50 protein-coding genes (2 of these 50 only partly in view) are annotated in these 55841 nt (G+C 75.1%); 17 read left to right on the forward strand and 33 right to left on the reverse strand.

Features of this window, described 5'->3' with window-relative positions; genetic code table 11:
* Together PATMI_RS35315 and PATMI_RS0122365 are read right to left on the reverse strand one after the other, a co-directional pair.
* On the reverse strand, nucleotides 1-14 hold the start of the coding sequence (locus PATMI_RS35315) for an SRPBCC family protein (RefSeq protein ID WP_051472162.1). It extends 466 nt beyond the left edge of the window; the window shows 14 of its 480 coding nt (coding positions 1-14); the start codon lies at nucleotides 12-14; its stop codon lies beyond the left edge, outside the window.
* Nucleotides 15-36: 22 nt separating this feature from the next.
* Nucleotides 37-1119 (reverse strand): magnesium and cobalt transport protein CorA, encoded by a 1083-nt coding sequence (locus tag PATMI_RS0122365; protein ID WP_026912512.1) that lies wholly within the window; start codon nucleotides 1117-1119, stop codon nucleotides 37-39.
* A gap of 133 nt (nucleotides 1120-1252) precedes the next feature.
* Between PATMI_RS0122365 and PATMI_RS0122370 the strand changes: the two genes are divergently transcribed.
* On the forward strand, nucleotides 1253-1768 hold the full coding sequence (locus PATMI_RS0122370; protein ID WP_026912513.1) for a hypothetical protein: 516 nt from the start codon (nucleotides 1253-1255) through the stop codon (nucleotides 1766-1768).
* Nucleotides 1769-1843: 75 nt separating this feature from the next.
* Here PATMI_RS0122370 and PATMI_RS0122375 read toward each other — a convergent pair whose 3' ends face one another.
* The 5 genes from PATMI_RS0122375 to PATMI_RS0122395 all read right to left on the reverse strand — a co-directional run bounded on the left by PATMI_RS0122375 (nucleotide 1844) and on the right by PATMI_RS0122395 (nucleotide 8103).
* Entirely contained in the window at nucleotides 1844-2758 is a 915-nt protein-coding gene (locus PATMI_RS0122375; protein WP_026912514.1) for a hypothetical protein, read from the reverse strand.
* A complete protein-coding gene (locus PATMI_RS35320; RefSeq protein ID WP_051472163.1) occupies nucleotides 2755-3801 on the reverse strand; it encodes a helix-turn-helix domain-containing protein in 1047 nt (348 codons plus the stop codon). The genes PATMI_RS0122375 and PATMI_RS35320 overlap by 4 nt, the downstream gene beginning before the upstream one ends.
* Before the next feature lie 16 nt (nucleotides 3802-3817).
* Entirely contained in the window at nucleotides 3818-6847 is a 3030-nt protein-coding gene (gene uvrA, locus PATMI_RS32515) for an excinuclease ABC subunit UvrA (protein WP_084270171.1), read from the reverse strand.
* Nucleotides 6848-6946: 99 nt separating this feature from the next.
* Entirely contained in the window at nucleotides 6947-7429 is a 483-nt protein-coding gene (locus tag PATMI_RS0122390; RefSeq protein ID WP_026912515.1) for a hypothetical protein, read from the reverse strand.
* Nucleotides 7430-7491: 62 nt separating this feature from the next.
* Nucleotides 7492-8103, reverse strand: a complete 612-nt coding sequence (locus PATMI_RS0122395) for a TetR/AcrR family transcriptional regulator (protein ID WP_026912516.1) — start codon at nucleotides 8101-8103, stop codon at nucleotides 7492-7494.
* Nucleotides 8104-8176: 73 nt separating this feature from the next.
* On the opposite strand from PATMI_RS0122395, the gene PATMI_RS0122400 reads away from it, so the two are divergent.
* The 4 genes from PATMI_RS0122400 (at nucleotide 8177) to PATMI_RS0122415 (ending at nucleotide 11087) form a co-directional block, all read left to right on the forward strand.
* Entirely contained in the window at nucleotides 8177-9067 is an 891-nt protein-coding gene (locus PATMI_RS0122400; RefSeq protein WP_036726284.1) for an oxidoreductase, read from the forward strand.
* A gap of 157 nt (nucleotides 9068-9224) precedes the next feature.
* Nucleotides 9225-9581, forward strand: a complete 357-nt coding sequence (locus PATMI_RS0122405) for a DMT family transporter (RefSeq protein WP_245604249.1) — start codon at nucleotides 9225-9227, stop codon at nucleotides 9579-9581.
* Nucleotides 9578-10135: a TetR/AcrR family transcriptional regulator gene (locus PATMI_RS0122410; protein ID WP_026912519.1), complete on the forward strand. Its 558-nt coding sequence runs from the start codon at nucleotides 9578-9580 to the stop codon at nucleotides 10133-10135. The genes PATMI_RS0122405 and PATMI_RS0122410 overlap by 4 nt, the downstream gene beginning before the upstream one ends.
* Nucleotides 10136-10205: 70 nt before the next feature.
* Nucleotides 10206-11087 (forward strand): alpha/beta fold hydrolase, encoded by an 882-nt coding sequence (locus tag PATMI_RS0122415; RefSeq protein ID WP_026912520.1) that lies wholly within the window; start codon nucleotides 10206-10208, stop codon nucleotides 11085-11087.
* Between the two features lie 157 nt (nucleotides 11088-11244).
* Here PATMI_RS0122415 and PATMI_RS0122420 read toward each other — a convergent pair whose 3' ends face one another.
* From PATMI_RS0122420 to PATMI_RS0122430, 3 genes are all read right to left on the reverse strand, one after another.
* The gene (locus tag PATMI_RS0122420) at nucleotides 11245-11637 is read right to left on the reverse strand and encodes a hypothetical protein (RefSeq protein ID WP_026912521.1); all 393 of its coding nucleotides are present in this window, start codon (nucleotides 11635-11637) and stop codon (nucleotides 11245-11247) included.
* 359 nt (nucleotides 11638-11996) lie between these two features.
* Nucleotides 11997-12773: an inositol monophosphatase family protein gene (locus PATMI_RS32520; RefSeq protein WP_051472164.1), complete on the reverse strand. Its 777-nt coding sequence runs from the start codon at nucleotides 12771-12773 to the stop codon at nucleotides 11997-11999.
* 107 nt (nucleotides 12774-12880) lie between these two features.
* Nucleotides 12881-14221, reverse strand: a complete 1341-nt coding sequence (locus tag PATMI_RS0122430) for a dihydrolipoyl dehydrogenase family protein (RefSeq protein WP_026912522.1) — start codon at nucleotides 14219-14221, stop codon at nucleotides 12881-12883.
* Nucleotides 14222-14451: 230 nt separating this feature from the next.
* Between PATMI_RS0122430 and PATMI_RS0122435 the strand changes: the two genes are divergently transcribed.
* Nucleotides 14452-15507: an NAD(P)H-dependent flavin oxidoreductase gene (locus PATMI_RS0122435; RefSeq protein WP_051472165.1), complete on the forward strand. Its 1056-nt coding sequence runs from the start codon at nucleotides 14452-14454 to the stop codon at nucleotides 15505-15507.
* Nucleotides 15508-15565: 58 nt separating this feature from the next.
* Here the strand turns inward: PATMI_RS0122435 and PATMI_RS38605 are convergent, their stop codons facing one another.
* From PATMI_RS38605 to PATMI_RS0122455, 4 genes are all read right to left on the reverse strand, one after another.
* Entirely contained in the window at nucleotides 15566-16138 is a 573-nt protein-coding gene (locus PATMI_RS38605) for a sugar O-acetyltransferase (protein ID WP_026912524.1), read from the reverse strand.
* Nucleotides 16139-16156: 18 nt separating this feature from the next.
* Nucleotides 16157-17929 carry a helix-turn-helix domain-containing protein gene (locus PATMI_RS0122445; RefSeq protein WP_026912525.1) on the reverse strand — a complete coding sequence of 591 codons (1773 nt, stop codon included), beginning with the start codon at nucleotides 17927-17929 and terminating at the stop codon, nucleotides 16157-16159.
* 109 nt (nucleotides 17930-18038) lie between these two features.
* Nucleotides 18039-18713: a lysozyme family protein gene (locus tag PATMI_RS0122450; RefSeq protein WP_026912526.1), complete on the reverse strand. Its 675-nt coding sequence runs from the start codon at nucleotides 18711-18713 to the stop codon at nucleotides 18039-18041.
* 128 nt (nucleotides 18714-18841) lie between these two features.
* Nucleotides 18842-19090 (reverse strand): hypothetical protein, encoded by a 249-nt coding sequence (locus tag PATMI_RS0122455; protein WP_026912527.1) that lies wholly within the window; start codon nucleotides 19088-19090, stop codon nucleotides 18842-18844.
* A 251-nt stretch (nucleotides 19091-19341) separates the two neighbouring features.
* Between PATMI_RS0122455 and PATMI_RS0122460 the strand changes: the two genes are divergently transcribed.
* The 3 genes from PATMI_RS0122460 to PATMI_RS0122475 all read left to right on the forward strand — a co-directional run bounded on the left by PATMI_RS0122460 (nucleotide 19342) and on the right by PATMI_RS0122475 (nucleotide 22941).
* Complete coding sequence (locus PATMI_RS0122460; protein WP_026912528.1) at nucleotides 19342-20073, forward strand: hypothetical protein; 732 nt, start codon at nucleotides 19342-19344, stop codon at nucleotides 20071-20073.
* Between the two features lie 55 nt (nucleotides 20074-20128).
* Complete coding sequence (locus PATMI_RS0122465) at nucleotides 20129-20947, forward strand: sulfurtransferase (protein WP_026912529.1); 819 nt, start codon at nucleotides 20129-20131, stop codon at nucleotides 20945-20947.
* 152 nt (nucleotides 20948-21099) lie between these two features.
* A complete protein-coding gene (locus PATMI_RS0122475) occupies nucleotides 21100-22941 on the forward strand; it encodes an ABC-F family ATP-binding cassette domain-containing protein (protein WP_026912531.1) in 1842 nt (613 codons plus the stop codon).
* Here PATMI_RS0122475 and PATMI_RS0122480 read toward each other — a convergent pair.
* Nucleotides 22938-23957 carry an SDR family NAD(P)-dependent oxidoreductase gene (locus tag PATMI_RS0122480; protein WP_026912532.1) on the reverse strand — a complete coding sequence of 340 codons (1020 nt, stop codon included), beginning with the start codon at nucleotides 23955-23957 and terminating at the stop codon, nucleotides 22938-22940. The two genes, PATMI_RS0122475 and PATMI_RS0122480, sit on opposite strands and share 4 nt — an antisense overlap.
* 464 nt (nucleotides 23958-24421) lie before the next feature.
* Nucleotides 24422-25669 (reverse strand): saccharopine dehydrogenase family protein, encoded by a 1248-nt coding sequence (locus PATMI_RS0122485; RefSeq protein ID WP_026912533.1) that lies wholly within the window; start codon nucleotides 25667-25669, stop codon nucleotides 24422-24424.
* A gap of 82 nt (nucleotides 25670-25751) precedes the next feature.
* Between PATMI_RS0122485 and PATMI_RS32525 the strand changes: the two genes are divergently transcribed.
* On the forward strand, nucleotides 25752-26822 hold the full coding sequence (locus PATMI_RS32525; RefSeq protein WP_051472166.1) for an iron-siderophore ABC transporter substrate-binding protein: 1071 nt from the start codon (nucleotides 25752-25754) through the stop codon (nucleotides 26820-26822).
* Nucleotides 26823-26873: 51 nt separating this feature from the next.
* Here the strand turns inward: PATMI_RS32525 and PATMI_RS0122495 are convergent, their stop codons facing one another.
* The 3 genes from PATMI_RS0122495 to PATMI_RS38415 form a co-directional block, all read right to left on the reverse strand.
* Complete coding sequence (locus PATMI_RS0122495; protein WP_026912534.1) at nucleotides 26874-27716, reverse strand: alpha/beta fold hydrolase; 843 nt, start codon at nucleotides 27714-27716, stop codon at nucleotides 26874-26876.
* A gap of 207 nt (nucleotides 27717-27923) precedes the next feature.
* Entirely contained in the window at nucleotides 27924-31583 is a 3660-nt protein-coding gene (locus tag PATMI_RS0122500) for an indolepyruvate ferredoxin oxidoreductase family protein (RefSeq protein ID WP_026912535.1), read from the reverse strand.
* Nucleotides 31580-32812 (reverse strand): Glu/Leu/Phe/Val dehydrogenase dimerization domain-containing protein, encoded by a 1233-nt coding sequence (locus PATMI_RS38415; protein ID WP_245604251.1) that lies wholly within the window; start codon nucleotides 32810-32812, stop codon nucleotides 31580-31582. Before PATMI_RS38415 ends, PATMI_RS0122500 begins: the two co-directional genes overlap by 4 nt.
* 139 nt (nucleotides 32813-32951) lie before the next feature.
* Between PATMI_RS38415 and PATMI_RS0122510 the strand changes: the two genes are divergently transcribed.
* The gene (locus tag PATMI_RS0122510; protein ID WP_026912537.1) at nucleotides 32952-33401 is read left to right on the forward strand and encodes an Lrp/AsnC family transcriptional regulator; all 450 of its coding nucleotides are present in this window, start codon (nucleotides 32952-32954) and stop codon (nucleotides 33399-33401) included.
* A 2-nt stretch (nucleotides 33402-33403) separates the two neighbouring features.
* Here PATMI_RS0122510 and PATMI_RS0122515 read toward each other — a convergent pair whose 3' ends face one another.
* From PATMI_RS0122515 to uvrB, 7 genes are all read right to left on the reverse strand, one after another.
* On the reverse strand, nucleotides 33404-34309 hold the full coding sequence (locus PATMI_RS0122515) for a hypothetical protein (RefSeq protein WP_026912538.1): 906 nt from the start codon (nucleotides 34307-34309) through the stop codon (nucleotides 33404-33406).
* Nucleotides 34310-34591: 282 nt separating this feature from the next.
* Nucleotides 34592-35434 carry an HhH-GPD family protein gene (locus PATMI_RS32530; RefSeq protein ID WP_051472167.1) on the reverse strand — a complete coding sequence of 281 codons (843 nt, stop codon included), beginning with the start codon at nucleotides 35432-35434 and terminating at the stop codon, nucleotides 34592-34594.
* 122 nt (nucleotides 35435-35556) lie between these two features.
* Nucleotides 35557-36924 (reverse strand): hypothetical protein, encoded by a 1368-nt coding sequence (locus PATMI_RS0122525; RefSeq protein WP_026912539.1) that lies wholly within the window; start codon nucleotides 36922-36924, stop codon nucleotides 35557-35559.
* Nucleotides 36925-37244: 320 nt separating this feature from the next.
* Nucleotides 37245-38447 carry a pyridoxal phosphate-dependent aminotransferase gene (locus tag PATMI_RS0122530; protein WP_026912540.1) on the reverse strand — a complete coding sequence of 401 codons (1203 nt, stop codon included), beginning with the start codon at nucleotides 38445-38447 and terminating at the stop codon, nucleotides 37245-37247.
* A 162-nt stretch (nucleotides 38448-38609) separates the two neighbouring features.
* A complete protein-coding gene (locus tag PATMI_RS0122535) occupies nucleotides 38610-38807 on the reverse strand; it encodes a hypothetical protein (RefSeq protein ID WP_026912541.1) in 198 nt (65 codons plus the stop codon).
* Between the two features lie 168 nt (nucleotides 38808-38975).
* Nucleotides 38976-39689 carry a PASTA domain-containing protein gene (locus PATMI_RS0122540; protein ID WP_026912542.1) on the reverse strand — a complete coding sequence of 238 codons (714 nt, stop codon included), beginning with the start codon at nucleotides 39687-39689 and terminating at the stop codon, nucleotides 38976-38978.
* Nucleotides 39690-39803: 114 nt separating this feature from the next.
* Nucleotides 39804-41849, reverse strand: coding sequence for an excinuclease ABC subunit UvrB (gene uvrB, locus PATMI_RS32535; protein WP_051472168.1), 2046 nt, complete (start codon nucleotides 41847-41849; stop codon nucleotides 39804-39806).
* Nucleotides 41850-41988: 139 nt separating this feature from the next.
* Here uvrB and PATMI_RS32540 point away from each other — a divergent pair, with 139 nt between their 5' ends.
* A complete protein-coding gene (locus tag PATMI_RS32540) occupies nucleotides 41989-42738 on the forward strand; it encodes a class I SAM-dependent methyltransferase (protein WP_051472169.1) in 750 nt (249 codons plus the stop codon).
* A gap of 13 nt (nucleotides 42739-42751) precedes the next feature.
* Here the strand turns inward: PATMI_RS32540 and PATMI_RS32545 are convergent, their stop codons facing one another.
* From PATMI_RS32545 to rpsA, 4 genes are all read right to left on the reverse strand, one after another.
* A complete protein-coding gene (locus PATMI_RS32545) occupies nucleotides 42752-43366 on the reverse strand; it encodes a GNAT family N-acetyltransferase (protein WP_245604252.1) in 615 nt (204 codons plus the stop codon).
* Complete coding sequence (locus PATMI_RS0122560) at nucleotides 43363-43911, reverse strand: lytic transglycosylase domain-containing protein (protein ID WP_245604253.1); 549 nt, start codon at nucleotides 43909-43911, stop codon at nucleotides 43363-43365. Before PATMI_RS0122560 ends, PATMI_RS32545 begins: the two co-directional genes overlap by 4 nt.
* A 344-nt stretch (nucleotides 43912-44255) precedes the next feature.
* Nucleotides 44256-44855: a dephospho-CoA kinase gene (coaE, locus tag PATMI_RS0122565; RefSeq protein ID WP_245604255.1), complete on the reverse strand. Its 600-nt coding sequence runs from the start codon at nucleotides 44853-44855 to the stop codon at nucleotides 44256-44258.
* Nucleotides 44856-45008: 153 nt separating this feature from the next.
* Nucleotides 45009-46406: a 30S ribosomal protein S1 gene (gene rpsA, locus PATMI_RS32550; protein ID WP_084270177.1), complete on the reverse strand. Its 1398-nt coding sequence runs from the start codon at nucleotides 46404-46406 to the stop codon at nucleotides 45009-45011.
* A 179-nt stretch (nucleotides 46407-46585) separates the two neighbouring features.
* Between rpsA and PATMI_RS0122575 the strand changes: the two genes are divergently transcribed.
* Complete coding sequence (locus tag PATMI_RS0122575; RefSeq protein ID WP_026912545.1) at nucleotides 46586-46789, forward strand: hypothetical protein; 204 nt, start codon at nucleotides 46586-46588, stop codon at nucleotides 46787-46789.
* Nucleotides 46790-46822: 33 nt separating this feature from the next.
* Entirely contained in the window at nucleotides 46823-49666 is a 2844-nt protein-coding gene (locus PATMI_RS0122580; protein ID WP_026912546.1) for an ATP-binding protein, read from the forward strand.
* Between the two features lie 6 nt (nucleotides 49667-49672).
* Here PATMI_RS0122580 and PATMI_RS35325 read toward each other — a convergent pair whose 3' ends face one another.
* Nucleotides 49673-50917 carry a DUF4344 domain-containing metallopeptidase gene (locus tag PATMI_RS35325; protein ID WP_157260923.1) on the reverse strand — a complete coding sequence of 415 codons (1245 nt, stop codon included), beginning with the start codon at nucleotides 50915-50917 and terminating at the stop codon, nucleotides 49673-49675.
* A gap of 203 nt (nucleotides 50918-51120) precedes the next feature.
* Between PATMI_RS35325 and PATMI_RS0122590 the strand changes: the two genes are divergently transcribed.
* Nucleotides 51121-51591 (forward strand): hypothetical protein, encoded by a 471-nt coding sequence (locus PATMI_RS0122590; RefSeq protein WP_157260924.1) that lies wholly within the window; start codon nucleotides 51121-51123, stop codon nucleotides 51589-51591.
* 88 nt (nucleotides 51592-51679) lie between these two features.
* On the forward strand, nucleotides 51680-52852 hold the full coding sequence (locus PATMI_RS32560; protein ID WP_051472171.1) for an NAD(P)/FAD-dependent oxidoreductase: 1173 nt from the start codon (nucleotides 51680-51682) through the stop codon (nucleotides 52850-52852).
* Here the strand turns inward: PATMI_RS32560 and purT are convergent.
* Nucleotides 52836-54089, reverse strand: a complete 1254-nt coding sequence (purT, locus tag PATMI_RS0122600) for a formate-dependent phosphoribosylglycinamide formyltransferase (protein WP_026912548.1) — start codon at nucleotides 54087-54089, stop codon at nucleotides 52836-52838. The two genes, PATMI_RS32560 and purT, sit on opposite strands and share 17 nt — an antisense overlap.
* A 226-nt stretch (nucleotides 54090-54315) precedes the next feature.
* Between purT and PATMI_RS35330 the strand changes: the two genes are divergently transcribed.
* A complete protein-coding gene (locus tag PATMI_RS35330) occupies nucleotides 54316-55509 on the forward strand; it encodes a coiled-coil domain-containing protein (RefSeq protein ID WP_051472172.1) in 1194 nt (397 codons plus the stop codon).
* 87 nt (nucleotides 55510-55596) lie between these two features.
* Here the strand turns inward: PATMI_RS35330 and PATMI_RS0122610 are convergent, their stop codons facing one another.
* Nucleotides 55597-55841, reverse strand: the 3' portion of a protein-coding gene (locus PATMI_RS0122610; protein WP_026912549.1) for an ABC transporter ATP-binding protein. The gene runs 610 nt beyond the window's last position; the window shows 245 of its 855 coding nt (coding positions 611-855); its start codon lies beyond the right edge, outside the window — the gene reads right to left on this strand; the stop codon is at nucleotides 55597-55599.

A 55841-nucleotide genomic window follows, 5' to 3' on the forward strand; every position in this document is an offset into this window, starting at 1 on the left:
GGGTGGGCCGGCATGCGGCGGAGCATAGCCGCCGGGTCAGAGCCACCCGGCGCGCCGCAGCCGGGCGTAGAGGAACCCACAGATCGCGATCGTGATGACGAGCACGAGCGGGTACCCGAGGTCCCATTTCAGCTCGGGCATGTGCTCGAAGTTCATGCCGTAGAGCCCGAAGATCATCGTCGGCACGACCGCGATCGCGGCCCACGCCGAGATCTTCCGGGCGTCCTCGCTCTGGCGCAGGGAGATCTGCGCGAGGTTGGCGTCCAGGACGCCCGAGAGGACGTCGTCGATGGCGTTGACGGCCTCCGCGTCGCGCTCGAGGTGGTCGAGGACGTCCCGCAGGTACGGGCGTGCGCGGTCGGGCACCGGGAGGTCCTCGTCCTCGACCAGGCGGGTCAGCGGCGTGACGAGCGGGCCGACCGCCTTCTTGAACGCGATGACCTCGCGCTTGAGGCGGTAGATGCGCTCGGTCGGGTTGTTCCGCTCGTCCGAGAAGACCATCGCCTCGACCTCGTCGACGTCGTTGTAGAGCCCGTCGAGGACGTCGGAGTACTCGTCGACGACCCGGTCGACGATCGCGTGGAAGACCGCCCCGGGACCGCGCTCCATGCGGGTCCGGTCGTTCTCGAGGTCCTCGCGCAGCGCGTGGAGCGGGACGGGCGCGCCGTGGCGGATCGAGACGACGAACTTCGGGCCGACGACGAGCATCAGCTCGCCGACCTCGACGTGCTCGGTCTCGTCGACGTACCGCGCGGTCTTCATCACGAGCGAGATCAGGCCGTCCTTCGCCTCGAGCTTCGGCCGCTGGTGGGCGTGGATCGCGTCCTCGATCTGCAGCGGGTGCAGGCCGAACTGCGCCCCGATCGCCTCGACCGCCGCGGGCTCCGGGTCGTGCAGGCCGATCCACACGAACCCGTCGCGCGAGCGGTGCGCGCGGTCCATCGCCTCGGTGAACGGGACCGTCCCGCCCTTGCGCTCGCCGTTGTCGTAGACGGCGCAGTCCGTGAGCGCGTCGTCGATCGACTTGGCCTCCAGCGCCGTCGGCGGGCCCTGCGGCTGGAGCCGCGAGCGGTCGGCGCGACGATGGCGGAGGGAGCGGTAGGTCGGAGGGCGGCGCATGGCGAGGGGTGTCCGGCGACGTCCGGGACCATACGCGTCCGCGGCCCGGTCGTTGCACCGTGCACGGGATCGTCGCCGCGGGCGCGCCGCGGCACGCGGCCCCGTCCTCCGCCCCCGGGCGTAGGATCGGCCGATGCGAGTCCCCGCGCTGCCCATCGCCGTCGTCACCACCGCCGCCGTCGGCGCGTTCGCCGCGGCCGCCGTCGCGCAGACGACCGAGCCACCCCCGTTCGAGCCCGAGCCGACGACGACCACGACGCCGACGACCACCGAGCCCGCGCCGCCGGCCGACTCGAGCGCGCCGGTCGTCGCCGTGGCCCTGCCGAAGACCCGGACGGGCTCGAAGATCAAGAGCCTGCGGGTGACGTTCAAGGACCCCGACACGAAGGTCGAGTTCACCCAGGTCGACGTGAAGCGCCGGATCCGCCTGAAGCAGGGCGTCCGCGACCAGGCCTACAGCGGCACCAAGTGGTTCACGACGATGAGCACGTCGAAGTACTCGATCAACCCGCCGGTCGGCAAGCACTCGATCTCGTACACGCTGAAGTTCAAGAAGGGCCTGCCGGCCGCCCGCTACTGGATCAAGCTCCAGGCCCAGAACGAGCCGGGGAAGCAGCGGACGAAGACGATCAGCTTCCGGACCCGCTGAGGTCCGGGGGCAGCCGCACGCTCGGGTCGGCGGGGCTCGGGTCGGCCGGGGCATCCGCCCGTCCCGGAGGCCGGGTCAGTGCAGTCGGCCGGCGGCCCGCAGCACCAGGAGCGCGTGGAGCGTGGCCCAGCCACGCCATCCCGCCCGGGCGGCCTGCGAGATCGGCTCGAAGTTGACGTCCCAGCCGCCGTCGGCGCGCTGACGCGCGGCCAGGGCGTCGAGCGCGGCGGCGACCGCGTCCTGCGGCAGGAACGCCCGGCCGGGGTCCCCCGGGAACGGGGCGACCTCCAGCGGACCGATGTGGTGGCCGGGCGCGCCGGGCTCCGTCAGCGCGGGGTCGAGCGCGATGTGGTCCCGGACGCCCTGCTCCAGGCACGTGCGGAGGGCGGCCGGGTCGGGCGCGGCGGGCACCGCCGGATCGAGCAGCCAGAGCGCCGCCCGCACGCTGTAGAGGTCGAGGTCCTCCCCCGCCCCCGCCGCCGTCCCGTCGGCACCGGTCGCACGCCAGCAGAACGCCGTCGCGCGGTCCAGCCACGGGTGCTCGACGCCGTGGCGGTGCAGGATCCCGACGAGCGCCGCGGTCGGGTTCAGCGACGAGGTCTCGCCGTCGGCGTGGTGCCAGTGGGGGGCCGCCGGGTGAGCGCGCGCGGAGGGGTGCGTGAACGGCACGCCGCCGTCGTCGCCGGAGACCGTGACGAGCCAGTCGCACAGACCCGATGCGACGTCGGCCGGGACCGTGCCGACCTCGTCGAGGATGCGCAGGGCGAGCTCGGCGGACTGCGGCTGGCTGATCGTCGTCCGCAGGTCGGGCTCGAGGATCCCGGCGTACCCGCCGTCAGCGTTCCGGTAGGCCGAGAGGGCCGCCAGCACCGACGCGTCGGTGCCCTCGCCGAAGGCGCGCTCGAAGCGCCGCAGGTCGAGGATCCGGGCCTCCTGGCGGAGGAACGTCTCGGCGGCGGCGATGTCCAAGGATGCGGCGCTCGTGCTCATGCCGCCATCCTGCCGCGCCGCGGCGCCGGCGTCTCGGACGTTTCGGACACGTCGGCGCGGGACCGACACGGCAGGACGGCGTCGCCCACCGGACGGCTCGCCGCGCCCCGAACGCCCCGGGCCGCCTGGCCCGGCCGGCGCGCGGCGACGAGCTCGGCCGGGGTCGCCAGGGCCAGAGCCCGCGTCTCGCGGCCCAGGTGGCCCTGGTCCGCGTAGCCGGCCAGGGCGGCGAGACCCGCGAGGTCCTCGTCCGTGGCGATCGCCAGGCCGAGGAAGCGCTGCAGCCGGAGAACGCGCTCGAGCGTCTTGGGGCCGTAGCCCACGTGGTGGTGGAAGCGACGTCGGAGCTGCCGCTCGCTGAGCGCGGTCTCGCGGGCCAGCTCGGCGACGCCCATGCGGCCGGCGCTCAGGGCCTCGGCCGCCGCGTCGACCTGCGGGTCCGTCGGCCCCGCGTCAGCGGCGCGCGCGGCCACGGCGGCGGTCAGCACCCGCAGCCGGCCGCGCACGTCGCCCTGCTCCGCGACCCGCTCGGTCAGGCGCCGACCGTCCGTGCCCCACAGCTCCTCGGCGTCGGGGTGCTCGTCGCGCAGCGCCGACGCGGAGGTGCCGAACGTCGTCGCCGCCCCCGGGCGCAGACGGACACCGACCGTCGTGTCGTCTCCGGGCTCCGCGGGCCGCGCGGCGGTGTCCGGTCCCGCGACGGTCAGCCGGCCGGCGTGCCAGACGAGGTCGACGCAGCCGTCGGGCAGGATCATCGGGGCCGGGACGCGCACGTCGGCCGCGACGCGCTCCCGGGGCGCGGGCGGAGCGTCGGTGCGGGGCCCGGATCCGCCGGCCGCGCCCTGCACCCACCAGAGGCAGGTCACCCGGTCGGCGAGCGCCGGCGGAGGCGTGACCTCGCCGTAGGCGGCGGGCGCTCCCCCGTCGCCGTCGGCGACCCACGCCACGTCGGCCGACGCGCCGACGTGTGCGTCGCCCGCCGCCGCCCGCCCCGCTCCGCCGGTCGCACCGACGTCGTGGCGGGATCGGCGGCGGGCGGGCATCGGCGGGTCCCCGGGCTCAGTCCGCCGCGGCTGCGCGCTTGCGGCGGGTCGGGGGGCGCTTCGTCGCGGCCGCGATCCGCTCGCGGGCCTCGGCGGCCTCGGCCTGCTTCTGGGCCTTGGACTTCGTGTTCCGCGGCAGCTCGTCCGCCGGTGCGCGCTTGGCCGTGCCGCCGGCCGCGACCGCCCCGGCGTCGGCCTCGACGAGCTCGCGCAGGAAGCGTCCCGTGTGCGACTCCGTGACCGCGGCGACCTGCTCCGGGGTGCCCTGGGCGACGAGCTCGCCGCCGCCGTTGCCGCCCTCGGGCCCCAGGTCGATCAGGTGGTCGGCCGTCTTGATGACGTCCATGTCGTGCTCGATGACGACCACGGAGTTGCCGGTGCCCACGAGGCGCTGCAGGACCTCGAGCAGGCGCTCGACGTCCGCGAAGTGCAGGCCGGTCGTCGGCTCGTCGAGGATGTAGAGCGTGCGGCCCGTGGCCTGGCGCGCGAGCTCGTGCGCGAGCTTCACGCGCTGCGCCTCGCCGCCCGACAGCGTCGTCGCGGGCTGCCCGAGCCGGACGTAGCCGAGGCCGACGTCGCGGATCGTCTCGAGCCGGCGGCGGATCTTCGGGACGTTCTCGAAGTAGTCGATGGCCTCGTCGACCGGCATCGCGAGGACGTCGGCGATCGACTTGCCCTTGAAGTGGACCTCGAGGGTCTCGCGGTTGTAGCGCCGGCCGTCGCACTGCTCGCACGGGACGTAGACGTCCGGCAGGAAGTGCATCTCGATCTTGATCTGGCCGTCGCCCTTGCAGACCTCGCAGCGCCCGCCCTTGACGTTGAACGAGAACCGGCCGGGCTTGTACCCGCGGGCCTTGGCCTCCGGCGTCTGCGAGAACAGCGTCCGGATGTGGTCGAAGATCCCGGTGTAGGTGGCCGGGTTGGAGCGCGGGGTGCGGCCGATCGGCGACTGGTTGACCTGGATGACCTTGTCCAGCTGCTCCATCCCGTCGATGCCGTCGTGGGCACCGGGCCGGACGCGCGCGCGGTTCAGCTGCGCCGCGGCGGACTTGTGGAGGATGCCGTTGATCAGCGTCGACTTGCCCGAGCCCGACACGCCGGTGACGGTGCAGAGCACCCCCAGCGGGATCGTGACGTCGATGCCCTTGAGGTTGTGGTCCCGCGCGCCGCGGATCCGGAGCTCGCCGGTGCGCTCGCGCCGGGCTTCGGGCACCTGGATCGCGCGCTTGCCCGAGAGGAACTGTCCCGTCAGCGACTTGGCGTTGGCCTCGACCTGCTTCGGGGTGCCGTTGGCGACGACCTCTCCCCCGTACTCGCCGGCGCCGGGGCCCATGTCGATCAGGCGGTCGGCGCGGCGCATCGTCTGCTCGTCGTGCTCGACGACGAGGACGCTGTTGCCGAGGTCGCGCAGACGCTCGAGCGTCTTGATCAGGCGCTCGTTGTCGCGCTGGTGCAGGCCGATCGACGGCTCGTCCAGCACGTAGAGGACGCCCACGAGCGCGGAGCCGATCTGCGTGGCCAGGCGGATGCGCTGGGCCTCGCCGCCCGACAGCGACGCGGCGCCGCGGTCCATCGTCAGGTAGCCGATGCCGACGTCGACGAGGAACGACAGGCGCTCCTTGATCTCGCGCACGATGAGGTTCGCGATCTTGCGCTCGGTCGTCGTGAGCTGCACCTCGTCGACCCACGTCAGCGCGTCGTGCACCGACAGCGCCGAGAACTGGTGGATGCCGATGCCGCCGATGAGCACGTTGCGCGGACCGGGCTTCAGGCGCGAGCCCTCGCAGTCCGGGCACGGCACCATCGACATGTACTCCTCGATCTTCTCCTTGACCGCCTCGGAGTCGGACTCGCGGTAGCGGCGCTCGAGGTTGGAGAGCACGCCCTCCGCGCGCATGTTGTAGGTGCGGCGGCGACCGGCGCGGTTCTTGAACCGCAGCGGTACGCGCTCGCCGTCCGGGGCGCCGTAGAGGACGCCCTCCTGCTCCTCCATGGTCAGCTCCGACCACGGGACGTCCATCCGGACGTCGAAGTGCTCGCAGAGGCCCTCGAGCAGCTTGCGGTAGAACGGGTTGGGCGACGAGCTCCACGGCTTGATCGCGCCGCCCTCGAGGGTCTTGGACCCGTCGGGGATCACGAGGTCCGGATCGACGATCAGCTGCGCGCCCAGGCCGGTGCAGCGGGGGCACGCGCCGTGCGGGGCGTTGAACGAGAACGTCCGGGGCTCGACCTCGGACATCGAGAAGCCGCACTCGAGGCAGGCGAAGTTCTCGGAGAACGTGTGGCGCTCCTCCCACTCCTCCGGCACCTGGTCGTCCTCGCGGAGGACGAGCGCGATCTCGACGAGGCCCTCGGCCTCCTTCGTCGCGGCCTCGACGCCCTCCGCCAGCCGCTTGCGGACGTCGTGCCGCATGACCAGGCGGTCCACGACGACCGAGATGTCGTGCTTGTACTTCTTGTCGAGGATGATCTCCTCGTCCAGCATCCGCAGGTCGCCGTTGACCTCGACGCGGAGGAAGCCCTCGTCCTTCAGGTGCGAGAAGAGGTCGCGGAACTCGCCCTTGCGCCCGCGGACGAGCGGCGCGAGCACCATGAAGCGCGTGCCCTCGGGCAGGGTCATCACGCGGTCGATGATCTGCTCGACCGACTGCCCGGCGATCGGCCCGTGCCCGTTGGGGCAGTGCGGGTGCCCGATCCGCGCCCAGAGCAGGCGCAGGTAGTCGTGGACCTCCGTCACCGTGCCGACCGTCGACCGCGGGTTGCGCGACGTCGTCTTCTGGTCGATCGAGATCGCCGGCGAGAGGCCCTCGATCGAGTCGACGTCGGGCTTGTCCATCTGCCCGAGGAACTGCCGGGCGTAGGCCGACAGCGACTCGACGTAGCGGCGCTGGCCCTCGGCGTAGATCGTGTCGAACGCCAACGACGACTTGCCCGAGCCGGAGAGCCCGGTCAGGACGACGAGGGAGTCCCGCGGGAGCTCGAGGGAGACGTCCTTGAGGTTGTGCTCGCGAGCACCGGTGACGACGATCCGTCCGCTACCTGCCATTGGGACCGAGTCTACGCAGGCGAACGGACGTTCGCTTTGGCACGGCCGTCCGCGCGCCCAGGTGCAGGGAGAACGCCCCCGGACCGCGCTGCGCGCGGACTACCAGCCGTTGCCGGTGCACCCGCCGCCGGACCGGCCCAGCGGGGTCTTCACCGCACAGGAGCGGATCACGCTCGAGCCCTGCCGCGTGAGCGCGAACCGGGTGCCCGACAGCGACACCATGAGGATCCGGTACCCCGTCCGGGTCGCGCGGGTGATCGTGGCCTCCCCGGCCCGGGGGCGCGCGGGGGTCAGCGACGCGGTCGTCGCACCGAGCTGCCGGTTCGTCGTGCACAGGGCGTAGTCGCCGGAGCCCTTGAAGCACGTCTCCACCGACTCCGCGAGCTCGCGCACCGCGTCCTTGACGGTGGTGTCTGCACCCCGGGCGTCCGCCGGCGTGAGCGACGTCGCGGTCCCGCCGGCGGGACCGTCGTCCCCGCCGCAGCCCGCGAGCCCGAGCGCGACGACGGCGGCGGCCGCCACCAGCAGGGGTGAGCGGCGGCGCGCGGTGCCCGTCGTCTGCTGCGTCCGCGCCTCGTCCATGCCTGCAGATCGTACGCCGGACACCGCCCGCTGGATGCCGCACACGTGGGGGCGCGCGCGGTTCAGCCGCGCGGCCGCAGCCCCAGCACCAGGCGCTCGGCGGTGTCGGCGACGATCCCGGGGAGCGCCTCGGCGTCGAGCAGCCCGGCGTTCGCCATCGACGCGAGCCCGTGGATCGCGGCCCACGCGGACGTCGCCACCCGCTCGACGTCACCCGGCACGACGTCGCCGGACGCCTGCCCCGCCACGACCAGCGCGAGCGGCGCCTGGAACGCCCGGGCGCCCGCGGCGAGCAGCGATGCGTCGACCCCGGGGCGGTGCTTGCCGGTGAACATCACGTCGAGCAGGGCGGCGTGCCCGACGGCGAACCCGACGTAGGCCTCCGCCATCGCCGCCAGGCGCTCCACGAACGGTCGGCCGTCGTCCCCCACCGAGGCGTCGAGCGCGACCGCCAGGCGCCCGAACCCGTCCTCGGCCAGGGCGTCGAGCAGCGCCTGCTTGTCGGCGAAGTGCCGGCGGGGCGCCGCGTGGCTCACCCCGACGTCGCGGGCGATCCCCCGGAGCGAGAGCTCGCCGGCGCCGGACTCCGCGAGGACCTCCTCGGCGCGCCGCAGCAGGGCCTCCCGCAGGTTGCCGTGGTGGTAGCGCCGCGGCGCGTCGGTCTGGGTGCCCACCGCCCGAGGCTACCGCGAACGCCGGATGATGTTGGCGTTGACAACTCTGTTGTCACCGCCTACATTCCGGTCCATGCCCAAGTGGAACGCCTCGAACCTCCCCTCCTTCTCCGGCCGCACCGTCGTCGTGACCGGCGCCAACAGCGGCATCGGCCTCGTCGCCGCCCGCGAGCTCGCCCGCGCCGGGGCCCGCACCGTGATCGCGGTCCGCGACCCCGCCAAGGGCGAGCGTGCCGCCGCCGGGATCACCGGCGACGTCGAGGTCCGCCGGCTCGACCTGGCCGACCTGTCGTCCGTCCGCGCGTTCGCCGCCGAGTGGGAGGGCGACCTCGACGTCCTCGTCAACAACGCCGGCGTGATGATCCCGCCGCGGGGCACGACGAAGGACGGCTTCGAGCTGCAGATCGGCACGAACCACCTCGGCCACTTCGCCCTGACGAACCTGCTGCTGCCGAAGATCACCGAGCGCGTCGTGACCGTCGCCTCCGGCGCGCACCGCGGCGCGAAGGTCGACCTCGACGACCTCAACTGGGAGCGCCGGGAGTTCAAGAACTGGGCGGCGTACGGGCAGTCGAAGCTCGCGAACCTGCTCTTCACGCTCGAGCTCGAGCGCCGGCTGCGCGCCGCGGGCTCCCCCGTGCGCGCGCTCGCCGCGCACCCGGGCTACGCCGCGACGAACTTGCAGTCCGCCACGACGAACCCGTTCCAGCGGATCGGCATGAAGGTCGCCAACCGCGTCGTCGCGCAGGACGACGCCGCCGGCGCGCTGCCGACGCTGTTCGCCGCCTCGCAGGACCTGCCCGGCGCGTCGTACGTCGGCCCGGACGGCCTCGCCGAGATGCGCGGCGGCCCGGTCCTCGTCGGGCGCACGGCGGAGGCCAGCGACGCGGAGAGCGCCAAGCGCCTCTGGTCGCTCTCCGAGGAGCTGACGGGCGTGCGCGCCCCGGAGCTGCTCGCGGTCTGAGGGCGCCCGGGCGGCAGGGCGGACCGCGCCATGCGGTGCCGGGGCCGTTCGCGGGGGCCCGGGGCCGTGGGGCGCGGGAGCGCGGCAGAGACGACGGTGATGATGATACGTTCGTACAAGTAGTGCGATTGCACCACTTGTTCCGCCGCGCCTCCCGGTGCGGCCCATCCCGTTCCGGAGCTTCCTCATGGGCTACGTCTTCCTCGCCGGCGCCATCGTCTCGGAGGTCATCGCGACCACGAGCCTGCGTGCGTCGGACGGCTTCTCGAAGCCCGGCTGGATCGTCCTCGTCGTCGCCGGGTACGTCGTCGCGTTCACGCTGCTCGGCCTCTGCCTCGGCCGGGGCGTCCCGCTCGGCGTGGCCTACGGGATCTGGTGCGCGGTCGGGATCGCCCTCGTCGCCGCGCTCTCGATCCCGCTGTTCGGCGAGACCCTGACGACCGTCCAGGTCGTCGGGCTCGGTCTCGTGATCGCCGGGGCCGTCGCGCTCGAGGCCGGGGCGGCCCACGAGTGAGCGCGCGCGAGACCACGTCCGACGGGCGCGTCGCCCGCGGGGACGAGAGCCGCCGCCGACTGCTCGCGGCGACGCTGACCGTCATGGAACAAGGGGGCGTCGCGGCGGTCTCGCACCGCGCGGTCGCGGCCGAGGCGGGGGTCGCGGCGGCCTCGGTCCGGTACCACTTCGGCAGCATCGACGACCTGCTCGTCGCGGCGATGACGACCGCCACCGAGGAGTGGGCCGCGACCCTCGCCGGGCACGCGCCGGACACCCACCTGGGGCGGCTCGCCGCGTTCCTGGCCGACGAGTCGCTGCACCACCGCGAGCGGGCCGTGGCCGAGTTCGAGCTCTACCTGCTCGCGGCCCGGCGGCCAGCGCTCCGGCCCGCGGCGCTCGCCTGGCTGGGGGTCGCGATCGGGCCGCTCGCGGACGGCCTCGACGACGTCGGGCGCCGGACCTTCGCCGCGGTGCTGGACGGGATCTGCCTGCACGGGCTGCTGGCGGACGACCCGCCGGACGCCGCCACAATCGAAGCGGTCCTGCGTCGCGTCTGCGAGACCGGGGGTTGAGGTCCGCCGCCGCGCGGCGATCCGGCCGTTGTGCTTCCACGGCGGGGAGGCCCGGCGGTAGGGTCGCCCGATGACCGAGCGCCTCGTCGACGTCGGGGACGGGATCGTGCTCTGCGTCGACGAGCTCGGCGACCCGGACCACCCCACGCTCCTCCTGATGCAGGGCATGGGGCTCGGGCTCGTGTGGTGGCGCGACGACTTCTGCGCGGCGCTCGTCGACCGCGGGCTGCGCGTCGTCCGCTACGACCACCGCGACGTCGGCCGCTCGACCCCGTGCCGCGGTGCCGTCCCCGGGGTCGCCGCGATCATCACCCGGCGCTCGCGCCCGGTCTACACCCTCGAGGACCTCGCCGACGACGCCGGGCGGCTCGTCCCCCTCGTCGCCGGTGACGGCACCGCGCACGTCGCGGGCGTGTCGCTCGGGTCGTTCGTCGCGCAGCAGACCGCGATCCGGCATCCCGACCGCGTCCGGTCGCTGACGTCGATCATGGGCCGGCCCGGCGATGGGCGGACCGGCAAGGTCGCGTGGCGGATGCGCCCCGAGTTCCTGCGCTCCGGCCCGCGCGACCCCGAGGGCGCGGCCGAGCACCTCGTCGGCACCTTCGGCCGGATCGGCTCGACGGGGCGGACCGCCGAGGACGACGAGGACGTCCGCATCGCGTTCCGCCGCTCGGCGCAGCGCGACCAGGGCGACGGGGCGGGCGGCGGCCGGCAGTTCGCGGCGGTGCTCGCCGAGACCGACCGCACCCCGGGACTCCGCGACCTGGCGATCCCCGCGCTCGTCGTCCACGGCACCCGCGACCGCGTCGTCAAGCCGAGCGGCGGCCGGGCGACCGCGGCGGCGATCCCCGGCGCGGAGCTCCTCGAGATCGAGGGGATGGGCCACGACCTGCCGCGGCGCGTCTGGGAGCCGGTGGTCGACGGGATCGCGAGGACGGTCGCGCGGGCCTGAACCGGGGGTCGGGTGCGCTTCGTCACTTCCCGCCGGACGTTCGACCATCGACTCCCCCGGGCGGCCGGGATCGGGTGCGCTTCGTCACGCCCCGCCGGACGTTCGACCATCGACTCCCCCGGCGGCGGGCGGCCCGGCGCCCTGCCGGGCGCCCGGACTACCGCCGGACGGCCCTGGTGATCGACGTCGCCGTCCACTCCCGGGTGCTCGGGACGGAGAGGCGGACGCGGCGCGTGCCCGTCGGCGCCGTGAGTCGCAGGATCCCGGAGGCCTTCGCCCGGCGCACGACCGTGGACCGCCCCCCGGTCCGCGTGAACCGCACCGTCGCGGTCCGGACCGCCCGCCGGCGCAGCGAGCCGAAGTGCACCGTGACCCGCCGCCCGCTGACGGCGACGGTGATGGCCTGGGGCAGCTGCCGGGTCATCGTCCCGCCGGGGGTCTGGGCGCGCGAGGGCGCGGACGGAGACGCGACGGCCGCCGCGGCCGCACCCCCGCACGCCACCGTGGCCAGGACCGCGATCCCGGCCGTCCGACGACCGGGGCGGGGCATGCGTGTCGCGCTCATACGAGGTCTACGTCGCCGAGCGGGCCGTGGACGCGGGCGTGCGTCAGGGTGTCGGGTGCGCTTTCGTCTCGCCCGGCGCGACGTCGGACCACCGGCCTCGCGGGGGCACGGTGTCGGGTGCGCTTTCGTCTCGCCCGGCGCGACGTCGGACCATGGACGCCGAGGGCCACGGGAGCCCCTGCCGCCGTGCAACGAGCACCCGGATCCGGGCTCCGCCCGCAATCCGGACGTCGTCCCGCCCGATCAGCCGTGCGCCGGCCGCCCGCGCGGCCGCCCGCCCCGCAGCCACCGGCGCCCGCGGCTCGCCGCCCACGACGGCCCGGCACGCCGCGACCCGCACCCCCTCACCCCAGCGCCGCGACCTCGACCAGGCGGACGAGCGCGTCGCAGACCCGGGGCGTGCCCGCGACGCCCCAGACCGGGCCGTCGGGCAGGGGGCGGATCTCGACCGCGCGACCGCCCGCCTCGCGGACGAGGTGCGCGCCGGGCGCCCAGTCCCATGCTGCGAGGTCGGGCTGGACCCAGCCGTCGAGGCGGCCGTCGGCGATCCACGCGAGCTCGAGCGAGCCGGATCCCGCGCCCGCGCGCAGGGCGCCGACGCCTATGAGCAGCGCCCGGTTGACCGCGTCGACGCCCGGCATGCCGCGCTTGGACGGGTGCAGGTAGGTGGAGACGAGCGCGGCGTCGAGGGCGACGTCCTCGCGCACCCGCATCCGCTCGCCGTCCCGGAACGCGCCCCGCCCGCGCTCGGCGGAGAACGTCTGCGACGCGGTGACGTCGTGGACGACCGCGACCTTCGAGCCCCCGTCCTCCTCGAGCCCCACGACGCACGCCCAGCCAGGGAGCCCGCGCACGAGGTTGAGCGTGCCGTCGACCGGATCGATCAGCCAGACGCGCCGCCCGGTCCGGCGGTGCCCCTCCTCGCCCTGGACGCCGTCGGAAGGGCGGGTCTCGCCGAGCAGCCGGAACGCGGCCTCCTCCCCCGCGCGGTCGGCGCTCGTGACGAGGTCCGTCGGCGACGACTTCTCGTCGACCTCGACCGCGTGCGTGAGCTCGTGGACGACGGCGTCGGCCGCGGCGGCGGCCGCCGCGCGGGCGACCTCGAGGTCGGTCGGTTCCATCCGGGGAGCCTACGGGGCGGGGCCCGGTCCCTCCGGGTGCCCCGAGCCCCGTCGTCGACCACCGCGCCTTCGCGCCGCGACGCTCGGGGCGGGGCCCGGTCCCCTCCCTACAGCTGCCGGAAGGCCGCGCCCCACAGCTCGCTGAACGTCGGGAACTGCGGGACGAAGTCCCGGAGGACCCCCAGCGGGATCTCGGCCTTGATCGCCAGGGCGGGCGTGTGGATCCACTCGCCCGCCTCCGGCCCGACGGCCCAGGCGCCGACCACGACGTCGCGGTCGGCGTCGAGCACCACGCCGACGCCGCCCTTCAGCCCGCGGCCGTACGTCTCGGTGCGGTCGGTGCCGGAGAGGTCGAGCGTCGCCGTACGGACGGTGAGCCCTCGTTCGCGCGCGGCGTCGGCGGTGAGCCCGACGGCGGCGATCTCGGGCTCGAGGAAGACGACGCGCGGGATCGCCCGGTAGTCGGCGACGGCGTCGCCGCCCGTGAGCGCGTCGACCACGACCCGGCCCTGGTACCCGGCGACGTGCGTGAACGGCGCCTCGCCGGTGATGTCGCCGACCGCCCAGATCCCGTCGGCCGCCCGGCAGCGCTCGTCGACCCGGATCAGCCCCTTCTCCACGACGACGCCGTCGGGGGCCAGGCCGTCGATCCGCGGCGTGCGACCCGCGGCCACGACGAGCCGCTCGACGTCGAGGACGTCCCCGGCGTCGGTCGTGACCTCCGTCCGGCCGGCGTGGTGGCGGACGGCCTCGATGCTCGTCCCGAGCCGCACGTCGACCCCGTGGTCGCGGAGCGCCTGGGCGGCGTGCGCGGCGAGCTCCGGGTCCTCGCGCGTCAGCACGCGGTCGGAGCGCTGCAGCAGCACGACCTCGCAGCCGAACGAGCGCAGGTACTGGGCGACCTCGAGCCCGACCGCCCCGCCGCCGAGGACCACGGCGCTCTCGGGCACCTCGGCCAGCGACGTGACCTCGCGGTTCGTCCAGACGTGCTCGCGCTCCAGGCCCGGCAGGTCGGGGATCGCCGGGTGGGTGCCCGACGCGATCACGACGTCGGCGCAGCGCAGCTCGCGGTCGCCGACGAGGACCCGGCCGCGCTCGGGGACGGTCGCGCGGCCGCGGACGAGCGTGATCCCGTCGATGCCGCCGATCCAGTCCGCCTTGGCCCCGTCGTCGAGGCCGGAGTTCATGTAGTCGCGGTACTCGCGGACCTGCTCCCACGAGAGGGCCGGCACCTCGACGCCGGCGACGCTGCGCGCCTGCGCCTGCAGCTGCCCGGGGCGCAGGAGCGTCTTCGACGGGATGCAGGCCCAGAAGGGGCACTCGCCGCCGACGAGCTCGTCCTCGACGACCGCCACGCGCTTCCCGGCCTCCGCGAGCGCCGGGGCGACGCCGCGGCCACCCGGACCCGTACCGATGACGACGACGTCGAACTCGTGCTCGGTGCTCATGCGGGCACGGTACCCGGCGGGTCCGGGCGGTCCACGGGGACGGGGCTCCGCCGCGCGTGCGCTCTCGTCCCGCTCGACGGATCGGGGCGGCCGCGGCGCAGCGACGGAGCGCCGCAGACGCACGGCCTCGGATCGGGGCGCCGCAGATCCCGCTCGGCACCTTCTCCCCGTCCTGCGACGCGAACGTGCTTCCGGCCGGACCCGTGGTGCGGATGCGCTTGGCTGTGGTGATGCCCCGCCCGCTCCCCTTCGCCCCCGGTCGTGCCCCGCGCCTACCGATCTGGGCCGCCCCGATGGCCGGCGGTCCCTCGAGCACCGCGCTGATCGCCGCGGTCGGGGCCGCGGGCGGTCTGGGCCTGGTCCCGGCCGGCTACCTGACGGCTGAGGCGTTCGCCGACCGGATCGACCAGGTGGAGGCCGCGACCGACGCGCCGTGGGGCGCGAACCTCTTCCTGCCCGGACCGCCCGCCGCCGACGATGCGGCGGTGGCTGCGCACGCCGACGCGCTGCGCCCGCTCGCCGAGGCCCGCGGCGTCGCGCTCGGCGATCCGCGATGGGAGGACGACGCGGTCGACGCGAAGGTCGACGTCCTCCTGGAGCGTCGCCCCGCGGCGATCACGTTCACGTTCGGCTGCCCGCCCGCCGAGCTCGTCGGGCGCCTGCGCGAGGCGACCGGCGCGGTGCTCGTCGCGACGGTGACGACGCCCGCGGAGGCCGTCGAGGCGACCACGGCGGGGGTCGACGCGCTCGCGCTGCAGGGTGCCGAGGCCGGAGGCCACCGCGGCGTCTTCGTCGACGACCGCGCGTTCCCGGGCGGCGGCGAGCTCGTCCCGCTCGACGAGCTCTTGGCCCGCACGCGGACGGAGACGCCGCTCCCGCTGCTCGCCGCCGGCGGCCTGATGACCGGCGCGGACGTCCGGCGGGTCCTCGACGCCGGCGCGTCGGGCGTGCAGCTCGGCACCGCGCTGCTCTGCACCCCCGAGGCGGGGACGTCGGCGACCCACCGGCGCGCGCTCCTCGACCGCCGGTACGACGGGACGACCGTGACCCGCGGCTTCACGGGACGTCCGGCCCGCGGTCTCGCGAACCCCCTCGCGCTGGCGTTCCCGGACGCTCCGTCGGCGTACCCGGAGGTCCACCACCTGACCCGGCCGCTCCGGGCCGCGGCGGCCGAGCAGGGCGATCCCGACGCCGTCCACCTCTGGGCCGGCGACGGCTGGCGGGGCGTCACCGAGGAGCCCGTCGGGACGCTGCTCGCGCGGATCGCGCGGGACGCGGGGCTCTGAGCGCTCGACCGGGGGCAGGCGGCCGGCGCCACGGGTCTCTGCGTCCCCCGGAGGGCCGCTACTCCGGCAGCGGCCGCACCACCCGCGCGGGGTTGCCGACCGCGATCACGTCCGCGGGGAGATCCTTCGTCACGACCGATCCGGCGCCGACGACGGTGTTCTCGCCGATCGTGACCCCGGGGCAGACGATCACGCCGCCGCCGAGCCAGACGTTGTCGCCGATCGTGATCGGCGCGGCGGACTCCCACTTGTCACGCCGCGGACCGGCCTCCAGCGGGTGCGTGGCGGTCAGCAGCTGCACGTTGGGGGCGATCTGGACGTCGTCGCCGATCGTGACGCGGGCGACGTCGAGGCAGACCAGACCGAAGTTGGCGAACGTCCGCGCGCCGACGGTCGTCCGGTACCCGTAGTCGCAGTGGAACGGCGAGCGGATCTCGCTGCCCTCGCCGAACGCGCCGAGCAGCCGGCGGAGGATCGCCGTGCGGGCCTCGCGGTCGGTCGGGTCCGTCTCGTTCAGCTCGCGCGCGAGGCGCAGCGCCACGTGCGACTCCTCGCGGATCTCCGGATCGTCGGCGAGGTAGAGGTCGCCGGCGTGCATCCGCTCGCGCATCGACCGGGCGTCGTCCGTCATCGGACCAGCGTACGAGCCTCAGGCCGCCTCGCGCTCCGGCGCCCGCAGGCGGTGCAGCTTGATCGCCAGCTCGAGCGACACGAGGTCCTCCTCCGCGATCGTCAGGTCCGTGAGGTGCTCGATCCGCTCGAGGCGCTGGCGGAGCGTGTTCGCGTGGATGTAGAGCGCGCGGGCGGTCGGGACGACGCTGCGGTCGGCGAGGTAGCGCTCCAGGGTGCGGACGAGCTCGCTGCCGCGGCGGGCGTCGTACCGCCACAGCGCGTCGACCGCCGCGGCGTGCCGGGCGTCCGGCTGCACCTCGCCCCCGACCCCGACGAGGTACCGGTAGGCGCCCAGGGCGTCCCAGGCGCGGAGGCCGCCCTCGGGCGCCAGCGCGCGGGCGATGCGGGCCGCCGCCGCGGCCTCGACGAGGCTCGCGCGGTCGGCCGCCAGCTGCGCCTGCACGCTCGACCGCCCGCCCACCGCCTGCTCCTCGCGGGCGATCGCGTCGAGCAGCTCGTCGAGGTCCCGGAGCGCCGAGGCCCGGCCGTCCCCCGACGCGACGGGCACGAGGACGCGCAGGCGCTCCGGGCTCGGGTCGCAGAGGGCGCCGGGGACCGCGTGCCGCAGCCGGGTCTCGACCCGTTCCGCCGACGCCCACGACCGCCCGGGCCGCAGCGGCTCGAAGATCGCGACGACGTGCGGGCCGTCCGGGTCGATCCGCGCGCCGCGGGCCCGTGCGGCGACCTGTCCACCACGGCCGGCGGCGATCGCGTCGAACAGGTCGCGGACGAGGTTCTCCTCGGTCAGCCGCTCGATCAGCTCGACGGTGCGCAGGGCGACGGCCGCCTGCGCCGCGACGGTCTCCAGCATCCCGCGCTCGTGCGGCTGGAACGGGGCCTCGCGCTCGACGGAGAGGACGCCCTCCCCCGCGTCGCCGGCGGCCACGCGGACCGCCAGGGCGCCGCGCTCGGGCGCGTCGACGGGCGGGTCCTGCGGCCGGACCACGCTGCCGGTCGCGCTCGCCGACGCGACCACGCGTGACGCCCCGTCGCCCAGGTCGACGAGGTGCAGCCGGCAGCGGTCGGCGGCGAGCAGCTCGAGCGTGCCGTCGCACGTGGCGGTCAGGAGGTCCCCGCGACGGGACACGGTGGCCAGCCGCTGCACGAGGAGCGCGAGGCGGTCGAGCGCCCGGACGCGCTCCTGCTCGCGCTCGAACAGCCGGGCGTTCTCGATCGTGCCGGCGACGAGCGACGCGACGTGCGAGAGGAAGTCGAGGACCTCCTGCCCGAACTCGCGCGGCGCCTCGGTGTGCAGGACGATCACGCCGATGACGACGCCGTCCCGGCCCCGGAGCGGGACGGCGACCATCGACTGGAAGCGCTCCTCCTGGAGCTCCGGCACGAGCTTCATCCGCGGATCCGACAACGCGTCCTCGCGGATGAACGCCGGGCGGTCGTGGCGGACGACCCAGCCGCAGAGGCCCTCGTCGACGCCGAACGACACGCGGCCGACCGCGTCGGCGAAGACCTTCGACGCCGCGCGCATCGTCAGGCGGTCGTGGTCGCGGAGGTAGACGAAGCACGCGTGGCAGGCGGTGGCGTCGCTCAGGAGCTCCACGACCGCCGGCAGGACGCCGTCGACGTCGGGGCCCTGGGCGACGGCACCGATGACGCGGTAGAGCCAGTCGCGGCCCAGGGTGCCGTCGACCAGCGCGGCGTCGTCCCCCGACGCGGGGAGGACCTGTGGGCCGCCCCGGCCGCGTGGTCCGGGGTCGGTGCCTGCTCGGCTCGCGTGGACGTGTCCCGACACCACTCGACCCTAGGCCCGGGTGGATGGACCGCACATGCGCCAACGGGACAAGGTGCGGGCTCCGCACGTGGTCGCGCGGGCGAACGGGGGGCCGGGGTGTGGGGTTCCGTCAGAACCAGCGGTCGGTGCGCCACGTCCTCTCGGCGAGCCGCTGCCTGACCTTCGCGACGTACTCCTCGTCGCCGAGGTGCCAGCGGCCGGACGCCCAGACCCCGACGGAGCCCCAGAGGTCGCCGGCGCGGTAGGGCCGCCCGCGCTCGACCTGGTTCAGCCACGGCTGCTTGCCGCCGTAGTACGCGCGGAGGATCGCCCCGTAGTAGTCGACGTTGAACGCGGTGTCCTGCGACGTCAGCGGCTCGCAGCAGTGGTACGGACGCCGGATCTGCATCAGCCCGAACGAGTCGCCGGAGTCGCCGACCGTCGACATGTGCCACCACGACTCGACGGTCGCCACGGCGCGCAGGAGGTCCGGCGACACGCGCCACTTGTAGGCGCCCCACTGGAGGATCTCGTCGGTCGTCCCGGTGAAGTGCCCCGTCACCCAGCGCTTGTTGGGCATGTCGGAGCGGCTGCGGAAGTCGCGGAGCTGCGCCGCCGTGGGCATCGTGTGGTTCGCGGCGTGGTTGTCGGCGCGCGGCTCGAACGACGAGCGCTGCACCATGCGGGCCGCGGCGCGGTCGGTGCGCGGCTCCGCGTGCGGGCCGCCGGAGATCAGCGCGGCGCCGGCGGGCGACGGCAGCGCGAGGACGACGGCGGCCGCGAGGGCGGGGAGGAGACGGCGCACGGGACGTGCATCGGCGGGCACGGAGGAGCACTTGAGCACCGACGCTCCCGCGCGACGGACGTCCGGGCCGGCCGGCGCTCGGGGCGGCCGAGGGACCGGCGGCCACCGGCCGCCCGGCGACCGGGCGTTCAGGCGCCCGGGTCCTCGTCGGTCGCCCTCCGCGGCCGCGGGCGGACGGCCCGGCGGCGGTTCGCCCGGCGGGCCTCGAAGAACGCCGGGAGCGACGCGTGCCCCGTCGAGTACAGCCCCAGCATGACCATCCCCGCGGCGATCGCGACGATGGCGAGGACCCCGGGGGCGCCCACGAACAGGGCGATGATCCCGAGCACGACGAAGGCCGCGCCCCCGGCCAGCAGGTTCCGCATCTGGGGGTCCATGGGAGCAACCTACCCCGCCGGCCGGGGCCCTGCTCGATCGTCCGTCCGCCCTGCGGGTTTCCACATTCGCGGGGCGGGAGCCAGCCCCTACACTCGGCCGGTCGACGAGTTCCCCGGCGGCGACGCACCAGGCCATCGACCGATGGATCCCGCAGTGTCCCGCTCGTCCCCGTCCCGTCCCAGCACGTCCCGCACGCGACCCCGCCGGCCCTCGGCCGCGGTACCGCGGAGCGCGTGACGCCCGGCCCAGGATGCACGACCAGTCCTCCTCCTCCGCACGCGACCAGATCACCGCCGCCGCGCTCCGCCTGATCGGGGACGCCGACGCCGGCGACCTCCTCCGCGCGTTGACGCCGGAGCGCATAGCGACCGCGAGCGACCGCTCGGCGTCCACCGTCCGCTACCACTTCGGCGGCGACGACACCGGCAGCGGCACGTACGCGTTCCAGCGTCGCGACCTGGCCCTCGCGATCCTCGCCGCCTCGCTGGAGACCCGACTCGCGGCCGCGGAGCGGTCCTCCGGCGCCCTCGTGCGCGCGGCGGAGGACGTCCCGTCCCGCGGCGACCTCGACGGGGTCCATGCGGCGATCGGCGAGGCGCTGCTGCCGTTCCTCCCCGGCCCCTCGGGAGCGGAGGCCGCCGCCGGCGAGCGCGTCCTCCACCTCGGGCTCTCGATCTGCGACACCGACGCGACGGCAGCCCGGATGTTGCGTGATGCCCGGGTCACGCAGTCGGGGTTCGCGGAGGCGTTCTTCGCCGCGCTCGTCGTCGCCACGGGCCGGGAGATGTCGCCGGGCCGGACGCTCGGCGAGCTCGCGGACAGCGTCGTCGCGCTGATCGACGGGCACCTCCAGCGGCTGCGGTTCGACCCTGGTGCGTCCCCCACCGGCATCCAGGCCGCGATGACCGCGATCGTGGCGAGCTTCACGCGCCCGGTCGGCGGCGACGGGTTCGACCCGGACGCCGCGATCGTCGGCCGCTGACCACCGGCGGCCGCGCTCCGGACGGGTGCCGACGGCCCCGGGATAGGCTCCGGCCATGATCCCCCCGTTCGTCGGTCCGGAGTGGCTCCGGGAGCACCAGGACGCCGTCGTCGCCGACGTCCGCTTCTACCTCGACGGGCGGAGCGGCCGCGACGCCCACGCCGCCGGGCACGTCCCGGGCGCCGTGTTCGTCGACCTCCCGACGGTGCTGGCGGGGCCGGGGTCCGACGCCGGCGGCCGTCATCCGCTCCCGGAGCCCGCGGACTTCGCGGCGGGCCTGAGCGCCGTGGGGATCGCCGACGGCGTCCCGGTCGTGGCGTACGACGACGCCGGCGGCGTGATGGCCGCGCGGCTGGTCTGGATGCTGCGGGCCGTCGGGCACGACGCGACGCTGCTCGACGGCGGCCTCGCCGCCTGGGACGGGCCGCTCGAGACCGGCACGGTCGACGCGTCGCCGGCGGTCCTGACCGTCCGCGAGTGGCCCACCGAGCTGCTGGCGTCGATCGACGACGCGACCGACCGCGGCAACGTGGTCGTCGACGCCCGGCCGCCGGACCGCTACGCCGGTGGTGCCGACGCGCTCGACCCCCGCGCCGGGCACATCCCCGGCGCCCGCAACCTGCCCGCGAGGGGCAACCTCGGCGAAGGAGACCGCCTGCTGCCGGTCGACGAGCTGCGCGCCCGGTTCGCCGCCGTCGGCATCGACGAGGGCACCCCGCTGGTCTCCTCGTGCGGCTCGGGCGTGACCGCGTGCCACAACCTGTTGGCGATCGAGCACGCCGGACTCGGCCGCGGCCGGCTCTTCCCGGGTTCGTGGTCGGCCTACAGCCGCGACGCGTCGCGGCCGGTGGCGACGGGCCCCGAGCCGGGCTGAGAAGCGCGACGGGGTCGCGCGTCCGTCCGCTGCAGCGGACGGGCGCCGCGGGTCGTCGTCGGAGCGTCGGCCGTGTCGAGCCGACGGTGCCCGACCTGTGCCCGGACGGCCGGGAGCCGGTCGAGGAGCGATCCCGGCAAGATGGACGGCCGATGGCTCCCGCCCCACGCAACCTCGTCAACCTCAAGGCGGTCGACAAGGGCTTCGTCAGCCGCACCGTCCTGCAGGACGTCACCCTCGGCATCAACGCCGGCGACCGGATCGGCATCGTCGGCAAGAACGGCGACGGCAAGTCGACCCTGATGCGCCTGATCGCCGGGCTCGAGGAGCCCGATTCGGGCAACGTCACGCGCCTCGGCGACCTCGACCTCGCGCTCGTCGGCCAGGGCGACTCGCTGGACCCCGGGAAGACGATCCGCCAGGAGCTGATCGGCGACCGCGCCGACCACGAGTGGGCGGCCGACAAGACGTTCCGCTCCGTCCTCGAGGGCCTGCTGGGCGGCGTCGAGCTGCGGCGGTTCCCGAAGGGCCTCGACACCGTGATCGGCCCGCTGTCGGGCGGCGAGCGGCGGCGCATCGCGCTCGCGAAGCTCCTGCTCGACTCCCCCGACCTGCTGCTGCTGGACGAGCCGACGAACCACCTCGACGTCGAGGGCGTCGCCTGGCTCGCCGGGTTCCTCGCCAAGCGCCGCGGCACGATGGTCGTCATCACCCACGACCGGTGGTTCCTCGACGAGGTCTGCACCGACACGTGGGAGGTCGTCGACGGCACGGTCCACCAGTACGAGGGCGGCTACGCGTCCTACGTCCTGGCCCGCGCCGAGCGCGACCGCCAGGAGGCCGCCCAGGACGCCCGCCGACGGCAGCTCCTGCGCAAGGAGCTCGCCTGGCTCCGCCGTGGCCCGCCGGCCCGGACGTCGAAGCCGAAGTTCCGCATCGACGCCGCCAACGAGCTGATCGCCGACGAGCCCGCGCCCCGCGACGGCGTCGAGCTGCTGCGCTTCGCGACCCGGCGCCTCGGCGGCAAGGTCGTCGACGTCGAGGACGTCTCGGTCGCCTTCGGCGAGAAGGTGCTGCTCGACCACGCCACCTGGCGCCTGGGTCCCGGCGACCGGGTCGCACTCGTCGGTGTCAACGGCGCCGGCAAGACGACGCTGATCAACGTCATCAGCGGCGCGCTGCAGCCCGACCGGGGCGAGGTCCAGCGCGGCACGACCGTCCGCCTGGCACAGCTCTCCCAGGACACCGTCGAGATCCCGCCGAACCTCCGCGTCCTCGAGTCGCTCGAGGAGGTCCGGGGCCGGACGACCACCAGCGACGGCCTGGAGCTCACCGCCGGCCAGCTCTGCGACCGCTTCGGCTTCCGCGGCGCCCGCTCGCGCACCCTCGTCAAGGACCTCTCCGGCGGCGAGCGCCGCCGGCTGCAGCTGATGCGGCTCCTCATGGAGGAGCCCAACGTCCTGATCCTCGACGAGCCGACCAACGACCTCGACATCGACACCCTGACCGCGCTCGAGGACCTCCTCGACGCGTGGCCCGGCACCCTCGTCGTCGTCTCGCACGACCGGTACTTCGTCGAACGGGTCTGCGACGACGTCTTCGGCCTGATGGGCGACGGCGGCGTCCGGCACCTGCCGGGCGGGATCGACGAGTACCTGCGGCTGCGCCACGCCGCCGAGGAGGCCGACGCCGCCGGTCGCACCGGCGGGGGGGACCCGGCGGGTGCCGGCGCGAAGGACGCCGCCGCTCCCGCCGCCGCGAAGCCTGCCCTCACCGGCGGCGCCCTCCGCGCGGCCCGCAAGGAGGTCCAGCGTCTCGAGCGCGCGATCGAGAAGATCGACGAGCGCGAGACCGCGCTGCACCAGGCGATGGCGGACGCCGCGACCGACATGCGCCGGCTGAGCGAGCTCGGCGACGAGCAGACCGCGCTGGCCACGGAGCGCGACGAGCTGGAGGCCGCCTGGATGGAGGCCTCCGAAGCGATCGAAGGCTAGAAAGGGTTGACCCCGGTCAGCTCGGCCGAGAGCGTCCAGAGGCGTGCGGCCTGGTCGCGGTCGATCGCGTGCGCGTCGACGCCCGAGACCCCCTCGGTCTCGCCGCCGACGTCCGTCGGCTCGGCGATCTCGCAGTCCTCGCAGTAGACGCCGCCCAGGCCGTCGAGCTCGGGCGACGTCGCCGCCCACGTGGCGGTCGACGCGCCCTGCTCCACGGTCTTGAAGCGATCGATCGGCTGGCCGTTCTCGTCGAACCACCCGCGGTCGTCCATCTCCTGCTGCGTGAGGTGGCGCTGCAGCGGCGTCAGGATCCCGCCCGGGTGCGCCGCGAAGGCGCGCACGCCGTGCTCGCGGCCGGCGGCGTCGAGATGGACCGCGAACAGGCTGTTGGCGGACTTCGCCTGCCCGTAGGCGTCCCACTTGTCGTAGCCACCCTGCTCGAACATGACGTCGTCCCAGCGGATCCCCGAGCGCTTGTGGCCGGTCGACGAGAGCGCCACCACCCGGGCGCCGTCACCGGCGACGAGCGCCGGCCAGAGGCGCGCGGTCAGCGCGTAGTGGCCGAGGTGGTTCGTCGCGAACTGCGACTCCCAGCCGGGACCGACACGCGTCTCCGGGTTGGCCATCACCGCGGCGTCGTTGATCAGGAGGTCGATCGAGCGGCCCGAGGCGAGGAACCGCTCGGCGAACGCCCGGACGCTCTCCAGGTCGGCGAGGTCGAGCTCGTCGACCTCGATCGGCGCGCTGCCGGGCGCGACGCCGCCGGTGGCCCCGAGGGTCGCGACCGTCCCGACGTCCGCGAGCTGCTCGACCGCGTGGGCGACCCGCCGGGCCGGGACCACGACGTGCGCGCCGGCGTTCACGAGGGCCCGGACCGTCTCGAGGCCGATGCCGGAGTAGCCGCCCGTCACGACCGCGAGGCGGCCGGAGAGGTCGATGCCCTCGAGCACCTCCTCCGCCGTGCTGCGGGCGCCGAAGCCCGACCCGATGGCGTGCTGGGGAGTGATCGTCGTCATGCCTCTGACGGTAGGACCTGGAGTGCGGTCCAGGTCAAGGACCGGTGTCCGGGGCGGCGGTCGACGACGCAGCGGGTCGGCCGGCCTCACGTCGACCCGCGGCCCGCATCGCCGTCGCGCCCTCGGACGTGGTCCTCCTCGTGCGGGCCGGCGGCCGGCCGCGCGCACCGGGCCGCGCGCCGCAGGTTCGAACGCCGGCCCCGCGCGTCGAGATGGGTGGCGTGCGTTCCTGCGTCAGGAGCGCAGCGTTGAACGCCGGCCGGCCGGCGACCCCGAAGTGGCGCACATTCCTGCGGCGTGGGCGCAGGTTCGAACGCCGGCCCCTGCGGAGATCGAGGGGTGGCGTTCATTCCTGCGGACACGACGGTCGCGTGCCTCTCCGCTCCGAGCGCCAGAGAGGATCGGCCTCGACACCTCATCGATCCAGCGCGCGCCGAGGCGGGCGAACGCGCCTGGCTCGCGCTCTACAGCTCCGTCACGTCGTAGCTGTGGCCGACGGCCCGCAGGCGGTCGGTCAGGACGTTGCCCATCGCCGTGGCCGGCGTGAGGACACCGGCGACCTTCGGCAGCTTCTCCTCGTCCTGCAGGAGGCACAGCCCCGCCTGGCCGAGCATCACGGCCGTCGCCTTGTAGCCGGGGTCGCCCGAGGCCGCGATGCGGCAGCGGAACCGGCGGCCCGACGCGGTCGTCGTCGTGATGTCGATGCGGAAGAAGCCCTTCTCGCGCGCGGCCTCGCTCGGACCCTCGCCGGGGTCGGGCAGCATCCGGTCGAGCACCTTGCGGGTCGGCTTCACCGACAGGCCGCCGACGACGCCGGCCAGCGCGGCGACGATCGCACCGGCCTTGACGGCGCCGAGCGGGCCCTTGCCGCCGCTCATGAGCTCCTGGTACCGGAAGCCGCGCCCGTAGGCGTAGCCCTGGAGCGCGTTGCTGCGGCGGACGACCCGCGTGTTCACCGTGCCCATGACGAACGGCGCCAGGAACGCGCCGGTGTGCGGGTCGCGGCTGACGCCGGTGGGATCGCGCTCGCCCCGCGGGTCGGGATCGGCCGAGCGGTCGGGCGAGAGGGCGTACGGGTCGGCAGCCAGGCGGCGTGCGTCCTTGTCGGCCCTGCCCTCGTCCAGCTGGTTGCGCAGCGAGTCGATGGTCCCGCCGCTCAGCCCGCCGCTCATCGCCACGACGACGAACGTGGTCTCCGCCAGCTCGCCCGCGCCGGCCGCCTGCGCCGCGTCGTGGAGCGCCAGCACGCCGAGGTCCGACGGGATCGAGTCGAAGCCCGCGGTGTGGACGATCCGCGCGCCGCTCTCCTTCGCGACCGCGTCCGCGGAGTCGATGGACTTCCGCATGAAGAGCGTCTCGCCCGTCAGGTCCGCGTAGTGGGTGCCCGCCTCGGCGCAGGCCGCGACGAGCGGCAGCCCGTACCGCGCGTAGGGGCCGACCGTGGTGATGACGACCCGGGTCGAGCGGGCGAGCTCTCCGAGCGCGACGGGGTCGTGGCTGTCGGCGACGACGACCGGCCACTCGCGCGCGGCGCCGGGCAGCGTCTCGCGGATGCTCTCGAGCTTCGCACGCGACCGCCCGGCCAGTGCGACCTTCACCGTCGACGGCGCGTGCTCGGCCAGGTAGAGGGCGGTCAGCCGGCCGACGAAGCCGGTGGCCCCGAAGACGACGAGGTCGTGCTCACGTTCCGGGGCGGGGGTCTCGGCGCTCATGCCCGCACGCTACCGCGGGTCGGACGGCTCGGCGACGCGACTCGCGTTAGGGTCTCCTACTTCCCCCGAGCACGGAGCACGCATGTCCCCCGACGCGCCCAGCACGACCCCCCGGCACCGCACCGGTCGCCGATCCCGCCGCCGCACCGCTGCCACCGCCCTGGCGGTCTGCGCCACCCTGACGCTGGCGGCCTGCGGGTCCGACGACGAGCCCACGTCCGACTCCGGCGCGCCGGCCGCGAGCGGCGCGTTCCCGGTCTCGATCGCCACGAAGTTCGGGACCGTCGAGGTCCGGTCGCAGCCGAAGCGCGTCGTCGCCGTCGGCTACAACGACCAGGACTTCGCGCTCGCGCTCGGCGTCACGCCGCTCGGGTTCCGGCAGTTCCAGGGCGCCGACATCGCGAACCGCCCGTGGGCGCGTGAGGCGCTCGGCGGCGCGAAGCCGGAGGTCGTCGGCGAGACGGACCTCGGCTTCGAGAAGATCGCCGCCCTGCAGCCGGACCTGCTGCTGGCGATCTACTCGGGCATCACCGACAAGGAGCACGCGACGCTGTCGAAGCTCGCCCCCACCGTCGGCCAGGCGCCGGGGACCGTCGACTACGGCGAGCCGTGGCAGCAGCAGCTGAAGACCACCGGGCAGGCGCTCGGGCGCACGACCCGGGCGGCCGAGGTCCAGAAGGCGGTGGAGGCGAAGGTCGCCGAGGCGAAGACGGACGGCGACCTGGCCGGGAGGTCCGTCGTGCTGGCGGCCAACACGGGGGCCACGTTCTCCGTCTTCTCGTCGTCGGACCTGCGGAGCCGCTTCTTCACGGACCTCGGCATGGAGGTCCCGCCGGCGATCGACGAGCTCGCGGGTCGGGCGTTCTACGCCGACGTCAGCCAGGAGCGGCTCGAGCTCCTCGACGCCGACCTGCTCGTGATCTACGGCGATGAGCGGGATCTCCTGAAGAACCAGGCCTTCGCCCGTCTGAAGGCCGTTCGCGAGGGCCGGGTCATCTACCTCGACCAGCAGGGCGCGATCTCCCAGGCCGTCGGATTCAGCAGCCCGCTGAGCATTCCCTACGCCCTGGAGAAGCTGCGCCCGCGCATCAAGGCGGCGCTCGACGGCGACCCGACGACGAAGGTCGAGGGGACGGGCAAGGCGTTCGACTGAGCGGGTCGGTGCCGCCGGCCGCACGGAGGCGGTCGGCGGGCAGCTCCTTCCCTACTTCGCGAGGAACGCGAGCAGCGCCTCGTTGAACTCCTTCGGGTGCGTCGCGTTGAGGCCGTGCGGACCGCCCTCGATCAGGGCGAGCTCGGCGCCCTCGATCGCGGCGTGGGAACGCTTGCCGGAGACCTCGAACGGGACGATCGCGTCGGCGTCGCCGTGGATGACGAGCGTCGGGACGGTGATCTTCTCGAGGTCGCCGCGGAAGTCGGTGCGGCCGAACGCGGCGATGCAGTCCAGGGTGCCCTTCGGCGAGGCGAACGCGGCGATCTGCTTCGCGTAGGCCCGCTGGTCCTCCGAGATGAGGTCCGTCTTGTCCCCGGCCGCGAAGAACCCGGTCGTGAACTCCTCGAGGAACGCGAGGCGGTCGGTCTTCACACCCTGCTCGAAGCCGGCGATCGTCTCGTCGTCGAGGCCGCCGTCGGGGTTGTCGTCGCTCTTGTAGAGGTAGGGCGGGACGGCCGCGGCCAGGACGGCCTTCGTGACCCGGGTCGCGCCGTAGGCCGACAGGTAGCGCACGACCTCGCCGCCGCCCATCGAGAAGCCGACGAGGGTCACGCCCTCCAGGTCGAGGTGCTGCAGCAGCGCGTCGAGGTCCGCGGCGAAGCGGTCGTAGCCGTACCCGTCCCACGGCTGGGACGACGCGCCGAAGCCGCGCCGGTCGTACGTCACGACGCGGTGGCCGGCGTCGATCAGCGCCGGGACCTGGGCCTCCCACGACCGACCGGACAGCGGCCACCCGTGGATCAGGACGACGGGCGGCGCCTCGCGGGGACCGTGGTCCTCGTAGTGCAGCTGGACGGGGGCGCCGTTCTCGGTGTCGACGGTCAGCCTGGGCATGCGCGCTCCTTCGGGGTCGGGTCGCGGCCACCGTCGGGTGACCGCACTCGGCCGGTGGATACCTGATGCGCGCGTGATCGAAACATCGGCGACGGGACGGACCATCCCCGGCGCCGCCGCGGCGAGACCCACCCGGCGACGCGGTCTCCGGTGGGGCGCCCGCCGACCGGCGGCGCGGTCGCGCGTCCGGAGCCCGCCGGCCGGCCGTCAGTCCGCCCCCACCCGGTGGACGCGGACCGCGAGCACCGGCCCGGTCGGATCGATCGGCGTGGCCTCGAGCGCCGCGACCGCCGCCGCGGCCCGCTCCCGGAAGTCCGCCACGCCGCGGAGCTTCACGTCCTCGTAGCCGCGGACGACGTCGGGCAGCTCGGCGATCGCGACGGCCTGGGCGACCGTCTCGGGACGGAGCGCCCGCAGCGCGCGGTCGACGAGCGCGCGGTACTCGCCCGGCAGCGCCCGCTCGACCCGCCGCACCCGGGTGTGCCCGAACGGGTCGAGCGGCGTCCCGCGGAGCCGGCGCATGCGGCGCAGGACGCCGAACACGGGCCGGATCCAGGGTCCGCAGGCGATCTTCCGGTCGACACCGAGCGCCCGCAGGAGCGGCGGCTGGAGCATCACGCGGACCTTCGCGCCCGGCCCGAACTCCGCAGCCACGCGGGCCCGCTCGGTCCCATCGAGGTGCAGCCGGGCGATCTCGTACTCGTCCTTGTAGGCGACGAGCTTGTGCAGCCCGACGGCGTAGGCGCGGGCGACGCGGTCGCCGCCGGTCGCCTCGTGCTCCCGCCGGGCGACCGAGGCGACGTCGGCGACGTACCGCCGCGCGCAGCGGAGGTCCTGGAACAGCACGAGCTCACCGGCCCGGTGGGCGACGAGGTCCGCGAGCCGCCCGTCGAGGTGGTGCTCGGCGACGAGCGCGGCGATCCGGGGGTCGGGCGACGAGCCGGGCCGTCCGCCGCCGAGCGTGCCCGCGTCGGACACCACGGCGGTGCCCCGGCCGACCTCACCCGGCGCCCCCTCGTCGGCCCGCCCGCCGCGGGTCCGTCCCGCCGTCCGCGGGTCGTCCGCGAGCCCTGCGGCCCGCTCGACCGCCCGCAGGTCGACGGCGGCCGCGCGGCCCCAGCGGAACGCCGCGAGCGACTGGTCGACGGCGGCACCGTTCAGCGCGATCGCGCGCTCGATCGCGTCGGCGGAGACCGGGACGCAGCCGTGCTGGAACGCCGCGCCGAGGAGCAGCAGGTTCGCGGGCATGTGGTCGCGGAACAGCGCCTCGGAGAGCGCCTGGGCGTCGATCCGTAGGCCGTCCTCCGCACGGGTGGCCGCGTCGATCCGCCCGAGCGGTCCGCGCGGCGACGGCGGCCGGACGGTGCGGTCGGTGACCATCCCGGCGGTCGGGACGCGGGAGACGCTGGTGACGGCGACGGTGCGCGCCGGGTCGCAGGTCCGGAGCGTCGCGTCGGCCGCGGCGCCGAGCAGGTCGAGGCCGAGGAGCAGGTCGGCCGAGCCCGTGCTCGCGCGCAGCTGCCCGTCGATCGGCGCCGGGCCGAGGCGGACGTCGGAGAGCACCGGGCCGCCCTTCTGCGCCAGGCCGATCTGCTCGAGCCCGGCGGCGTGCAGGCCGTCGAGGTGGGCCGCCATCTGGAGCACCTGCGAGACCGTGACGACCCCGGTGCCGCCGACGCCGGGCATGCGGATCAGGACGTCGTCGGGGACGCGGCGGACGGGCTCCGGCAGGGCGACGGGCAGGGACCCGGCGGTGCCGGGGTGCGGCAGCGCCGCGACGGCGCCCTTCGCGGGGACCACGGTCAGGAACGACGGGCAGTCGCCCTTCAGGCACGACCGGTCCTGGGTGCAGGAGCTCTGGTGGATCTGGGTCTTGCGGCCGAAGGTCGTCTCGACGGGCTGCACCGACAGGCACGTCGAGGCCTCGCCGCAGTCGCCGCAGCCCTCGCAGACCCGCTCGTTGATCGTGATCCGCCCGGGCGGCGTCGGCAGCTTCCCGCGCTTGCGCAGGCGGCGCTCCTCGGTCGCGCAGCGGTCGTCGTGGATCAGCACCGTGACGCCCGGGACCGCCGCGAGCTCGGCCTGCACGTCCTGCAGGTCGTCGCGGTGGCGCACGCTCGCCGTCGGGTCCAGGGCGACCCGCCGGTAGTCGTGCGGCTCGGGGGTCGTCACCACGACGCGAGCGACGCCCTCGAGGGTGAGCCAGCGCGTCAGGTCGGGGATCGACAGCTGGCCCTCGGGGTGCTGGCCGCCGGTCATCGCGACCGCGTCGTTGTAGAGCAGCTTGTAGGTGACGTTCACGCCCGCCGCGACGGCGGCGCGGATCGCGAGCGAGCCGGAGTGGTGGAACGTGCCGTCGCCCATGTTCTGCACGAGGTGCTCGTCGTCGGTGAACGGCGAGAGGCCGATCCACTGGGCGCCCTCGCCGCCCATCTGCGGCATGCCGAGCAGGGTGCCGCGGCGGTCGTCGTCGAGGGCGACCATCGTGTGGCAGCCGATCCCGACGCCGACGAGCGTGTCGACGGGCGCCTTCGTGGAGACGTTGTGCGGGCAGCCGGAGCAGAAGTACGGGGTGCGCGGCGGGAGGGCGGCGCCGGTCGCCGGGGTCGCGGCGGCGAGGTCGCGGCCGCTCAGGACCGCGAGCCGCGCCCTGCCACGGTCGTCGAGCCGGTCGGCCGGCAGCAGCCGGCCGAGGGCGCGGGCGACGTCGTCGGCGTCGACGGCGGCCCGGGCGGGCAGGAGTGGGCGGCCCTCGTGGTCCTCGCGGCCGAGAACCGCGGGCGGGCGGGGCACGCCGTAGAGCGCGTCCCGGACCAGCCCCTCGAGGAACGGCGTCTTGTCCTCGACCACCAGGACGGCCTCGACGTCCGCGAGCTGCTCCCGGACGAGCGCGCGGTCCAGCGGCCACGGCAGGTCGAGGCGGACGAGCCGGAGTCGGAGCGCGTCGACGCCGTCCCGGTCGACGCCGAGGTCCTGGAGCGCGCGCTGGACGGCCGCGAACGCGGGGCCGGCGGCGACGATCGCCAGGCGTGGCGCCCGGGCGGAGGCGACGACGTGGTTGAGGCCCGCCGCCCGCGCGTACTCGTGGACGCGGTCGAGCCGGCCCGTGAGGAGGTCGAGCTCGGCGTCGAGGTTCGTCGGCGGCAGCAGGACGGGCGCGTGGTGCGCCTCGCGCGGCCGGAACGCGGGAATGCCGTCGCGGACACCGGTGACGTCGACGACGGCGGTCGCGTCGGCGACGTCCGCGGTGATCTTGAGGCCGGTCCACAGCCCGGCGTGGCGCGACATCGCGGCGGCGTGGAGCCCGAGCCGGACGACGTCGCCGACGGAGCCCGGGGCGAGCAGCGGGACGACGAGGCTGCGGCAGAGCGGCTCGGACGAGCTCGGGACCGTCGAGCTCTTGGCGGTCGGGTCGTCGCCGATCCACGCGACCGCCCCGCCGAGCGGCGCCGTACCCGACAGGTTGCCGTGCCGGATCGCGTCGGCGGCGCGGTCCAGCCCGGGGGCCTTGCCGTACCACCAACCGGTGACGCCCTCGGTCGTGCGGCGGTCGAGCTGCCCGAGCAGCTGGGTGCCGGCGACCGCGGTGGCGGCCAGCTCCTCGTTGAGACCGGGCCGGAAGACGACGCCCGCGCGGTCGAGGTGCTCGCGGGCACCCTGCATCGCGCGGTCGACCCCGCCGAGCGGCGACCCCTGGTACCCGGACACGAACGCCCGGGTGTCGAGGCCCCGCCGCGCGTCGCCGCGCCGCTGCTCGAGGACGAGGCGGACGAGCGCCCGGATCCCGCTGAGGAGGACGGGACCGTCCTCGGCGGTGAGCGCGTCGTCGAGCCGCACCTCGCGGCCGGGGGCCTGGGCGGAGCTCATGCGAGGGTCCCAGCGAGCTCCCCGGCGCGGCGTGCCCGCGCGATCCGTTCGTGCGCGAGCGCCTCCGCCGCGGCCAGCGGGGTGCCTCCCGCGGCGGACGCGTCGTCGAGGACCGCGCTGACGCGATCGCCGATCGCCAGGATCTCGGCGCGCAGGCGGGCGGTGTCCCAGCCCGCCCGGAGCGCGTGGATGTGGACGACGCCACCGGCGTTGGCCAGGAAGTCCGGTACGTAGAGGACCCCGCGGTCGGCGAGCCGGGCGGCGTCCTCGTGCTCGGCGAGGGTGTCGTTGGCGGCACCGGCGACGATCCGACAGCGCAGGCCGGCGATCGTCCGCTCGTCGAGGACCCGCGCGACGGCGCACGGGGCGAACACGTCGCACGCGGTGGTGAGCACCTCGTCCGCGGGGACGGTCGTCCCGCCGGTCTCCTGCGCCACCGCGGCGGCACGGACGGGGTCGACGTCCGCGATCAGCACGGTGCCTCCGGAGTCCCGGACCAGCCGCGCGAGCGTGGCCCCGACGTGCCCGGCGCCCTGGATCAGGACGCGGACGCCGGCGAGGGGACCGTGCCCGGCCGGACCGCGGTCGCTGCCGGAGTCGGGCCGGCGGTCGTGCCGGACGGCGACCGCTCCGTCGGCGCGCGCGGACGCGTCCCCCACGCCGGCCGGACGGCTGACCACCGACGGTCCGTCGAGGTGCCGGACGGCCGCGACGATCGCGGCGTGGACCCCGAGCGCGGTCCACGGGGACGGGTCCTCGTCGGCGCACGAGACCTCCGCCCCCGCGTGCCCCATCACCGCGAGGTCGCCCGTCGTGGTGCCCATGTCGACGCCCGGCAGGTACGTCCCGCCCATCGCGGCCACGACCCGGCCGAAGGCGGCCATCAGCGCCTCGCGGTCGGTCGCGAGCCCGTCGTCGAGGATCACGGCCTTCCCGCCGCCGTAGGGCAGGCCGGCCGCGGCGTTCTTCAGCGTCATGGCGGCGGCGAGGCGCCGGGCCTCCCGCACCCCGGCCGCCGGGTCGGGGTAGCGCTTGAACCGCACGCCGCCGAGGGCGGGCCCGAGCGTCGTGTCGTCGACCGCGATCGCGGCGCGCAGGCCGGTCGCCGCGTCGTGGGCGAGGACCAGGCGCTCTCCGCCGAAGAGCTCGTCGCCGGGCGCGACCGTCGGTCCCGCGAGCTGCGGGGCGACGATCGGGTCGGCGTCCGGTCGCGTCTGCGTGATGCTCATGGCCGGAGGAGACACCCCGTCCGCGCCGGGAGCAAGTCGCACGCACGGAACGGGCGCCCCGGCGCCCGATCGGACCGCCGAACAGCCCCTCCGCGCACGTTTTCGCACGTCGCGAGCCGTCCGGGCGTACCGTTCGCCCATGCCCGCTCCCGTGGCCCTCGACGAGATCGACCGCCGGATCATCGATCTGCTCCGTGAGGACGCGCGGCGCACGATCGCCGACATCGCCCAGCGGGTCGCGCTCTCCCCCGCGCCCGTACGCCGGCGGATCGACCGGCTCGAGCGCACCGGGGTCATCACGGGCTACACGGTGCAGGTCGACCAGGCCGCGCTCGGACCGTCGGTCGAGGCGTACGTCGAGCTGCGGTTCACCGGCAACACCGACGTGACCGAGATCGTCGACTCGGCCCGCCGGGTCCCGGAGGTCGAGGAGGTCGCCACGACCGCCGGCGACCCCGACGCGCTGGTCCGCGTGCGGGTCCGGAGCGTCGAGCACCTCCAGCACGTCATCAACGGCCTGCGGCACACCGGTCACGTGACCGGGACGAAGACCCTGATGGTCCTCAGCCGCTGGCAGCGCGGCGGCTGAGGTCAGCCGCCCTGCTTGGAGTACAGCTCGTCGAGCAGCCCGGCGCGGTCCTTCAGCGCGTACCGCTCGTCGAGGTGCGCCTCGATCTCGTCGCGCGGGACGCCGTCGAGGACGAGGTTCAGTGCCACCATGCGGGCACCGGCGATGTCGGTGCTGCGCTCGGCGGGCGGCAGGTCGGACAGCGGCAGCTGCGCGACGGTGTCGTCCTCGGCGACCGCGTCGACGAGCTCGGGCTCCTCGGCCTGCTCGGGCGCCTCGGGGGCGACCTCGGCGACGGGCTCCGGGTCGGCCTCGACGGCGGGTGCCGGGGCGGGCGGCTCGGGCGTGGCGACCGGCTCCGGTGCGACGGGCGCGACGGCGCCGGTGGCGGCGACCGGGGCGGGCTCCGCGGCCGGGGCCTCGCCGGTGCGGGCGGGCGCGCCGGTCCCGAGGCCGCCGACCTCCGCGACCTGGGCGTGCAGGGTCGCCAGGCCGGCACCGATGCCGCCGGCCGTGCTGCGCAGCTGCGTCAGCAGGCCGAGGACGTCGGACTCCAGGGCGTTGACGCGCTCGAGCATCGAGGTCGTGGCCTCCTGGACCGCGGCGACGTGCGCCTGGGCTTCGGAAGACGCGGCCTCGCGGGTGGCGCGGGCGTCGTCGGCGGCGGCACCGCGGGTGGCGGCGGCGTCCTCCTCGGCGGTGCGCTCGATCTCGGCGGCCGTCGTCTCGGCGGCCTCGACGATGCCGCGGATGCGCTCGGACGCGCTGGACGCGAGCGACGCGGCGGCCTCCGGGGCGGGCCGGGCCGCCTTGAGCGCCGCGACCTCCTCGGCGATCGCGGCGAGGTGCTCGTCGACGGCGACGGTCTCGTAGCCGCGCCGGGAGATGGGGAAGTCGCGCTTCTCGATGCTCTGACGGTCCAGTGACATTGGGGTCCCTTCGGACGTGGGGAGGCCGACCGCGGCCGAATCTATAGGACCCGGCCTGGGGCGAGCCCCGCCGGACGGGATCGTGCGGCTGCGCGGCCCGGTCCGCGCCGGACCCGGTACCTGGGCGGCTCGCGATCGGAGCACCGCCGGGGGCGGGGCCGCGGGCCGCAGGCCGGCAGCCCTTCCGTGTCGGGTTGGGTACCCCGGCGGTACAGGATCCGACACGGTCGCCCGCCCGCCGGCCCCACCCCCACCCCCGAACTCGCGCCCGGGCCGGCCCGGTCAGCCCGCGTGGTCCTCGCGCAGCTCGACCCCCGCCGCCGTCCGGACGACCAGGCCGTCGCGGACGAGGCCGTCGATGGCGCGCTCCAGGCGGACGGGCTCGAGGTGGTCGGGCCAGTCGCCGCCGGACGCCAGGGCCGCGACGATGCGGCCCCGGACGAAGCGGTCGGTGTCCTCGAAGCGGGGCCGCGTGCCGCCGGCCGCGCGGGGCGGGACGACGACGCGTCCCGCCGACCGGCACCAGCGCGCCGCGGGACAGCGCGGGCAGTCCGCCGCACGGGCCCGGCAGACGGTGGCGCCGAGCTCCATCGCCGCCTGGTTCCAGGTGGGCGCGCGGTCGTCGTCGGGGAGCAGGTCGTCAGGCTCTCCCAGTCCGAGCCGCTCGCTGATCCGCACGACGTTCGTGTCGACGGCCGCGACCCGCTCCCCGAACGCGAACGATGCCACCGCCGCGGCGGTGTACGGCCCGATGCCGGGCAGCGCGCGGAGGCCCTTCGCATCGCCGGGCCAGCCCTCCCGGGCGACCACGACGCACGCGGCCTGCAGCCGCACGGCGCGCGAGTTGTAGCCGAGGCCCACCCACGCGGCGAGCACGTCGCGACGGTCGGCCGCGGCGAGGGCCTCCGCCGTCGGCCATCGGTCGAGCCAGTCCTCGAAGCGCGGCACGACCCGGGCGACCTGGGTCTGCTGCAGCATCACCTCCGACACGAGGATCGCGTACGGATCGTCGGTCCTCCGCCACGGGAGGTCGCGGGCGACCTCGTCGTACCACCCGAGGACCGCTTCGCGCGCGGCGTCGCGGTCGGCCCGGACGACGTCCGGGTGCTCCTCGGGGTCGGGCACGCCGGGCAGGCTAGACCGGCGGCCGGTCGTGGTGCCCGGCGGACGGGTCCGCCGTCGGCGGGTCGCGCCGCCCGGGGCGTCGGGGCAGGGCCGGGGCGCACGGGCCCCGGCCCCGCCACCGGCTACTTCTTCGTCGACTTCTTCGCCTTCGGCTTGTTGCCCGGGAGGTAGAAGGTCTTGCCCTTCTTCGTCACGCGCAGCGCCAGGGTGCGGCGGTTGGAGACCGGGCCCGGACGGACGATCCGGTACGTCATCTGGATCTTCCGCGTGTCGATGCGGCTGGAGACGATGTACGTGAAGCGGCCGTTGGTGCGGGTCTTCAGGCCGGTCTTGGCCAGCGTCCGCTTGCCGTTGGCGAGCACGTGGTAGACGTCGAGCCGGACGCCGGCGATGCCCTTGCCCTTCTTGTCGACGACGTCGCCGCGGACCGTGGTGCGCGTGCCGACGTTCACCGACAGCGACCGCGGATGCTTGCTGCCCTTGACGAACCACGCGCGGAACGACGCGGTGCGGAGGCGCTCGTAGTCGGCGGCGGTGCCGTCGACGTTGGCCTTCGGGAACGGGACCGCGCTGACCGTCGTCGTGTTGCCCGCGGCGTCCTGCACGTCCGTCTGGACCGTGTGGGGACCCGGCGACAGCTTGCGGTAGTCGACGGCGACCTCGCGGCCCGCGACGCTCGGGACGCACGGCTGCGGGGTCAGGTACTGGAACGTGTCCGGCGTCGCGGGGTCCGCGTCGGCGCAGTTCGCGTCGCCGAGGCCCTCGTTGAGGAACGGCTGCCCGTCGACGAGCGTGCGGACCCGGTAGAGCCCGCCGCCGACGTCGGACGCGTCGAACTTCGTGCGCAGGACGCCGGAGACGTCGCCGGAGTCGGTCTGCTGGACGTTGCCGACCGACGGGGCGGCGGCGTCCTTGAGCGTGACGACGGCCTGCTGGACGTTGACCGAGGCCGTCCCGTTCGGGCACGTCGCGCTGTTGGCGGTGGGCGAGCACCGCAGCCCCAGGGACAGCCCCGAGGCGTCGAGCCCGGGCTTCGTGACCGGGGCCGTCAGATCCGCCTGGTCCTGGTCCTCGCGGAACTGCGTCAGGCCCTCGAGCCCGGCGCCGGCCGCCTGTCCGTCGGCGTTCAGCTCGTAGACGAGGCGCGAGGCCTTCGCACCGCCGAAGCCCTGCGTCGCCCGGTTGAGCTGGACGCCGGCGACGCGGGTCCCGGCCGGAGCGGCGAACGACCAGGCCGCTCGGGTCGTCTCGGCGGCGTTCAGTCCGACGGTGACGGAGAACGGGCCGCCTCCGGCGCACCCGTCGGTCGCGCCGGCACCGGACGTGGCCGACGAGGTCCACCCGGCGACGCCCACGGGCGAGCCCGTCGGGCCCTTGCAGGCGTAGACGTCGTAGGTGCCGTCGGCCGCACCGGCGGCCGGGGCCAGGGCGAGCGTCGCGCAGACGGTCGAGGCGGCGCCGAGGGCGCCGACCAGCAGTGATCGGGACACGGGGATGTCCTTCTTGTTCGGGGGAGCGTTGACGGGGGATCGTCGCCGGACGCTCTCGCCCGCAGGGGCGGTGCGTCACGCGACTGAGGCCATCCTATGTCGCCCGGAGGACGCCGTGCACCCCGCGCACGCCGCGTTGCCGACGACCGGGTGGTGAGGAACCGCAACCGATCGCGAGGCCTCGCGGGTGCGTCGTCGGCCGCGCGCCGACCCGCCCGGCGTCGGCCGGGTGCCGGTCGTGGGAGCGCGCGCCCGCTGTCGGCCGACGGCCGCGACGCGGGCGCCCGACGGTCGACCACCCGTACCGCGCCGGCCGGTCCTCAGCCGCGGAGCCCCGCCAGCCGGGACGCGGCCTCGTCGATGACGTCCTCGCGCTTGCAGTACGCGAACCGCACGAGGGTGCGCCCGAGGTCCGGGTCGTCGCAGAAGACGCTCACCGGCACGCCGACGACGCCGCATCGGGCCGGCAGCGCGCGGCAGAAGGCCGCGCCGTCGTCCTCGCCGATCGACGCGACGTCGCCGATCGCGAAGTAGCCGCCCTCGGGCCTGAGCGTCGTCAGTCCCGCGGCCTCCAGCCCGTCGCAGAGGCGGTCGCGACGGGTCCGGAGCCGGTCGCGGGCGACGGAGAAGTAGGCGTCGTCGAGCGCGAGCGCCCGCGCGACGGCGTGCTGCAGCGGGCCGTGCCCGGAGAACGTGAGGAACTGCTTCGCCGTGGCGACGGCGGTCACGAGCGCGGGCGGCCCGGTGACCCAGCCCACCTTCCAGCCCGTCAGCGCGAAGGTCTTCCCGGCCGACGACACGGTCAGGGTGCGCTCGGCCATGCCGGGCAGCGTCGCCAGCGGCACGTGCTCCCCGTCGAACGCGAGGTGCTCGTAGACCTCGTCGCAGATCGCGACCAGGTCGTGCTCCCGGCAGACCTCGGCGATCGCCTCGAGCTCGGCGCGGGTGAAGACCTTGCCCGTCGGGTTGTGGGGCGAGTTCAGGACGAGGACCCGGGCCGGCCCGGCGCCGTCCCCGCGCCGCGCGGACCGCCCACCGACGGCGTCGCCCCGCACCGCCGCCCGCAGGGCCTCGACGTCGAGCCCGAAGGACGGCGGCCGCAGCGCCACCGTCCGCCGGACGCCCCCGGACATCGCGATCCCCGCGGCGTAGGAGTCGTAGTACGGCTCGAACGTCACGACCGCGTCGCCGGGCTCGCAGACGCCGAGGAGGGCGGCGGCGATCCCCTCCGTCGCGCCGACCGTCACCTGGACCTGCGTGTCGGGGTCGAGCTCCCGGCCGTACCAGCGCGCGGCGTGGGCGACGACGGCGGCGCGGAGCTCCGGCGTCCCGCGGCCCGGCGTGTACTGGTTCGGGCCCGCAAGCAGGGCCTCGGACGCGGCCTCGAGGATCTCGCGGGGCCCGTCCTCGTCCGGGAAGCCCTGCCCCAGGTTGATCGCGCCGGCCTCGGTGGCCAGCGCGGTCATCTCGGCGAAGATCGTGGTCCCGAACCCGCGGAGGCGGGCGGCGGTCTCGTGCGGCATGCGGCCGAGCGTAGCCCGCGACGGCGGCGCGACGACGCCCCGGCCGCCGTACCTCGCGGCCGCCGGAGACCTGCACCCCGACCCGGGAGGGGCCGGCCGGGCCCCGGCCGCACCCGCTGCGCGACGCGCCCGCCTCGCGCGGCCGGTGCGCCGCGGACGTCCTCAGACGGCGTGCAGCGAGCCCGACTGTGAGGCGTCGTCGCGGACGATCGCTGCGGCCGCCGCCGGGTCCTCGATGACGTGGTCGCCCACGGTGGTGCGCACCAGGGGCAGCGCGATGAGCTCGGCGCGGACCGTGTCGTCGGAGGCCCTGATGACCTCGAGCTGCGGGAGAGCGGTGTGGCGGCTGCGGTACGTCATGGTGTTCGACCTTCCAGCGGTTGGGGGGCTGCTGTGGATCCCATCCTGCACCACCCCCGTACGCCCTGCCTGTGGTGTTCCTAAGAGTCAGCCAAGGACGCCGCGCCGGGGCCGCGGCGCGGCGCCGGGGCCGGTCACGGCGCCGGCCGGAGGAGGTGCGGCGCGCGGTCACCTCGGCGCGGTGAGCACGGCGACGCGGGGCGCGCCCTTCCACGCCGTACCGGTGCAGGTCGCGGGCTTGGAGCGGCGCTCGAGGACCGCGGCCGAGGGACGCGGGACGCGCGTGCCGGCACGCGGATCCGTCGCACGGACCGGGGCGCCCGCGGGAGACCGACCGGCGGACCGGGACGCGAAGCCGGCGGCGCACAGCGCCCGCCGCGCGTCGAGGGCCCGCAGCCCTCGGACGTCGGGAACCACGAGGCGGGCCGGCTTCTCGGCGCCGGTCGGGAACGGCGCCGTGGAGAACGGTGCCGCGGGCAGGCGCTTCGCTCCCGTCAGTCGTCGTCCGTCGACCTTCTTCGCGAGCCGCACGGTCAGGTTCCCCGGGGTCTGGGCGATGGCGGTGCACGCGACCTCGCTCCCAGGAGCGGGGACGGTCGTGGCGACCGCGACCTCGATGGCGGTGCCGCGCTCGACGGCGCTCGCGGTCGGCGCGGTCTCGCACCCGCCGTAGCCGCTGTGGCGGACGACCAGCGAGCGCCCGGCGTCGGCGGTGCCGACGAGCGACCACGACATCGGCCGCGACACGAACGTCACCGGCGGCGGGTCCGCCGGGGGCACCGCCGGACCGACGGATCCGCCCCGGGCGAGGGCGGCGGCCGGGGCGAGCGCGGCCGCGGGGACGGCGAGGACGAGCAGCAGGCGGCGGGACGACCGGGGCATCGCGTCAGACTCTCACGCCGACCGCGCACCGGGACCGGTCGGCGTCCCGGCGCCCGCGCCTTCGTGCGACCGGCGACCCGAACCGGGGCCCGGCCGCAGACGACGACCGTCGCGTCAGTCCGCCGACGCGGCGTCGGCGGGCGCCGCGCTCGACCCGATGTCGCCCCGGCGATCGAGCTCCTGCCGGAGCTCGCGGAGCTCGTCGCGGAGCGCGGCGGCGTGCTCGAACCGGAGCTCCTCCGCGGCGCGGAGCATCTCCTCCTCCAGCGCGACGAACCGCTCGTTCAGCTGCTCGGCGGAGAGCTTGTCGGTCTCCTCCTGCTTCTTGCGGCGGCGCTTGCCCTTCGGCAGCTTCGACTCGCCCTGCAGGAACTCGCCGATGTCGGAGACGCCCTTGCTGATCGTCGTCGGCGTGACGCCGTGCTCCTCGTTGTAGGCGAGCTGGATCGCGCGGCGACGCTCGGTCTCGGAGATCGCGTACTCCATCGCCTCGGACCGCTTGTCGGCGTACATGATCACCCGGCCCTCGACGTTGCGGGCGGCGCGGCCGATCGTCTGGATCAGGGCGGTGCCGCCGCGGAGGAAGCCCTCCTTGTCGGCGTCGAGGATCGCCACGAGCGTGACCTCGGGCAGGTCGAGGCCCTCGCGCAGCAGGTTGACGCCGACGAGGGCGTCGAACTCGCCGAGGCGGAGCTCGCGGATGATCTGGATCCGCTCGAGGGTGTCGACGTCGGAGTGCAGGTACCGGACCTTGAAGCCGTTCTCGAGGAGGTAGGTCGTCAGGTCCTCCGCCATCTTCTTCGTCAGCGTCGTGATGAGGGTCCGCTCGTCGCGGTCGCGCCGCTTGCGGATCTCGTTCATCAGGTCGTCGGCCTGTCCCATCGACGGGCGGACGTCGATCTCCGGGTCGACGATGCCCGTCGGCCGGACGATCTGCTCGACGACGGTCTCCGACCGCGCGGTCTCGAACTTGCCCGGCGTCGCGGACACGAGGACCATCTGCGGCGTGATCGACAGGAACTCGTCGAACGTCTGCGGGCGGTTACCCAGGGCGCTGGGCAACCGGAAGCCGTAGTCGACGAGGGTCTGCTTCCGCGAACGGTCGCCCTCGTACATGCCGCCGATCTGCGGGACCGTCTGGTGCGACTCGTCGAGGAAGCAGACGAAGTCCTCGGGGAAGTAGTCCAGGAGGCAGTACGGGCGCTCGCCGGGCTTGCGGCCGTCGGTGATCTGCGAGTAGTTCTCGATGCCGTTGCAGAAGCCCATCTCCCGCAACATCTCCATGTCGTAGCGGGTCCGCTGCTGCAGGCGGTGGCTCTCGAGCTCCTTGCCCTCGGCCTCGAGCTCCTTGATCCGCTGCTCGAGCTCGGTGCCGATCTCGTCGACGACGCGCTCCATCTGGCCCTCGGGCGTCGTGTAGTGCGACGCCGGCCAGACCGCGAGGTGCTCGAGGTCGTCCTCGAGGAGCTCGCCGGTCAGCGTGTCGAGGTGCTGCAGGCGCTCGACCTCGTCGCCGAACAGCGTGATGCGGAACGCGGTCTCGGCGTAGGCGGGGAAGATCTCGATCGTCTCGCCGCGGGCGCGGAACGTGCCGCGGGCCAGCGCGGTGTCGTTGCGCTGGTACTGGATGTGGACGAGCTTGGCGAGCAGCTCGTCGCGGTCGATCGTGTCGCCGCGCTTGAGCACGATCAGGTTGCGGTCGTACGTGTCCGGGGACCCGAGGCCGTAGATCGCGGAGACCGACGCGATGATCACGACGTCCTTGCGGGCGAAGAGCGCGGCCGTCGCGGCGTGGCGGAGGCGGTCGATCTCCTCGTTGATCGCCGAGTCCTTCTCGATGTAGAGGTCCTTCGACGGGACGTACGCCTCGGGCTGGTAGTAGTCGTAGTACGAGACGAAGTACTCGACCGCGTTCTGCGGGAAGAACGTGCGGAACTCGTTGCAGAGCTGCGCCGCCAGCGTCTTGTTGTGCGCCATCACGAGCGCAGGGCGCTGCAGGCGCTCGATCGTCGAGGCCATCGTCATCGTCTTGCCGGTGCCCGTGGCACCGAGGAGCGTCGTGAACGGCGACCCGCTCTCGACGCTCTCGACGATCGCGTCGATCGCCTTGGGCTGGTCGGCCTTGGGCGTCCATCCTGGGGCGAGCTTGAACGGCGGCATCGCGTCCCAGCGTAGCGAGGGCGGATCCCGTCCTGGTCGAACGCCCGTTCGCATGCGGACAGCCACGGTCCGCGGTCGCGCTCCGCGGCCGGGAGCGACGGGGCGGGTCGCCGTCGCACCTATCTATCCTTGGCGCCGCATGGCTGCCGAGGTCGACCCACACTTCCCGTACGGCCTCGACCGGCCCAAGCAGGCCCGGGGGACCGCCGGCATCGGGATGCTCGCCGGGGTCCTGACGCTCGTCTCCGCGCTGCTGCCGAACGCGTTCGAGTCCGGCCTCGTCGTCCTCGTGCTGTTCCTGCTGCTCGTCTGCATCGGCAGCTTCGTGATCAGCGCCGGCCTGTTCCGCACGGCCTCGTCGTCGAAGGTGAAGGCCGTCGACCGGCTCCTCAACGGGCTCGACCTGCGGGGCGACGAGGACGCCCTGGACCTCGGGTGCGGCACGGGCCTCCTCTGCGCCGGACTCGCCGTCCGGCTCCCCGACGGCGACGTCACCGGCGTCGACGCGTGGGTGGAGAGCCAGCTGACCCCGAACGGCAAGGCCGTCGCGAAGCGCACGCTGTCGCTCGCCGGCGTCAAGGGCGTGACCCTGCGCACCGGGTCGATCCGCGAGCTGCCGGTGCAGGACGCCGGGTTCGACGTGATCGTCTCGCGCGACGCTCTCGCGATGCTGCCCTCCGGAGCGGCGCGCCGCGAGGCCGCCGCCGAGATCGCGCGGGCACTGCGGCCCGGCGGCCGCGTGGCCCTGCTGGAGCCGTTCGGGACGCGCGCCGTCGTCGAGGAGCTGCGGGCCCGTGGCCTGACCGACGCGACGCGCTCGCGGCGGCGCTGGTCGACCATGCCCCCGCTGCGGACGATCACCGCGACGAAGCCCGCCGCCGGCGCCTGAGCTAGGACGGGCGCTAGGAGCGGCGGTGGGTGCCGCGCTCCCCGAGCCGGCACACGAGGACGACCTGGTCGCGGTCGTCGCCCGGCGCCACGCGGATCGCGCCCGGGATGCGGGCGACCTCGTGGTACCCCGCGCGGGCGTAGAACGACTCCAGGCCCTCTCCCCCGCGCACCGTCAGGTGCAGCATCTCCAGGCCCGCGTCCTCGGCCATGTCGCCGAGCCCGTCGAGCAGGACGGCGCCGAGTCCCGAGCCCTGGTGCTCCGGGTGGACCTGGACGCGCAGGACCCACCTCCAGTGCTCGGAGAGCAGGCGGTCGTTGGCCGCCACGATCGCGAAGCCCGCGACGTCGCGCCATCCGCCCGGGGCGCCGTCCGACCCGAGGGCGACGTCGGGGTCCGGGGAGACCCGGACGACCACGAGCCAGTCGCGGCCGTCGTGGACGCGCCGCAGCGCCGCGTCGAGGGCCGGCTCGACGTCCGCGGGGACGACCGGCGGGATGAACCCGACCCAGCCGCCGGCGTTCGAGACGTCCGTCCAGATGCGGAGCAGGCGCGCGTACAGGTGGGGGTCGACGGCCGAGACGCGCTCGACGCGTGCGCCGTGGAACAGCGGGCGCTCGGCCGTCAACGGCCGAGTTCCTTGCTGTACGTGCGCCGGTAGTCGCGCTCCGCGTTGAGCACCTTCTCGACGTAGTGCCGGGTCTCGGGGAAGCCGATCCTCGCGATCGTCATCTCCTGCCCCTGCGCGGCGGCCTCGTCCTGCCAGCGCTTGGCGTTCCCCGGGCCGGCGTTGTACCCGGCGATCGCGAGGACCTGGTTGCCGTCGAAGCGGCGCATCATGTCGCGCAGCCGCCACGTGCCGTACCGGATGTTGACGTCGGCGGTGTGCAGGTCGCCGATCGCGAAGGTGTTGGCCCCGGACTCCCGTGCGATGTCGCGCGCGGTGTCCGGCGTGACCTGCATGAGGCCGAGCGCGCCGGCGGAGGACTCCTGGTTGTCCCGGAAGCGGGACTCCGCGTAGATCACCCCGGCGACGAGCGCCGGATCGAGGTCCTTCTCCTTGGCCTGCTGGCGGATGACGTCCTCGTGCTTGAGCGGCAGCCGGATCTCGTCGACCGCGCCCTCGATCTTGGGCCGCAGCCCCGACCAGGCCAGGGCGCCGGCGCCGACCACGAGCAGCAGGACGACGAGGAGCCGGCCGAGGCCGCGGACGCGCGAGGCCGGGCGCCGGCCGCCGGAGGCCCCCCGGGCCGCGGGGCGGGGCGCCGGGCGTCGCGGTGCGGCGGACCCGCGCGAGCCCGACCCACGGGGTGTCGCGGGACGGGGCCCCTGAGCACGCGGTGCGGACGTCCGGGACGCCGACGTCCGGGCGGCGTCCTGCCGGGACCGCGCCGCCGACGCGCGGGCGGTCGACGACGACCGCGATCCCGACGGACGCGGCACCGCCCGCAGCGGCGCACCCCGCGGTGCGTCCGCGGGTTCGGGGGCCCGGGGCCTCCGGGCCGGTCCGCTCGCGCTCACGGCCGCGGGCGCGCCAGGTCGTCGAGGATGTCCCGCAGGCGTGCTTCGAGCTGCTCGATCGTGCCGTCGTTCACCACTGCATAGGTTGCCCGCGCGGCCTTGTCCTCCTGCGTGAGCTGGCGCGCGTTGCGCTCGTCCACGCCGTGGTGGCCGCGCGCACCCGTCCGCTCGGCCCGGAGGTCGTCGGGGGCGGTGATCGCGATCGTGGCGTCGTACCCGGCCTCCATGCCGGCCTCGAACAGCAGCGGGGTCTCGACGACCGCGGCGGGCGGTGCGGGATCCGCGCTCGCGGACCGCTGCCGGAAGGTGATCACCGCGTTCCCGACGCGTGGCCACAGCTGCGACTCGATCCAGCGCCGCTCCTCCGGATCCCCGAAGACGTGCTTGGCGACCTCGGCGCGGTCGACGACGCCGCCGGGCGCGACCCCGGGACCCCAGCGCTCGACGACGAGGTCGCGGATCTCGTCGCCCGCGTAGAGCTCGTGCACCACGGCGTCCGTCGAGAGCGTATGGGCCCCGAGGCGGGCGAGCGCTGCGAGCGCGGTGGACTTGCCGGAGCCCATGCCTCCGGTCAGTCCTACGAAGGGGACGGCCATCGACGTCAACCGTACCGGGCGGTGCAGCGGCGCGGACCACCGACGGGGCCGTGCGGCTCATGGTGTTCCCCGGAACGACCGCGGCCCGCCGGAAGGCGGGCCGCGGAGGGACCTCTGGGCGGGCGCGCAGGAGCGCGCCCCGGGGGGATCAGGCTAGGCCTGCTCCTCCTCGGCGGCCGGCGCGGCGGCCTCGTCCGGAGCGGCGGTCTCCTCGACCGCTGCCTCGGCGGCGGGCGCCTCGGTCTCGGCCTCGGCGGCCGGGGCCTCGGCGACCGGCGCGTCGTCCTGCTCGGCGGCCGGAGCCTCGTCGTCCTCGACCGGCGCCGGGGGCTGGCTGAAGCCCTCGTCGCTGGAGGTGTACGCGGTCTCGTCGCCACCGGAGGTGTGCGCGAGCTCGTCACCCGAGTCCGCCGACGCCTCGCGACGCGGCAGGACCTGGCCCTCGACCCGCTTGACCGAGAGCGACAGCCGGCGGCGGTCGTCGTCGATCTCGAGGATCTTCACCTTGACGTCGTCACCGGGGTGCACGACCTCACGGGGCGACTCGACGTGATGCGAGGCGAGCTCCGAGATGTGCACGAGGCCCTCGACGCCCTCCATGATCTCGACGAACGCACCGAACGTGACGACCTTCGTGACCGTGCCCTCGAGCTCGTCGCCCACGTTGTACGTGTCGACGACGCGCTGCCACGGGTCCTCCTGCGTCTGCTTGAGACCCAGGGAGATGCGCTGGCGGTCGCGGTCGATGTCGAGCACCTTGACCTGGACGACGTCCCCGATGGAGACGACCTCGGTCGGGTGGTTGACGTGCGTCCACGACAGCTCGCTGATGTGGATGAGGCCGTCGATGCCGTTGAGGTCGACGAACGCGCCGAAGTCGACGATGTTCGAGATCTGACCCTCGACCACGACGCCGGGCTGCAGGACGTCCAGGATGGCCTGCCGCTGCTCCTTGCGCTCCTCCTCCAGCACCGCGCGGCGCGACAGCACCACGTTGTTGCGCTGGCGGTTGAGCTCGATGACCTTGCACTCGATGATCGTGTGCAGGTACTCGTCGAGGTTCGGGACGCGACGGATGTCGACGAGCGACGCCGGCAGGAAGCCGCGGACGCCCAGGTCGATGATGAGGCCGCCCTTGACGACCTCGATGACCGTGCCCTCGACGGGCTCGCCGGTCTCCTGCGCCGCCTCGATGCGCTTCCACGCGCGCTCGTAGCGGGCCTGCTTGCGGCTGACCTTGAGGCGACCCTCGTCGTCCTCCTTGATCATGACGAGGACTTCGACCTCCTCGCCCAGCTCGACCTCGTCGTACGGGTCGGCGTTCCTGCGGATCGACAGCTCCTGCTGCGGGATCACGCCTTCGGACTTGTAGCCGACGTCGACCCAGACCTCGTCCGGGTCGATGCGGACGACGCGTCCGGTGATCACGTCACCTTCGGCAAAGCCGGGGAAGGTGGCGTCGTAGTTGGGGACAATGTGCCCGTCGACTTCGAGGAGGAGGCCGTCAGAGCCTTCAACCACGGTCGCCGCGGGGATCTCGGTGGTGGACATGAACCGCGCATCCTAGCGCCACGAGGGGGATCGACGCCTCGCGGCCCCGCCGCGCCGGACGGGGCCGCCGCGGGGGCCGCGGGACCGGTCACGTGCGGGGGTCCCCCATGGCCCCCCAGGCGAAATCCAGGGGTGTGCCTGCCGACGCGCCACGTCCGGCCCGCGCCCATCCTGTGGTGGTGTCCCAGGAACGCCCGATCTCGGTGGAGCTCCAGATCGACGAGGCCCGCCCCCTCAGCGGTCGCCTGCGGTCGGACGACGGCGCGTGGCGCGGCTTCGCCGGCTGGATCGGCCTGGCGGGGGCGATCGACGGGGTGCTCGACGAGCACGCGCTCCCGGGCGACGGGAGCGCCCCGGGATCGGGACCGGCACGGGACCTCTAGGCCGTACACCAGGACCTATGATCCCGGGTCCTGATGACCCGAGACGCCCAACAGGGTCTGCTGGAGCGGCGACCGGAGCTCCGCGCGATCGAGAGCGCCGTCGAGCGGGTCGCGTCCGGGTCGGGTGCGGTCGTCCTCGTCGAGGCCGCCGCGGGCCTCGGAAAGACCCGGCTGGTGGGCGCCGCGTCGGAGCTCGCGGAGGCCGCCGGGCTGCGCGTCCTCGCCGCCCGGGGGGCCGAGGTCGAGCGGGACTTCGCCTTCGGGGTCGTCCGCCAGCTGCTGGAGCGGGAGGTGCGGTCCCGGCAGGCCGAGCTCGCCGCGACCGCCGACGGCGACGCTGCGCGCCTCGGCCTCGCCGCGCTGGACCTGCCGACCGGACCGCAGCCCGCCTCCCCCGACCCGGCGGAACCGTCGCACGGCGTCCTCCACGGCCTCTACTGGCTCGTCGTCGCCCTCGCCGAGCACGGACCGCTCGCGCTCGTCGTCGACGACGCGCACTGGGCGGATCCCCCGTCCCTGCGGCTGCTCGGGCACCTCGCGCGCCGCCTCGACGGGCTGCCCGTCCTGCTCGTCGTCGCCACCCGCGACGGGGCGGAGGCACCCGAGGCCCTGACGGCCCTCCGGGGCGAGGACTCCGTCGTCGCGTTGTCGCCCCGGCCCCTCAGCCCCGCCGGCACGGGGCGCCTGCTCGCCGACGTCGCCGGCACCGTCCCGCGGGAGCGGACGGTCGAGGTCTGCCACCGGATCAGCGGCGGCAACCCGTTCCTGATCGGGGAGGTCGTGCTCGCCCTGCACCAGAGCGGCCAGGAGATCGACGACACGACCGTCGGCGGGCTGACCGACACGGCGCCGGAGTCCCTCCGCCACGCGGTGATGCTGCGGGTCGGGTTCCTCGGGCAGCACGAGGTCTCGGTCGCACGGGCCGTCTCCGTCCTGGGACCCGACAGCGACCTGACCACCGTCTGCCGGCTCGCCGGGCTCGACCGCGCGGCGGGCGCCGCGGCGATCGTCCGGATGGTCTCGGCCCGCGTCCTCGCCGACACGAACCCCCAGGAGTTCGTGCACCCGCTGGTGCGCAGCGCCGTCTACGCCGACCTCACGGTCGTCGAGCGGAGCCTGCTGCACGAGGGCGCCGCACGGATCCTCACGGACGCCGGGGCCGACCCGGCGCGCGTCGCCGCGCACCTCCTCCTCACGGAGCCCACCGGGGACCCCGAGGTCGCCGAGCGGTTGCTCGCCTCCGGCCTCGACGCCTCCGAGAAGGGCGCGGCCGCGATCGCCGCGACGCACCTGCGGCGGGCGCTCGCCGAGCCACCGGCGCCGGGCCGCGCGCCCGCCGTGCTGGCCGCGCTCGGGCGGGTCGAGCTGGTCACGGGCGACGTCGCAGCCGCCCGGGAGCACCTCGACGCTGCGCGCAGGCGGCTGCCGGACGTGGCGGACCGGATCGACGTCGCGATCGACCTCTCGACCGCCATGACCGCCGTCGGCGACTACCCCGGGGCCGTCGCGATGCTCGACGAGACCGCCGCCGGCGCGACGGGCGACGCGGCCCTGCGGCTCGACGCGGTCCGCACGACGCTCGCGCTCTACGTCCCGCCGCTCGCCCCCGAGGCGCAGCGGCGCATGCTCGGGTACGCGACGCTCGCGGGCGACACCCCCGCCGAGCGGATCGCCCTCGCGAACGCCGCGCTCGCCACCGCCTTCTCGACGGCGTCGCGGGCCGACGACGCCCATCCGCTGGCCTTGCGGGCGCTGGCCGACGGCACGCTGCTCCAGGAGTCGGGCCTGGGCGCCCCGTGGGGCCAGTCCTCGTACGTGCTGCTGTTCGCCGAGGACTACGACCGCGTCGCCCGCGAGTGCGGCCACGCCGCGACCCTCGCCCGCGCCCAGGGGTCCCCCCTCGCCGCGACGTCGGTGGCCCTCGGTGGCCTCCAGCTCGAGCTGATGCGCGGCGACCTCGCCGCCGCGATCGCGCACGGGGAGGGTGCCGTGGCGTACTGGGACGGACCGATGGCCGACACCGTCGTCGAGCGCTGGGCGACCGCGGCGGTCGGGTTCCTCGTCGACGCGGTCGCGCAGACCGGCGATCTCGCCCGGGCCCGCGAGCTCGTCGACGCGTGGAGCGCCCGCGGCGACCTCGACACCCCCGAGCGGATCTTCGTCCGGTACGGGGCGAGCGTCCTCGCCGAGGCCGCGGGCGACCCGGTGGCCGCGCACGAGGAGGCCGCCGCGTTCGGCCGGATCTCGGCGCTCGTCGGCTACGAGGACCGCACGGCGCCGTGGCGTCTCGTCGCGGCGCGGGCGCTGCTCGCCCAGGGCCGGCGGGACGAGGCCGTCGCCCTGGCCGACGAGGCGGTCGCGATCGCCCGTCGCTGGGGCACGCCCGGGGGGCTCGGGAACGCGCTGCACGCGCGGGCGCTGGCCGAGGAGCCCGCCGCCGGCGCCGAGGCGCTCGAGGAGGCCGTCGGCGTCCTCCGGACGTCGCAGCGGCGCGCCGTCCTCGCCGGCGCCCTGGTCGACCTCGGCGTGCTGCACCGCCGGGCCGGTCGCCGCCGGGACGCGCGGACCGTGCTCGAGGAGGGGATGGACCTCGCCGCCCGCAGCGGTGCCCGGCCGCTGGCCGAGCGCGCCCGGAGCGAGCTGCACGTCCTCGGCGCCCGACCACGCCGGTACCTCGCCAGCGGGGCCGAGAGCCTGACCGCCACGCAGCGGCGGATCGCGGAGCTCGTCGCCGAGGGGCTGACGAACCGCGAGATCGCCCAGGCGGCCTTCATCACGCAGAAGACCGCCGAGACGCACGTCAGCGCGGTGCTGCGGAAGCTCGACGTCCGGCGCCGGACCGAGGTCGCCGCCGCGCTGGCGGAGCCCGGCGCCTGACCGCCCTCAGGAGCCGCGCAGGTGCGGCTTCAGCAGCGTCTGCCAGGCGTTGTCGATCTTCGTCCACTCCGACGGGCAGCGCTCCAGTCGCGAGCGGCCGAGGATCCCGAGCGACCGGACCCCGTCGAAGTTCTCCTCGCTGGAGCCCGCGACGAGGCACGCGATGTCGTAGGCCCGCTGAATGCTGAGGGAGTGCTCGTCCCAGTAGTCGGACTGCTTCAGCGCCTTCCGGTCGTCGAACAGGAGCCGGAAGAAGCGGGCGGCCTGGATCGCGTACGTCGCGCCGTTGTTCACGCCGCCGACGAGGAACACCGTCGCGAGCTGGTCGACCGAGTCCTCCTCGCGGCCGGTGAGCGGCAGCTCGAAGACGTCGGCGAACGCGTGCCCGAGCTCGTGGACGAGGATGAACCCGTCGATCGCCGCGATCTCGCCGCCGAGGTCGTCGTCGGTGATCTTCGGGTCGTTGCGGCGGATCACCGACGCGATGTAGTCGACGAACCCGTAGGAGAGCGTCACCGTCTTCGTGCTCGGGTCGTAGTTCGGCCCGACGAAGCCGCGCACCGCCTGGATCTTCAGGTCGGTCGGCAGGACGAAGCGCTGCGAGAAGCCGGCGGCGACCCCGTCGGTCCCGCCGACCTCGAGCAGCTGCTGGGCGAGCTTCTCCGTCTTCGTCCGGGGCGGCTCGTACTCGACGGTGATCTTGCCGGACGTCCCGTCCGCCCCCGTGTCGGCGCCCGTCACGCCCGCCACGCCGGCGAGCCGGTCGCCGGCCGCCCCGATCGCCGGGCTGTGGGCGATCAGGGCCTTGGTCGCCGCCGTCGCGGCCTCGACGTCCCCGCGGTCGGCGGCGGTCGCGATGTCCTGGAGGTCGGTCGCCCCCGTCTCCACCGCGGTGCGCAGGGCGGCGAGCTCATCGGAGGCGTCGGTCGGCGCCCGCAGCGCCCGGAGCGTCTCCAGGGCGGCGCGCGTGCGGTCCGCGAGGGCGGAGAACTGCTGGGCGAGCTCGGCGTTGCTGCGCTGGTCCGCGGACCTGATCGCGGTCTCGACGTCGGTACCGATCGAGCCGATCGTCGTCTTGCCCTCCGCGACCGCCAGCCGGAACGCCGCGGCCCCGCCGCCGTCGGGGGCCGGGGCCGTCGTGGTGGTGGTCGCGGACGCGCGGTCGGGTCCGTCGTCGCCTCCCCCGCACCCCGTCAGGGCGGCGGTGGCGAGCAGGGCGGACGCGAGCAACGAGGGGACTGGTCGGAGCATGGCGCGGAGGCTGACGACGCGACCGTCGCCCAGCGACGGGACCCGCACCCCGAACTTTCCCGTCGCCGTGCCGCGGTCGACCCCGAACCCGGTGCCGGTCGGTCCCTGCGGCGCTGCCGAAACTCGGGGGTGGAGCCCCGGTCGTGGCCGAGCGCCGCATCGGGGAGCGTGCCCGGTCGTCGACCGACCCGAAGGAGCCCCCCGTGCCCACGATCCGTACAGCCACCACCGCCGCGCTCGCCGCGCTGACCCTGTCCCTCGCCGCCTGTGGCGGGGACGACGGCGGCAGCGGCGACGGCACGCTCAGCAAGGGCGACCTGCAGTCGAAGGCCAACGCCGTCTGCAAGGACGTGGAGACGAGGCTGAAGGCCGTCACGCAGCCCAGCGACATCCAGGACGCGAACGTCGCGAGCGCGTACTTCGACAAGGTCGCGCCGCTGGCGACCGACCTCGTGGACCGCCTGAAGGCCCTGAAGCCGGGCGACGCGGAGAAGGCGGACTACGACGCGTTCACCGCCGCGAGCACGAAGGTCTCCGACCTCCTGGGGACGCTCAAGGACAAGGCGAAGGCGAAGGACCAGAGCGGCCTGCAGGACCTCGCCAAGCTCGACCCGCTCGGGAGCGAGGCGAACGCCGCGGCGAAGAAGCTCGGCCTCGACGCCTGCGCCGACTGACCCGCACCTCGGCCGGGGTGCGCTAGACGACGGCGCGCCCCCGGGCCGGGCGTGACGGGCCCGCGATCCGGGCTACGATCCCCGACCGATGCCGACCCGAGCGACCAAGCGCGGCGACGACCGGACGCCGCTGGACGTCGACTGCGACGTCCTGATCTGCGGCGCGAGCTTCGCCGGCCTGACCGTGGCGCGCGAGCTCGCCGGGTCCCCGGCGCGGCCCCGCGTCCTCGTGGTCGACCGGTACGAGATCGGCGAGCGCCAGACGTCCGCCTGCGCCGTGCCGGGGCCGTGGCTCGAGCTGCTCGGCCTGACGGACGCCGCGCTGCAGTCGTTCGACGAGATCGTCGCCCACACGGCCGACCGGTCGTACTCGTGGGCGCTGCCCGAGCCGTTCGTCACGTTCGACTACCGGCGCCTCTGCCGCCTGCTGGCGGACCAGGGCGACTTCCTCTTCGAGACCGCGAAGGTCGAGGGCCTCGGTCCGCGCCCCGCGGTCCCGGGCGGTCCGATGACCGTGATCACCGACCGCGGGCCCGTCCGGGCGCCGCTGGTCGTCGACGCGCTCGGCTGGCGCCGGGTGCTCGCGCCGGAGTCCGAGGACGCGATCCAGCCGCCGGACGCGTACATGTCGCGCGGGCTCGAGGTCCACCCCGAGGGCCGCTCCGACGAGCTCGCGCTCTACCTCAACGACCGGTACGTGCCCGACGGGTACTCGTGGTCGTTCCCCGCCGGCGACGAGGTCCGCGTCGGCGTCGGCTCCTTCGACCCGCACCACCACGTGAAGGACCCGACGCTCCGGCTGGTGCAGGACCTCCGACGCGAGCCCGACGGGTTCCAGGGCAACTGGATCCCGCACCGCCTGCGGTCCGCGACGGGCGGCGGCGTCTTCTTCGTCGGCGACAGCGCGGGGCACTGCCTCCCGCTGACCGCCGAGGGGATCCGGCCGGCGTTCCACTTCGGGATCGCGCTCGGCCGGGAGCTCCGGGACGTCGTCGAGGGTCGACAGACGCGGGAGCAGGCGCTCCGGCGCTACGCGGGGATCTCGGCGCAGAAGCACCCGGCCTACCGCTGGCTGCTCCGCCTGCAGCGGCTCGTCGGACGGGTGATCCCGCACCACCGGACGCTCGAGCTCGCGCTCCGCGCGACCTCGCCCCCGCGGGTCGGCCGGCGCGCGTGGAGCGCGTACCTGCGGACGCTCTCGGCGTCGACGTGGACCGCGGACGACCCCGAGGGCCGGCGGCCCTTCAGCCGCCGATCGTGACCGCCGCGGCCGCCGTCGTCGCCCGCGCGCGGGCCTCGTCGACGTCGGCTCCGCGGGCGAGCGCGACGCCGAGCCGGCGTCCGGGGCGCGCGTCCGGCTTGCCGAACAGCCGGACGTCGACGGCGGGATCGACCGCGTAGGCCGCCGCGACGCCCGCGAACGTCGGGGCGTCCCGGTCCGCGTCGCCGAGCACGACCGCGCTGGCGGCCGGTCCCAGCAGCGGCACGCGACCCGCGGCGTCGGTCGGCACCGGCAGCCCCAGGATCGCGCGCACGTGCAGCGCGAACTCCGACGCCGCCTGGCTGGCCATCGTGACCATCCCCGTGTCGTGCGGCCGCGGCGAGACCTCGGAGAAGAGGACCTCGTCGCCGGCGACGAACAGCTCGACACCGAACAGGCCGAAGCCGCCGAGGCCGTCGGTGATCGTGCGGGCGATCTCCTCGGCGCGCGCGGCGGCCGCGTCGCTCATCGGCTGCGGCTGCCACGACTCGCGGTAGTCGCCGTCCTCCTGCGTGTGCCCGATGGGCGCGCAGAACGTCGTGCCCCCGGCGTGCCGGACGGTCAGGAGCGTGATCTCGTAGTCGAAGTCGACGAAGCCCTCGCAGATGACGGCCGACGCGCCGGTTCGGCCGGACTCCTGGGCGTACGTCCACGACGCGTCGGCGTCCTCGGGCCGCCGGACCACCGACTGGCCCTTGCCGCTCGACGACATCACCGGCTTGACGACGCACGGCACGAAGGCGCCCGACGCGGGCTGCAGCGCGGCGACGGCGTCACGGAGCTCTCCTGCCGTCGTACAGAAGCGGTACGGCGAGGTCGGGATCCCGAGCTCCTCCGCGGCCAGGCGCCGGATGCCCTCGCGGTCCATCGTCAGCCGGGCGGCGCGGGCGGTCGGGACGACGTGCAGGCCCTCGGCCTCGAGCTCCTCGAGGACCGGGGTCGCGATCGCCTCGATCTCCGGGACCACGAGCATCCGGGCGCAGGGACGCTCCCGCTCGGACCGCAGCAGCGCCCGCAGCGCGTCGGGGTCGGTCATCGCGATGGTGTGCGAGCGGTGCGCGACCTGCTGGGCGGGCGCGCCGTCGTAGCGGTCCACCGCGACGACCTCGCAGCCCAGCCGCATCGCCTCGATCGCGACCTCGCGCCCGAGCTCGCCGCTGCCGAGCAGGACCAGCCGGACCGCGCCGGCGGTGCCGGGGGTGCCGAGGACGGGCGAGGAGGCGTCGGGCGCGGGCATCGGCCGGATGATGCCAGCGCACCCCCGGCCCGCGCCGCCCTCGGCAGCGCGCGCCGGATCCTGATTCTGCAAGACCGCTTGCAACGGGGGTCCGGGAGTTGGTCCCGCAGCGGTCCCGCCACTAGCGTCGCGCCCTGCTCGACGTCCGTCGAGCGCCTTCGCCCGCCGTCGCCTGCCGCCCGACGCGAGCGCCCGCGCGTCCCCGCGCACGACATCACGAGGTTCCATGCCGCCGACCCCACGACGCCGACCCCTGCTGCGCGCCCTCGCAGCCACCGCCACCGGTGCCGCCGCCATCGCGGTCGGAGCCGGCGTGCCGTCGAACGGGTACGCCGACGTGGCCGCCGAGCGGGCCGCCGCCCAGTCGCTGCGGGAGAAGGTCGCCGCCGAGACCGCCCGGATCGAGCGGACGAGCGCCGGCCTCGCGGCCGCCGAGAGCCGCTTGAACGCGCTCGACCAGAAGGTCGACCTGCGGCAGGGCCAGGTGCAGAGGACGCAGGACGACCTCGTCCGCGCCCGCGTCCGCATGGCGACCCTGGAGCGCAAGGCCGAGAAGGCCACCGAGGTCCTCTCGGACAACCTCCAGAACGCCTACGAGTCCGGCCGCCCGGACCTCGTCTCCGTCGTCCTGACGTCCAAGGGCTTCAGCGACCTGCTCGAGCGGGTCGACTTCCTCAAGCGGGTCTCGGCCCACAACGGCCACATCCTCGACGAGACGCGCGACGCGAAGGACGCGGTGACGAAGCAGGCCGCCGACCTGAAGGTCATGCGGCAACGCTTCAGCGTGCTCGCGAAGGAGGCGGTCGAGGACCGCGACCAGGCCGACGTCGTCCGCAACGCCATCCTGCGCCGCAAGCAGGCGCAGCTCGCCTCCCGCGCCGGGACCAGCGCGCAGCTGTCCCGCGTCCGCGGCCGGATCGCCCGGCTCGAGCGCGCCCAGGCCGCCGCGGCACGCGCCGCGCGCGAGCAGGCGTCGGCCACGCAGGCGGCCCCGCGCGCCGCGTCGGCCCCCTCGTCGGGCGGCGGCGGTGGCGGCGGCTCCAGCGCCGCGCCGTCGAGCAACGACGGCAGCGCCGTGGCGCGCGTCGTCGCGGCGGCCAACGAGATCGCGACCACGCCCTACGTGTGGGGCGGCGGCCACGGCGGGGCCAGCGGCGGCTACGACTGCTCCGGCTCCCTGAGCTACGCCCTCGCCGCCGGCGGCCTCCTGAGCTCGCCGTTGACGTCGGGCGCCTTCATGAGCTGGGGCGAGCCGGGTCCCGGCAAGCGGATCACCGTCTACGCCAACGGCGGCCACGCGTACATGGTCGTCGACGGCCGGCGCTACGACACCTCCGCGCTCAGCGGCGGCGGCACCCGCTGGACCACCGAGATGCGCAGCTCCGCCGGGTTCGTCGCCCGGCACCCGCCGGGGTACTAGACCGGGCCCCGGCCCGAGCGTCTCGGGTCCGGACGGCGTCGGACCTCGACAGGGCTCGGGCCACCCGGAAGGCCGGGCCCCGCGTCGCTACGTCGCCGCGGCAGGGAGCGACGGAGCCGGAGCGTGCTCCCGCTGCCGCTGCCGGGCGGCCGGGACGATCAGCGGCGTGCCGGTCTCCGGATCCGGGATGACGCGGCAGCGCAGCCCGAAGACGCGCTCGACGAGCTCGGCGTCGACGATCTGCGACGGGTCGCCCTCCGCGACCACCGCGCCGTCGCGCATGGCGATCAGGTGCGTCGCGTAGCGGCAGGCGTGGTTGAGGTCGTGGAGCA

The organism is Patulibacter minatonensis DSM 18081 (assembly GCF_000519325.1).
Taxonomy (GTDB): domain Bacteria; phylum Actinomycetota; class Thermoleophilia; order Solirubrobacterales; family Solirubrobacteraceae; genus Patulibacter; species Patulibacter minatonensis.

Coding starts and splice junctions, on each gene's coding strand:
- PATMI_RS32560 (WP_051472171.1), top strand. CDS start 51,680: ATGCCGACCCGAGCGACCAAGCGCGGCGACGACCGGACGCCGCTGGAC.
- PATMI_RS0122515 (WP_026912538.1), bottom strand. CDS start 34,309: ATGTCACTGGACCGTCAGAGCATCGAGAAGCGCGACTTCCCCATCTCC.
- uvrB (WP_051472168.1), bottom strand. CDS start 41,849: ATGCCGCCGTTCAAGCTCGCCCCAGGATGGACGCCCAAGGCCGACCAG.
- uvrA (WP_084270171.1), bottom strand. CDS start 6,847: ATGGCAGGTAGCGGACGGATCGTCGTCACCGGTGCTCGCGAGCACAAC.
- PATMI_RS32520 (WP_051472164.1), bottom strand. CDS start 12,773: ATGGAACCGACCGACCTCGAGGTCGCCCGCGCGGCGGCCGCCGCCGCG.
- PATMI_RS35320 (WP_051472163.1), bottom strand. CDS start 3,801: ATGCCCGCCCGCCGCCGATCCCGCCACGACGTCGGTGCGACCGGCGGA.
- PATMI_RS32525 (WP_051472166.1), top strand. CDS start 25,752: ATGTCCCCCGACGCGCCCAGCACGACCCCCCGGCACCGCACCGGTCGC.
- PATMI_RS0122510 (WP_026912537.1), top strand. CDS start 32,952: ATGCCCGCTCCCGTGGCCCTCGACGAGATCGACCGCCGGATCATCGAT.
- PATMI_RS0122375 (WP_026912514.1), bottom strand. CDS start 2,758: ATGAGCACGAGCGCCGCATCCTTGGACATCGCCGCCGCCGAGACGTTC.
- coaE (WP_245604255.1), bottom strand. CDS start 44,855: ATGGCCGTCCCCTTCGTAGGACTGACCGGAGGCATGGGCTCCGGCAAG.
- PATMI_RS0122400 (WP_036726284.1), top strand. CDS start 8,177: ATGCCCAAGTGGAACGCCTCGAACCTCCCCTCCTTCTCCGGCCGCACC.
- rpsA (WP_084270177.1), bottom strand. CDS start 46,406: ATGTCCACCACCGAGATCCCCGCGGCGACCGTGGTTGAAGGCTCTGAC.
- PATMI_RS0122415 (WP_026912520.1), top strand. CDS start 10,206: ATGACCGAGCGCCTCGTCGACGTCGGGGACGGGATCGTGCTCTGCGTC.
- PATMI_RS0122500 (WP_026912535.1), bottom strand. CDS start 31,583: ATGAGCTCCGCCCAGGCCCCCGGCCGCGAGGTGCGGCTCGACGACGCG.
- PATMI_RS0122535 (WP_026912541.1), bottom strand. CDS start 38,807: ATGACGTACCGCAGCCGCCACACCGCTCTCCCGCAGCTCGAGGTCATC.
- PATMI_RS0122420 (WP_026912521.1), bottom strand. CDS start 11,637: ATGCCCCGCCCCGGTCGTCGGACGGCCGGGATCGCGGTCCTGGCCACG.
- PATMI_RS0122530 (WP_026912540.1), bottom strand. CDS start 38,447: ATGCCGCACGAGACCGCCGCCCGCCTCCGCGGGTTCGGGACCACGATC.
- PATMI_RS38415 (WP_245604251.1), bottom strand. CDS start 32,812: ATGAGCATCACGCAGACGCGACCGGACGCCGACCCGATCGTCGCCCCG.
- PATMI_RS35330 (WP_051472172.1), top strand. CDS start 54,316: ATGCCGCCGACCCCACGACGCCGACCCCTGCTGCGCGCCCTCGCAGCC.
- PATMI_RS0122475 (WP_026912531.1), top strand. CDS start 21,100: ATGGCTCCCGCCCCACGCAACCTCGTCAACCTCAAGGCGGTCGACAAG.
- PATMI_RS38605 (WP_026912524.1), bottom strand. CDS start 16,138: ATGACGGACGACGCCCGGTCGATGCGCGAGCGGATGCACGCCGGCGAC.
- PATMI_RS0122460 (WP_026912528.1), top strand. CDS start 19,342: ATGCACGACCAGTCCTCCTCCTCCGCACGCGACCAGATCACCGCCGCC.
- purT (WP_026912548.1), bottom strand. CDS start 54,089: ATGCCCGCGCCCGACGCCTCCTCGCCCGTCCTCGGCACCCCCGGCACC.
- PATMI_RS0122430 (WP_026912522.1), bottom strand. CDS start 14,221: ATGAGCACCGAGCACGAGTTCGACGTCGTCGTCATCGGTACGGGTCCG.
- PATMI_RS0122485 (WP_026912533.1), bottom strand. CDS start 25,669: ATGAGCGCCGAGACCCCCGCCCCGGAACGTGAGCACGACCTCGTCGTC.
- PATMI_RS32540 (WP_051472169.1), top strand. CDS start 41,989: ATGGCTGCCGAGGTCGACCCACACTTCCCGTACGGCCTCGACCGGCCC.
- PATMI_RS0122455 (WP_026912527.1), bottom strand. CDS start 19,090: ATGGACCCCCAGATGCGGAACCTGCTGGCCGGGGGCGCGGCCTTCGTC.
- PATMI_RS35325 (WP_157260923.1), bottom strand. CDS start 50,917: ATGCTCCGACCAGTCCCCTCGTTGCTCGCGTCCGCCCTGCTCGCCACC.
- PATMI_RS0122495 (WP_026912534.1), bottom strand. CDS start 27,716: ATGCCCAGGCTGACCGTCGACACCGAGAACGGCGCCCCCGTCCAGCTG.
- PATMI_RS0122465 (WP_026912529.1), top strand. CDS start 20,129: ATGATCCCCCCGTTCGTCGGTCCGGAGTGGCTCCGGGAGCACCAGGAC.
- PATMI_RS0122365 (WP_026912512.1), bottom strand. CDS start 1,119: ATGCGCCGCCCTCCGACCTACCGCTCCCTCCGCCATCGTCGCGCCGAC.
- PATMI_RS0122435 (WP_051472165.1), top strand. CDS start 14,452: ATGCCCCGCCCGCTCCCCTTCGCCCCCGGTCGTGCCCCGCGCCTACCG.
- PATMI_RS0122480 (WP_026912532.1), bottom strand. CDS start 23,957: ATGACGACGATCACTCCCCAGCACGCCATCGGGTCGGGCTTCGGCGCC.
- PATMI_RS0122580 (WP_026912546.1), top strand. CDS start 46,823: ATGACCCGAGACGCCCAACAGGGTCTGCTGGAGCGGCGACCGGAGCTC.
- PATMI_RS0122370 (WP_026912513.1), top strand. CDS start 1,253: ATGCGAGTCCCCGCGCTGCCCATCGCCGTCGTCACCACCGCCGCCGTC.
- PATMI_RS0122390 (WP_026912515.1), bottom strand. CDS start 7,429: ATGGACGAGGCGCGGACGCAGCAGACGACGGGCACCGCGCGCCGCCGC.
- PATMI_RS0122540 (WP_026912542.1), bottom strand. CDS start 39,689: ATGCCCCGGTCGTCCCGCCGCCTGCTGCTCGTCCTCGCCGTCCCCGCG.